We start from the raw sequence: 54,577 nt of genomic DNA, 5'->3' as shown, positions 1-54,577 counted from the left end.
AGCTCATTTGAATTATTCGATCCCGCACGCTTGTTTATCGGCGAAGTGCCGGGCACCTTTTACCTTGAAGTCATTGGCCGGAGTATCTTCATCTTTGTGATCCTGATCCTGGCCATGCGCCTGATGGGCAAGCGAATGTCATCGCAAATGAGTCGCAATGAAATGGCAGCCGTTTCCTCCCTTGCTGCCGCTATCGGGGTACCGCTGATGGACCCCACCCGCGGCGTCTTGCCGAGTCTTGTGGTAGCTGCCGTGATCGTTGCCTGGCAGCTGATCATTGCCAAATGGTCCATGAAAAGCCCGCGCTTCGAAAAGATCAGCCAGGATGAGTTCAATATCCTGGTAAAGGACGGCGTGATGGTGTGCGACCAGATGAAAAATGCCCGCATTTCGCGCGAGCGGCTCTGCGCACAACTGCGTTCCCAGGAAATCTATCACCTGGGCGAGGTTAGCCGCCTGTATCTTGAAGCGGGCGGCATGTTCAGCCTGGTCAAAAATGAGAAACCTGAGCCTGGTTTGTCCGTCCTGCCCAATTGGGACGAGCCATTTGCCGAGCAGACAATCGTACCGGAAAAAGGATGGCGCTGCTGCTGGAGGTGCGGCAAGGTCGTTAAAGAGGAAACGGCTATGTGCCCGGTATGTAACGGAGATAAATGGACGCCAGCCGTCCTGGTTAAAACTACTCAATCTTAGCGCCAACCTGGGCCAGTTCTGCCGGTTCCTGACGCGCCGGCGCCTGCAATACGCGCGTAGCCGGTGCCTCGCACCAATCCGGGTCATTCAGTACAGAACGCGCGGCAAAGACCTGCAGCAAGGCTACGGCAGGCAGCGCAAACCGCAGCGCCACATCTGCGCTGATGAGCCGGGCTGTCAGAATAAAGATCATTCACACCAAGCTGAATGGGGAAATATGCCAGGCCGGTCACTAAATAAAATATGCCCTGCCTCCAAAAAAGGCCGGGGCATATCGGGGTATCGTTTTCTGTTCCATTCCAGTCGAAAACTTAGTGATGGTACACGCGTGCCCGGCAGCTGTGTCAACGCTGCATGTTGTTGTTAAGTACTGTTTGCAAACATAAATAAGCCCCACCGGTTTGCCAGGGCAAACGAACGGTGGGGCTGTAAGGCTAGATAAACCGCTTTTTCTTTTTTGTTTTTGACATGGCATACCAGACCAGCAGCACGCAGGCGGCACCCACAACTTTTTGAATCACGGCACCGCGATTATATTTCCAGTCGGCCGTAAAACCGCGTTCCTTAAAATAATTAGGAAAATGGCCCGAAGATATATCTTCAATCACGCCCTCGACCATATTGACCCGGTCTGCCAGCAGCAGCGGCAGCCAGTGTGCATACTTGTCTTCGCTGTGCCGGAAAGCATATCGCCTGATCTGTCCGCTAAGCCCGGTTGGCGGCACGGTGGTACCATAAACAGCACTTTTAGAGGGACGCTCATTCGAGTGCAGCACTTCGACCGAACTTTGCTGCAGTGCAGGTCGCTGCCAGTTGATCCTTTTATGGTCATCGCCGGTCCACTTTTTCATGGGATAGTTAGGCCGGTCGTCCGGGTTTGCGTCTACGCCCCAGCCGGGAATCAGTTTGTAACTGTTATTTTCTTCTTGCATGATGATTCGGTTTTAATCTGCCGAGGGCAGCAGTACGGGTTTGATACAATTATCAAGTTTGGCAGAAAAGATGCGGTAGGCATCGGCAACTTCGCTTAGCGGGAACCGGTGCGTAATGATCTCGCGCGGATTCAAGCGGCCGGCCATCACATGGTCGATAAGCCTGGGAAGGAGCCGTTTTACAGAAGCCTGGTTGGCACGGATGGTCAGTCCCTTGTTCACCACGTTACCGATCGGCACCAGGTTGTCTGTAGGTCCGTAGACGCCCACTACCGAAATGATTCCGCCTTTCTTTACAGAATTGATGGCCCAGTGCAGCGCTGTTGCAGAACCTGCCTGCAGCATAAGCTTGCGGCCTGTAATGGTTTGCATGGTATCGCCGGCAGCATCGCCGCCGACCGCATCTATACATACATCAGCACCCAGCCAGTCTGTGGTTTTTTTCAGGAACAGCACGACATCCTCCAGCGAACGGAAGTTATAAGCTTCACATCTTGCGTATTTCCGCGCAAAATCAAGCCGGTATTCCAGGTGGTCGATGATGATCACGCGGGCAGCGCCGAAAAGCCACGCACAACGGGCAGCCATGATGCCGACAGGGCCGGCACCAAAAACCACGACGGTGTCGCCTTCCTGAATACCGCCCATTTCTGCAGCCTGGTAACCTGTTGGCACCACGTCTGTGAGCAGCAGGGCATCTTCCACGTGCATGCCTTCGGGGATAACGGTCGGCCCGAAGTTGGCATAAGGGACCCTGACATACTCGGCCTGGCCGCCGTCAAAACCGCCTGCCGTATGCGAGTAACCAAAAATTCCGCCCACTGCCGTTGCAGAAGGGTTTGACTCATGGCAGTTTCCGTAGAGTTCCTGTTTACAGAAGGCACATTTTCCGCAGGCAATATTGAACGGAACCAGCACGCGGTCGCCCACGCGGAGTTCGGTCACTTCGGGGCCGATCTCTTCTACGATGCCGACAAATTCATGCCCGAATGTTGACCCAACACGGGTATCGGGTACAAGCCCGTGGTACAGGTGCAGGTCTGACCCGCAAATGCAGCTGTGTGTAACTTTAACTATCGCGTCTTCTGGATGCTGAATGCCCGGAATGGGCTTTTCAGATACCCGGACCCGGAAGGGGCCCCTGTAGTTCATTGCTTTCATAGGTTTTGTTTTTAGGCATTTGGTCACACCACTACTGACTTGATTTTTTACTGGTTGAATCGGTCGTTGTGCTGTCGGATTTTTTTTCGTCCGCGCCCTTCACGACACCGCTGCCGGGGTCTGAATTGACCGGCGAAGATGTAGATGATGGTCCGCAGGCGAACAGCAGCGAAACGCCGACAAGGACAAAAGTTGATTTTATTCGAGTAGCCACCATGATCATTTCGTTTAAGTGTATGGTTCCGGCGCCGGTTGTAACCGGCGAATAGTTCCGGACAGTTTATAAACCGGACGCTGCCGCTGAAAGTTTACTGGTTAACTACCTTATCTCCATGCGTATTTTCCGCAAGCCCTGGCCCGGGTGTCATTTCCCGTTCGCTGAGGCTTGTATGCCGGGGGACCCGATGCGCCTAACCCGTAATGTCGCAGCTAAAAAGCGTATAAATCGCTTAAACCCTTGTGCGGAGGCTGCGTTTACCTGTAAACGATAGACTTATGAAACTCATGAACCACAAAAGGAAAGCACGCATGCGGCAACTTGGCAGTCTAGTACTCCTGTCTGCCCTGGCACTTGCAGGCTGCAACCGGTCTGAAACAGATTCGAACGTTGGCGAGGCCGGCGCCGAAAAGTCAGGCAAAGACAAATTGCTGAATGCAGGAGCAGAAATGCTGCAGCACAAAGCCCCGTTAAACGCTTTCAGCACGTACCTTGACGGATTTCATTTTTACAACGGGAACATGAAAGCACAGATGGAAGCACACCACTACGTTACCCAACTTAGCGCCGACCTGTATCAGGCCATTATCTTCGATGGCAACGAACGGGATGCAAAAATCATGGGCGTTGAGTACATCATCACTGAAAAGCTGTTTAAAGGCCTGCCTGAAGAAGAGAAAAAGCTCTGGCACGGCCATGTACACGAAGTGAAGTCGGGCACACTGATCGCCCCCGGAATTCCAAAAAAGGCCGAGCATGAATTGATGGAAAAACTGGTGTCTACCTATGGGAAAACCATTCACACCTGGCATACCGATCAGGAACGCAGCCTCCCTGTGGGCGCCCCAATGATTATGATGGCCTTTACGAAAGATGGCCAGCTGCAGGAACACCTGGTTAAGGAGCGCGATGCCCGGCTCAAAGTGAATACAGCCGAAGCCCGCGAACACCGCCTTGACATCCCGGTTCCCAAACCCATACCCGGAGCAAATGCCTGGGAAAAGGGCGAATACCGCCAGTTCGTGATTACTTCAAAAATCGATTCTGCGGTGCATAAGCACCAAATGCAATAGCCTGAAAACGATGACAGCCGCAGGCGCGGCTGTCATCGTTTCGTTACTTATTCCGGTCGTCTCCGTTCCGGTCCTCATTCAGTTTTTGGGGGTCAAAATCTTCGCTCCGGTCGCCCTGCGGTCCATTCGTAGAACCAGGGTTGGCATTGGGCACGCGGGTTCGCTCTGCTCCATCGTCTTGGCCTTCCTCGCCCGGAATGTCCTCCTGGTTGCCCGAAGCAACGCCTGCAAGGTCAGAACTGTTCTCAGGCGATTCTTCGCCCCTATTTCCTGCAGGTTCCTGCTCGAAATTTTGCTCGTTAGTTTCCATTTTGCTTTTATTTAGGTGGTGACTGCTCTGCCCCGGTGGCAGGGCTATTGTTTAATTGTACTGTCGGTGAGTACCGATCCGGTGTCTTTTACATTTGTTCCCGAGGGTGTGTCAAGACGCTGGTTCATATCGCCTGTCCCGGCGGGCGTACTGTCGCGGGCCAACGATTCGGCTGTGCCGCTGCCGTTTGCACCTTTATTAACCTGGTCTGAATTGCATGCCGATGCAAAAAACATCAGTCCGCCAAGGGCGGCAACTATTATCTTTTTCATATTTCTGTGGTTTATGGTCGGGTGGGTGGTCCCACCGGCCGTGGTGTCACAATTTCGCCCGTACCGGGCTCGCCCGTTACGGTTTCGTCTGTGGGTTCGTGCTCGTCGCTGCTGTAACCTGAGCCTCTGAAACTGACCGGTTTTTCCTGGTCGCTGCTCGTCTCATGTTCCTGATGCTCCGGCCCCGGAAAGCGGCCGGCAACCTGGCAGTTCTGCTCAGCTGCCTGCTGCGACTGGTCTTGTTTATCCGGGGCTGATTGTGGCTGTTGCGCTGTCATATTTGTTTCCTTCTTTGCTGCTGCCAGAATGTTAAGGTTCTTCCTGGCTGGCATATTTATCGCGATTGCCCTGGTCGTCCATGCCCTTTTCCGTATTCCGGTTCGGATGGCGCACCATTGCCTCGTCGGGCGTCAGCTGTTCGTCCAGGCCTTCGGGTTCATGGTATCCCTGCGCCGATCCGTTATCCAGATCCTTTAAACCGGATCCGCCTGCCATACGCGATGGTTTGCCGATGGGCGTCTTTGTTCGTGCATGCTTCATCTTTCAAATCATTTAAACAACCCGCCGCTTTTTAGGAAACGGCGGGTTGCAATAATGTATGTATAACAGTAAAAGATTTGGGCGTCCACTGGCTATGCCGGTTCCTGACCGTAGGGATTAATATCCAGGTCATCCCGACCGCCCTCGATGGTTGCATCGGACGGAATTTCATCTGGGCGGGATCCTTCCGCTCCTGCTCCCGTTCCCGGCTTTGCGGATCTGTCTGGAGCCCCTTCATTCGGCGCCCCCTGACCCGCATCGGGCTGCCCGCCCTGTTGTGCCGAACCAGTTTGTCCGGAGCCATCCTGCTCTGGTACAAATGAGCCGTCTTCTTGCTGATTATTCATAGCCGTTTTAGTTAGCCAGATTATTTACCGGTTTTCACAGGCGGTCTGGTGGTGGTGTCGGTACGGCCCTTTCCGGTCGTATCGCCTTTCTTTTTGCCCTGATTGCGCTTTTGCTGCGTTCCCTTTTGTTTATGTTGTCTGGAAGTGGTATCCTGTTTTTGCCGGCCGGTGGTATCTTGCTGCGGCATGGCGGCGAAAGTGCTACCGAGAAACGCGGTCAGCATGGCGGTTACAATTAATTTTTTCATGGTATGATGTTTTTAACTTATGTATATGGTATAACGTCTGCGGGGACTGGCGGTTTTTCCATTTGTGCATTCGGGTATATACCACAAAGCACGTAATTGATGTAACGGTTGTTCACGGCGTTGCTTCGCCCTTCCGCTCCCAATAATCTTTTATTACCCGGCCATGGGCGTCTGCTTGCCTGACCCTGCGAAAACGTTCGCCGCGGATCTTGCCGGTTGGCCCCCTCTTGCCGATAAAAAGCAGGATGGCCCGGCCATCTTCGTCGGTTTTAAAACTGAGGTCATATCGGGCGAACTGCAGATCGACTATCGTTTCCGGCTCGTAGGTTTTCTCGAGCAGCTTCAATAAGGGGGTCTTCAACGTCATAACAACTCGGGTTTGATGCTGTTGGTGGTACCGCCAGCGGTTTATCATCCGTTACTTGGCTGCTTCGGCCAGGAGCATTTTGCAATGGTCCAGGTGCTCACGAATGGCGGGCAGTGTAGCCATGGCCAGGTGTTTGGCATGTTTGTCTTCGCCTGGCGATTTCAAGAAAGAGACGGTGAGGTCCTCGAGTGCAGCGTGAGCTTCTGCCTGGGCAGATAAAAACCGCAGGTCGAAGGCCTTCCCCGACTCGGTCTGAAGGTCTTTAAGCACCTGTTCGCCACGTGCATTCATAGGCGGCGTACCTGCGCCCATTTCACGTAGGATGTCTGAGAGCGCCTTGGTTTCGGCCATTTCAAAAGTTGTAAATTTTTTAACCAGGGGGTGCGTGGCCTTTTTAAGCGCAATGGTACAGGCTGCCATCGACAAAAATATATGCGGCGCTATTTTACCAAGGAACGCTTTCGGGTTGGTTTGCGCGGTATAAGGCGCTGCAGCAAAACTGCGGCCAGACGATGTACTTACGCCCAACGCGGTTGCCACCGCGGCAACTGACGATTGAATCAGGAAGTTTCTGCGGTTGGATCTGATCTTTTCCATATCGGTTTTATTTTTTTGGTGTTGTCTGGAACGCAGGCCGGAATACAAAAGTTCGCCGGAACCACAAAACAGGTAATTGTCGCAAGCTATTCGCCTGAACGCGGGACATCGGGATGTTTACCGGTACAAAGGGGTTTCCAACCTGCGGCGAAGCGTATTCGGCGGCACCGGAACGTGCAAACTACCGGTTATCGGCTTGTTTTAAACATTCAAGTTTTGGGGCTGTTCAACCAAACGAGTTAAATGAATTAAAACAGATCGTTATGCAACCAATTTATGATTACCTCAGTTCGGTAAAAGACAAACGGATATTGATTTCGGGCGGAACCACAGGTATCGGCCGGGCTACGGCACTTATGCTTCATGACCTGGGTGCCCGTGTTATGGTTATTGGCCGCAACCAGCCGCAAATTGATGAGACACTTGAAGAAATGGACCGCAGCAGTTCAGGTGCGCAATGTTTTGGCGTTCAGGCCGACCTGGCCGAAGAGGCAGGTGTGCAGCAGGCCCTGCAGGCAATAGACGATCAGCTTGGCGGCCTGGATATCCTGATCAACAATGCGGCGCTTGGTTATGGCAGCGTTATGGAGGGATCATACCAGGATTGGCAATATATCGTAAACACCAACCTGCTGGCCTACCTGGCCATGAGCAACGGAGCCATCTCAAAAATGACATCAGGCGGGCATATTGTTAACATCGGGTCGCTGAGTGCAGATGTTCGTGAAAAAGACAGCTCGGTTTACGTGGCTACGAAGGCTGGCATCCAGGGCTTTTCAGAAGCTTTAAGAAAAGAAGTAAACGAAAAAGGCATAAAGGTCTCGCTGATCGAGCCAGGCGCGGTAGACACCGATATGCAGGAGCAGCCCGGTGATGAGAAGAAAGAGCAGATTAAAAATGAAGAAATGCTGGAGGCGAAAGATATTGCCATGGCGGTGGTATTTTGCCTCTGCCAGCCACACCGCTCAGAGGTGATCGGCTTGCAGATACGCCCGCACCTGCAGATCATTTAGTCACTTTCGACTTCCGCCGGAGGAGACCCCATGCCGGACCACAGACGCAAAGCCCTGTAGTCCGGCTTTTTTTTAAATCAACGCATGGATTGCATGCTGAAAGACAGTGCGGGTGGGCGGTCGAAGGTCTTGCGCCGGCTCCCGGTTCTGAATTGCGAATTCCTTGCAAAAAGCGATAGCCGCCTCCCGGCGGCCATCAACCCAAACTAACTAATTAACCAAAAAAAAATATAAAAATTAAAGCTGAAATCCACTTGTAAACACGATGCACAGCGGTTCGGTTTGGGAAAAAACCAATTTCCCGCAGCGTGCTCAGTCTGCCTTAAACGAGAGCAGGGCAAGCGGCTCGTTGGCGGCCGAACTTTCAATCGAAAGGAACTCTTCATGCCTGAGGTCACCATGCCGCCCGACGACCGAATAGGCGCTTCCGTGCCAGCCAATCTGTAATGTGAACAAACGAAGCCGGGGTTTCAGCCAGCCCGAAAAACCTTTCGTCCAGGGAATAATTCCCGCGCCCAGCCTTTTATGCCGGTAATACTCATCAAACCCGCTGCAGTCGATCATGATCGTTGTGCCCCTAACCGATACCAGTTTCGGAAAGTTGATAATGTGCTTCTGCAGGGCCAGATCCATGGCGATCCAGGCCTTTACCTGGAATAAAAGTGCCGACTGGTACGGCTCAAAATTTTGTACGATCCTCATAAAACCCCTCCTTTTTTATGCTAAAAATATTAGCAATTATACACGCTGTCGAGGTCACTTCCGAAAAAAGTTTTTAACATTCGCCTGGGAAACCGCTGCCCGTTACCTGAAAAGCGATGAGCCGCAGTGTTTGCAAAACAGCGCATCATCGTCGTGGCCTTCGCGCGCACAGGAAGGGCAAACTTCAGGCAGCTCCTTCCGCTTCTTCAGGGCGAGCGCGATATCGTGCGTAATGATTCCAGTGGGCACGGCAATGATGGCATAACCGATCAGCATGACGATCGAAGCGACAAATTTACCTATCGGGGTAACCGGCGATATATCGCCGTAACCCACGGTAGTGATGGTCACAATGGCCCAGTAAATGCTTTCAGGAATGTTGCTGAAGCCATTCTCTTTCTCTTCGACCAGGTACATCACCGAACCAAGAATAATGGCAATGGTCAGCACCGTGAGCAGGAAAATGGAAATTTTTCGCACACTGCCCTTCAGCGCCTGCTGAAGGAAGTGGATTTCAGTAAGAAACTCGCCCAGTTTAAATATGCGGAAGATGCGCAGCAGCCGGAACGCCCGGAACACAAGCAGCGATTGCGCACCCACAAAAACGATACTGAGGTAAGACGGGATCAGCGCCAGCAGGTCGATCAGGCCGAGCAGACTGAACACATAACGCCAGGGTCGCCTGATGCTGATTAACCGGAGGATGTATTCTACCGTGAACAGGGCGGTAAAAAGCCACTCAGCGCGGTTGAATAACCGGCCAAAGCGCAGGTGCAGGCTGTGTACGCTGTCTAGCATGACCACCACGATACTGGCAAAAATGGCAAAAAGCAGAGCCACGTCAAAGGCCTTTCCCGCCTTGGTATTTGACTCGTAAATAACCTCATGCAGCCTGAACCGCCAGTCTTTTTTTTCGTTTTCCATTGGCCTGCTTTTCATTTTTTTAAGGTGATCCAGGCCGGTGCATGGTCACTTGCTTTTTCCCATCCCCGGACATGCCGGTCGATCCCGGCGCCTGTAAGCCGGCCGGCAAGCGGCGCACTCAGCAGGAAATGGTCGAGCCGCAGACCGGCATCGCGCTCGTAGGCCTGACGCAGGTAGTCCCAGAAGGTATACATGGGCACGTCCGGATACAAATGCCGGATGGCATCTGTCCATCCCTGCTTGAGCAGGGTTTTGTATGCCGCACGCGTTTCTGGCCTGTAAAGTGCGTTGTCTGCGTATTTATCGGGTTTGTAGACATCCAGTGCTGTCGGCATCACATTAAAATCGCCAATCAGGGCTGCGGGCAGCCCGAGGTGTTTGAGTTTCCTGGCATGTGCCTGCAGTTTTCTGAACCAGCGCAATTTGTAATCAAATTTTTCGCCCGGAAAGGGATTCCCGTTCGGCAGATACAGGCAGCCGATTACCATCTTGTTTACAATGGCTTCCAGGTAACGGCTGTTCGGATCGTTGGCAAATCCGGGCAGACCGCGCTGAACTTCCTGAATTCCGGTCTTTGATAAAATGGCCACCCCGTTCCAGCTTTTTTGACCAAGCCAGATGGCTTGATAACCGGCGTCGCTGATGGCCTGCTCCGGGAAATTGTCATCCTGGCACTTCAGTTCCTGCAGGCATACCACGTCGGGCCGTGCTTCGGCAAGCCAGCGAAGCAGGTTGTGCAGCCGGCCATTAATGCCGTTGATATTAAATGTGGCGAGTTTCATTCTCCTGTTTTCGGTTTCCTTTTTGCCCCCGCAGGCATGAGGGCCCGCGCCCGTTTCAGTCCGGTGGCAATGGCCATGCCTTCGTCCATACCTTCTTCCAGCAAGGCGTTGGCAATCTCAACCGCTTTTTTTCTAAGTGCAGCCGGTTGGTTCTTATAACTTGGCGGGTAATCACCGTTGTACCAGGGCATAATGTTCAGAATTAAGGTGCAGCACAGCTCACTTGCGTGCGCTGGTGCAACAATAACAGATTTGCGGCGGTTTGGTTGATGAAATAACACGTCTGTTCTGCCAGCTGCGCATGCAGGTCCTGCCGCCGTCGCCCACATACGGGTGCCCTCAAAGCCGAGCAGGCCGCTGCCCCGCTATTCGAGGTTAATTGATTTGAAAGTTTGTTTAAACACCAGCTTCATGTTCTCACAGGCATCGGTCAGCGAACAGCAGCGGGATGCCAGGATCGTCTCTGGCCCCTGCAGCGGACTGTAAACCAACTCAATGCGCACACCCGGGGCTTCGCCAAGCGGCCCCTTGAGCGCCCCGAACAGATCGAGCGCAGCTTCCTTGTCGTAAGCAATAAAGATCTTACCTACCGGCGTATAGCCCCCGGCAACAGGTAAGGCAAGTAAAAGATAGAAAAAATCACGTTTCAGCTGTATATCCATAACTTATTCCTCCAGCTAACAGTCTTAAATCGAAACGGATACCGGCGAACGAGCAGGGGCCCCGAGGAGCACCAGCAGGCCGGGTTTCCAGGGTTCATGCAGCAAAAAGTGTTCCTGCAGGCATGGCCAGGGCCGGTTTTTATCTGATTTAAATGTGCGCCCTGGCCTGTCTCAGCGTTACTTTTTTAAATTTTTCTTGCACAAAAAAACCGGTCGGACTATCTTTGTCCCAGGGATGATAAAAAATCTTCTCTGAAGAGAGGAGAAAATTTTTAAGCCGCTGTTTACAGCGGCTTTTTATTTTTATGCCCTGTTGTTTATTTGCCTGTTTCCAGGTCTGGAGCATCGACCGGTTTAGACTCAGGCGAGCCTTTTTGCCGGAGAAAAATGGTCAGGATAACGATCGAGGCTACAGACAAAAATTCACTCTGCCAGTTCTGAAACGTTTCAAACCAGAAGCGGGGCTCGCCCAGGTAAGCTACCGCAGTAACCACCTCTTTCCCGCTCGCCTTCTGCTCAACATTGTAATCGACCCAACTCCCGTAAAAATGCATGCCCCATGAAAAAAGAAACAGCAAAATGAACACGATAGACAGGCTGTTGCTGTAAATTTTCAACACCCAGCCACCTTTGCGGACGGGCCAGGGTGCACCGGGAGCGGCAACCGGTTCGCGATCTACATCTTCGGCACCATCCAGTTTTTTCGACTCTGCCGACCCCAGCTGTCTTAGCTTGACCGTAAGCAAAACATACAGGGCCATCTGCAAAAATTCGCTTTCGAAATTTTCAAACGTAGCCGAGATGAAATGTCCGGTTCCCAGATATTGACTAAACGTGACTGCCGGTTCGAGCTTGTCTTCAAGCAGCTGGTTGTGCTCTTTGAACCCGGTTACGGCCTGTGCGGCGAGCGTAACGAGAAACATGGCAACAAATACAATTGAGAGCCCATTCCTGTAGAGATAGCTGTATTTTCTTTTAAGTTCATTCTTCATGTTTGTCCAGTGTTAATCCGGCGTGGTGCCGGCGCACTACGCATAACAGCCGGCCGTCAAAGAAAGTTTAGGCAGCGGCTCAGGTGCGGTGGCTAAACCTTTCGGTCTGCAGGGTGTTGTGTTCTTACAGATAAAACAACATCTTAAACCAGAACGAACATCATGATGCACGATTACCAACCAGAGGTAGAAGCCTGCAGCGAGGCCCTTGCCACGCGGAAACTGACGATTGCCTTTGCCGAAAGCGCCAGCGCAGGCAAGCTGGCCTACGCTTTTTCACAGACACAGCAGTCGGGTCAGGTACTTAAAGGCGGGCTTGTTTGTTATGATGCGTGTATTAAAGAAGACCTGCTCAAAGTTCCAAAATTGCTGATCGATACGTTCACGCCAGAATCTGCCGAGGTAACGCGCGAAATGGCTACCGGCCTCCAGCAGATTATGAATGCAGAGGTGGTTGTGTCTGTAACGGGCCTGCCCACCCCGGGCGGCAGCGAAACGCCCGATAAGCCGGTAGGCACGATGTTTTACTGCATCTGGCTTGCGGGCCAGACACATGACTACCGCGAAGTGTTCGAAGGATCGCCTGGAGAAGTGATTGATCTGACCATTACCCACATTGCCAGATCCGTGACGCGGCTCCTGGAGCAAACTGGCAATACCTGAGACTGCTCGGGGTCGGGGCTTGAGATCAGTTTTTCATTTTCTGCAGGCGCTCAACCGAAAGGATTTGTAAAGCCGTGCCGTTTTTACCGATCAGGCCTTCTTCGGTGAAATCTGTCAGCGTGCGGCTTACAGTTTCTGTAGCCATGCCGGCCAGCGCGCCCAGTTCCTCACGCGAGATCCTGAAGGATGTATTTTCACCATGCTGTGCAGCCAGCCTGACCAGTACCTGCGCCAGCCGTTTACGTACCGAATGGTAAGCGAGTTCCAGTAACTGCTGCGCCTTTTCATGGATATCTTTAGACAATATCTTCAGGAACTGGTGTCCCACGTCAGGATACTTATTTAGCAGGCCGATGACATCATCTTTCGGCAGCAGGCACACCGCAGTCGGCTCCAGCGCCTCTGCCGTGTCGGTAAATGACCCGTTCAGCAGCAGCGTATCAATGCCGAGAATTTCGTCAGCGCCGTACATGCCGGTGGTCAGTTCCCTGCCGTCGTCGGCTATTTTCGAGGTCTTCAAATTACCTTCCAGCACCAGGTAAATGCCCAGCGGTTGGTCGCCGGCATAATACAACACCTGCTTTTTCTTCAGGTGCCTGACTTTGCGCTGGGCAATCATTTCACGCAGCGCTTTCATGCCTTTGCCGTTCGCCGAACTGATTTGCTGCAGGTGTGCAAGGGTGCTCCCCTGATAAGCCTGCTGCCGTTCTTTTTTGGCGAGCCTGCTTTCTATGGCGCTTAAGAGCTCCATGTCAAGAAAAGGCTTGGTCAGGTAATCGTCGGCACCCATTTCCATGCCCTTGCGAAAATCCAGCCGGTCTGCCTTGGCTGTCAGGAAGATGAACGGAATGTCGGTCGTTTCGGCGTTTTTACCGAGCAGGTACAAAACCCCGTAACCGTCCAGTTCGGGCATCATGATATCGCAGAGGATGAGGTCAGGCTTACAGGCCACCGCTTTTTCTACCCCTTCCCGGCCATTGCTGGCCACCAGGGCCTTGTAGCCCGAAAGTTCCAGTATTTCGGCGGTACCTTCGCGGATGTCTTCGTTGTCTTCGATGATGAGAATGGTCTTCATGAATCAAGGGGTAAAATAATGGTAAAAGAGGTGCCCTGGTTGAGTTTGCTTTCAAAGCTGATGCTGCCCTTCAGCAAAGCAACGTAACGGGTTACAATGTTCAGGCCAAGCCCCGTACCGGGAATACTGCCGGTATTGTGGGCGCGGAAAAATGCTTCGAACAGGTGCTTCTGATCGCTTTCAGGTATACCGATGCCATTGTCCCTGACATGGAGTTCGAGCCGGTTATCTCTGATCTCCGTACTGTATTCAATGTACGTATTCTCGCCCGAATACTTGATCGCATTGCCGACCAGGTTAACCACGCAGTATTTTAGGATCTTGGGGTCGAGGTGAACGCTGCTGCCCGTTCCGGTATGCTGATAAATGATATGCTGGTTCTGTTTGGCAAGCAGCTGCATTTCTTCAGTCAGTTCTTCAGAGAATTGAACGATATCGAACGATGCATATTCGGGTTCGACGCGGCCGGTTTCCAGCCGCTCGAGCGACAAAAAATCGTTCAGGATCGAAGTCAGGCTTTGTACAGAATTTTTGATCTTGCCTAGGTGTTTGGCAATGTTCGCGTTTTCAAACTGCGCCGCATACCGTTCAATGAGTACGGCTGAGAGCTGCACGGCACTGAGCGGCGTACGAAACTCGTGCGAGGCCATTGATACAAACCGGGTTTTAAGCTGGTTCAGTTCTTTTTCTTTTTCGAGCGACTGGTTGGCCTCCTCGCGCGCTGCTTCAAGCGCGCGAATGGTGTTTTTCAGGGACTGCGTACGTTCGTTTACCTGGTCTTCCAGGTTCAGGGCGTATTCCCGCAACCTTTCTTCCGCTTCTTTTTCCCGGCTCAGGTCATGCACGAAACCGGTATAAATAATGCGGCCGGAATACTGAACCTTACTGACGGCCAGCCGGAACGGAAAAACGGACCCGTCTTTTCTCAGTCCATAGACCTCGCGCCCCTTGCCTATAATATGGGCATTACCTGTGCGCTGGTAATTGGACAGGTAACCGTCATGCTGTTCGCGGTCTGGCGATGGCATGAGCATGGAAATGTTGTTGCCGATCACCTCCGTTTCGTCGTACATAAACAGCCGGCAGGCAGCCGGATTGATTGACTCCACGATACCACGGTCGGAAATGGTAATGATACCATCTATCGCGGTTTCAATGATCGCCGTCAGTAAACTTTCCTTGTTCATGGCTGAAAAATAACATTTACTGTGCAAACATCGCAAACGCCTGACCGGAAAAACTGACGGTCGTCAGTTTTCAGGCTGATGCCTGGCAAAATTCGTTGCGCCGCGCAATATGAAGCCGCCACGCGCCTCGGTTTCCTGACAACGATCAGGTTTTGCTCTGACCGGCCGCATCACTGCTCTCGTCTTATCGGCCTAGTTTTGAAAAAAAACAGCGATGAAAATAATCTCTTACCAGGTAACGGCGCAGGATAAGGCGCTGCTCGTGCAGGCCAACCAGAAAAAACACGACTTTACCTTTATAACCAACAGCATCAGCGAACAGACGCTGGCCTTTGCCGGCGGCAAAGATGTACTTGTTATTCTGAACGACGAACATCTTGATGAGCGGCTGCTGCAGGGACTGAGCCGACAGGGTCTGAAATACCTGGCCACGGCCACCCAGCAAACAGCCAACATTGACCTGGCTGCCGCCGGAAAACTGGGCTTCAAGATTGCAAACGTCCCCATGGCTGCCACACTTGGTGGCGAAGCCCGAATGCTCGCACTTGTTAAAAATCTGGATCAATGGGCAGCAGGGAAATGCGTGGGCAAGGCCTGCTGCTGCCAGAACAATTGTGCCGTTGAACGAAAAACCCAGGAGAACCAGCATGGAGACCTCAGCTTTGCTTGATAAATACAACCAGGCGGTACCGCGGTACACAAGTTACCCGGCCATGCCGTTCTGGAAAACCGGAACGTTTACAGCGGGCAGCTGGCAGCAGAACCTGGCCGCCGCGTTTCGCAAAGATCCGGAGCAGCCGGTTAGCCTGTACGTACACCTGCCGTTTTGCGAAAAACTATGTACCTATTGTGCCTGCAACACACACATTACACGGAATCACCAGGTTGAACAACCTTACCTGGAAGCTTTACAGGCCGAATGGAAACTGTACTGCGGCCTGCTTGGCCGCCGGCCGCACATTACAGAACTCCACCTGGGCGGCGGCACGCCTACCTTTTTTTCGCCCCAAAATCTGGCTGTTTTTTTAAGCACGGTGCTGGGACCGGAAAAACGGCCGGCCACAGAGGGTTTCTCTTTTGAAGGGCATCCGCTGAATACGACCGACGAACACCTGGCCACTTTACACCATTTTGGTTTTTCCAGGTTCAGCCTCGGTATTCAAGACTTCGATCCGCGGGTCGAGTACCTCATTAATCGCTTTCAGACGCCTGAACAGGTGGGTCGCTTAACCCGGCGTGCGCGCGAGCTGGGCTATACTTCGATCAATTTCGACCTGGTTTACGGGCTTCCCGGGCAAACGCTGCCAGGTCTTAAAAACACGGTGAAACAGATCATCAGCATGCGGCCAGACCGCATTGCCTTTTACAGTTACGCGCACGTGCCGTGGAAACGGCCGGGACAACGGCGGTATACCGAGGCCGATCTGCCTGCGGCCGGTGAAAAAATTGCCCTGCAACTGGCGGGTCGCGAACTCTTTATGCAGGCCGGTTACCGTGATGTGGGCATGGATCACTTTGCCCTCCCGGGCGATCCCTTGCTGGAACCCGGAAAGCTGCACCGTAATTTTATGGGCTATACGCTGCAGGACAATGAGATCCTGATCGGGCTGGGCGCCTCAGCCATCGGCGAAACGACAACGGCCTATGCCCAGAATGAAAAAACGGTTGCCGCCTACCAGCAGTTTATTGCTGAAGGCATCCTGCCTGTTGTAAAAGGGCATTTGCAGCAGCAGGCAGACCTGCAGGTGCGGCGGCAGATCATAGAGCTAATGTGCCAGGGCCGGACGCAGCTTACACCGGCCGGTTTGCAAAACGCATCGGCGCCGCTTGCCGAACTTGAACGTGACGGGCTTGTTCAGCGCGAGGGGCAGGCGCTGCGGGTTCTGCCCGCAGGCAGGCTCTTCCTGAGAAATGTGTGTGCGGCGATCGATCCCTATTTCCGCCATGCCGCGCGGGATAACCAGGTATTCAGTAAAGCCGTTTAACATGAAAACACCAGACCCTACCACAACGTCCTGCTACCATTGCGGAGAAGAAACTGATGGTCGCACACTCCGCAGCGATGGCAAAACGTTTTGCTGCCAGGGCTGCCAGAGCGTTTACGAGATCCTGCGGTCAAACGAACTTTGCAGTTACTATACCTATAATGCTGCACCGGGTAAAAACAGGCAAAGCAGCGAGATACCTGCTTACCTTGCCGATGCCAGGATTGCGGCCACGCTGCTCGACTACCAGGACGATCACCTCAGTAAGGTGACCTTTTTTGTTCCGGGAATTCACTGCAGTTCCTGCATCTGGCTGCTCGAAGGCCTTCACCGCCTCAACCCGGGTATCCTGCATTCGCGCACCGATTTCCTGAAAAGAGAGGTCAAAATCAGCTTTGATCACCGCGTGGTGAATCTGAAGGAAGTTGCCGATACCCTGGCCGCTGTCGGTTATCCGCCACTCATCAACCTGCAGGATGTTGTCAGGGAAAACCACAGCAAAACTGACGACACGCTGGTGCGAAAAATTGCCGTAGCCGGATTCTGTGTGGGTAACGTCATGTTATTCAGTTTCCCGGAATATTTCGGGCTATCACCTTTCGAGGGAAATTTAAAGGTCCTGTTCAGTTACCTCAACCTGGCGCTCAGCATCCCGGTTGTCTTTTACTGCGGACGTGACTTTTTCACTTCGGCGCTCGCAGGGATCAGACAGGCAAAAATGAACCTTGATGCACCCCTGGCGCTCATCATTTCGACCCTGTTCCTGCGAACGCTTTTCGAAGTCGTTTTTCAGACCGGTCCGGGTTTTGCCGACACGCTCACCGGCCTGGTTTTTCTGCTGCTTATGGGCAGGTATACCCGGCAGCGCAGCTACCGGCACCTTTCTTTTAACCGGGACTACCGCTCATATTTTCCGCTGGCTGTGACCACAATAAACGAAGGTGCCGAGCGGGTTACCGCCGTCAGCGACCTGCAAACCGGCGACCGCATCCGCATTCGCAGCGGCGAGCTTGTACCTGCCGATGCCCTGCTGCTGCAAGGTGCGGCCTGCCTGGACATGAGTTTTGTAACCGGCGAGTCGGCCCCAGTAACCAGGTCGTCAGGCACTGTGATTTATGCCGGCGCCAGGCAAACCGCTGGCCCCATCGAACTGGAGATCCTAAAACCGGTACAGCTAAGTTACCTGATGAGCCTCTGGAATGATGCCGGAGAGCCGGCAAATGGAAAGTCCCGGAGCTTCAATGACCGCATCGCTGCTGCCTTCAGCCTCGTCGTTGTGACCCTGGCAGTTGGCGCTGCTGCTTTCTGGTATGCCGCCGGCGACCAGGCGAAGGCCTGGAGCGCATTTACGGCTGTAATCATCGTAGCCTGTCCCTGTGTACTGGCGCTAAGCACACCCTTTACCCTGTCTGCCGTACTGTCCGTGTTTGACAAGTGGGGCTTTTACCTCAAAAACACCGATGCCGCCGAACAGCTGGCCAATTGCAATGAGGTAGTTTTCGATAAAACGGGAACGCTGACCACCAGTAAAGGCCGCAGGGTTAATTTTTCAATGAGCCTGACAATGGGCGAGCGGCAGCTGCTGACAGCACTTGCCGCCTGTTCCCTGCATCCCGTAAGCCGGCAGCTTTGCCGCGAGGCTGCCTTCCTGAAGCTCATTCCGGTCGAGGACTACAAAGAAGTACCCGGCCGGGGAATCAGCGGCACTGTTGCCGGGCATCAGGTTTGTATCGGGAATGCCGACTGGGTTTTCGGGGCCGACGACCAGTCTGCAGGCACCCACCTCTTAATTGACGGGGCGTACAAAGGCAGTTTCAGTTTCAGCGCCGATTGGCGCGAAGGCATCGCCAAACTGGCCGCAGCGCTGGCTGAAACGGCCGGGATCCATGTGCTTTCCGGAGACACCGCCAAGGACCGGCAGACACTCAAAAAAATTTTACCCCCAGGTACACGCATGCGGTTCGGCGCCTCTCCGCACGCCAAACTGGATTATATTGCGTCCCTGCAGCAGGCCGGCCGCAAGGTGATCATGCTGGGTGATGGCCTGAACGATGCCGGTGCACTGCGGCAGAGCGATTTCGGCATAGCCGTAACCGAAGATGTGAATGCTTTTTCGCCAGGCTGCCATGCCATCATGAAGGCCGATGCACTGGCCTACCTGCCACGGTTTGCGGGCCTGGCCAGCGATGCGATGCGCATCATTAAATGGAGTTTCGTAATTTCTTCCCTGTACAATTGCCTGGGCCTGTATTTTGCCGTTCAAGGCACTTTGTATCCGCTTGTCGCGGCCGTTCTCATGCCGCTGAGCACGCTCACCATTGTCATTTTTACCAGTACTGCTGTTCGCATCTGCGCAGCAAAAAGGAGGCTTTCATTATGAATATTCTGTATTTCCTGGTAGGCTGCAGCCTCTTTATGGCCCTGGTTTTCCTGCTTGCTTTTTTCTGGGCCAGCAAGACCGGGCAGCATGAAGATACCTGTACGCCCGCCATACGTATGCTGCTCGACGACGAGCTTAAAAAAACTGACGAAGATCAGGTTCAGGACTAATAACGGTCAGCCACCCGGCCGGCCGGCCTGGATAGATTTGCAGGGTAAGCCAACAAACATATTTATATGCAACTCGAGAAATTTAATTACGACAACAGGATCGTCAGGGACTTCGGCATTGCAACCCTGGTCTGGGGCATCATCGGGATGACCGTCGGACTGCTTGTAGCCATGCAATTGTTCAAACCGGAACTGAACATGGGCAGCCAATATACAACCTTTGGCCGCATCCGGCCGCTGCACACCAATGCGGTCATCTTTGCCTTTGTTGGAAATGCCATCTTTATGGGCGTCTATTATTCACTTCAGCGCCTGCTTAAAGCCAGAATGTTCAGTGATGTACTGAGCAAAATCCATTTCTGGGGCTGGCAGCTCATTATTGTCTCGGCGGTAGCCACCCTGCCCCTGGGCTTCACCACCTCGCACGAATATGCTGAACTGGAATGGCCGATCGATATCGCCATTACCGTGATCTGGGTCATATTCGGCATCAACATGTTCGGCACGATCATCAAACGACGCGAAACGCACCTGTATGTAGCCATCTGGTTTTACATTGCCACGTTCGTTACCATCGCGGTGCTGCATATTGTCAATTCTTTTGAACTTCCCGTGTCTTTCCTGAAAAGTTATTATGCTTATGCCGGGGTGCAGGATGCACTGGTTCAATGGTGGTATGGGCATAACGCGGTAGCATTCTTCCTGACCACGCCCTACCTGGGCATGATGTACTATTTTCTGCCCAAAATGGCTAACCGGCCGGTCTATTCTTATAAGCTGAGTATCCTGCACTTCTGGTCGCTCATTTTTATTTACATCTGGGCAGGCCCGCACCACCTGCTCTACACATCGCTGCCCGGCTGGGCACAATCGCTCGGCGTCGTGTTCTCGATCATGCTGATTGCGCCCAGCTGGGGCGGTATGATCAACGGACTGCTGACACTGCGCGGCGCATGGGATAAGGTAAGGGATGATGTAACGCTCAAATTCATGGTCGTGGCCCTGACCAGCTATGGCATGGCTACCTTCGAGGGTCCGCTCTTGTCGATCAAACAGATCAATGGCATTGCCCACTTTACCGACTGGATCGTCGCGCATGTACACGTGGGTGCGCTCGGCTGGAACGGGTTCCTGACATTCGGGGTCCTCTACTGGCTCATTCCAAGAATTTATAACACCCGGCTTTACTCGGCAAAAATGGCTTCTTTTCACTTCTGGATCGGAACGGCAGGCATCCTGCTCTATGCCATCCCCATGTATTGGGCCGGCTTTACACAAGGGCTGATGTGGAAGGAATTTACACCCGAGGGACTGCTTAAATACCCCAATTTCCTCGCTACCACACTTCAGATCATCCCGATGCATATGTTCCGGGCGGCGGGCGGCGCCTGTTACCTGGCCGGCGTAATTGTCATGACCTATAACCTGGCTAAAACCATGCAGCAGGGTAAACTCATCGCAAACGAGCCGGCCGAAGCCATGGGCGTAGGTGCCTCCTTGGCTGCAGCACAGGCAGGGGAAGGCTGGCACCGCGTACTGGAACGCAAACCCATGAAGTTTATGGTCCTAGCGCTGATAGCCATCCTGATCGGCGGCATGGTCGAAATGATGCCTACTTTTACCATACAGGCAAATGTGCCAACCATCTCGGCAGTTAAGCCCTACTCAGCGCTGGAACTGCAGGGCCGCGACCTGTACATCCGCGAAGGCTGTGTGAGCTGTCATACCCAAACGGTCAGGCCTTTCCGGTCTGAGACCGAGCGTTACGGGGAATACAGCAAGGCCGGCGAATACGTGTATGACCACCCGTTTTTGTGGGGAAGCAAACGCACCGGTCCCGACCTGCACCGTGTTGGCGGCAAATACTCGAACGCCTGGCACTATAACCACATGCTTGACCCCGGCTCCATGTCGCCTGGCAGCATCATGCCCCCATACCCCTGGCTGATCAGCCAGCCGCTGGATACCAGCTCGACCGCAGCCAAGATCAATGCCATGACAAAGCTCGGTGTTCCATACCCGGCAGGTTACGCGCAGCAGGCAAACGCAGATTTGCGGCGCCAGGCAACGACCATTGCCGCAGACTTGCAGCAGAATAACATCAAGGCTGCGCCCGATCGCGAGATCATCGCCATCATTGCTTACCTGCAACGGCTCGGAACTGATATCAAACTTAACCAAGACTCCATTCCATCCAACCAATAGCCATGTTCAAACAGATCAAAAATTTAGACGGAGGTGAAAACTACATGATCTTCTCGCTCCTTGTGTTCGTCGTTTTTTTCGTACTCGTCGGCATCTACCTGATGAAAGTATCAAAAGACCGGACCGAGCAAATGAAACAGTTACCCTTGAATGATAACCAGGAAGGCCATGTTTAACTTGCTGACCATTGCAACTGCATCTTTGGACGGTGCACAGGCTGCCATCCAGCCGGCTACAGGCGAACCGAGCCTGCTCGGACTGAACCATACAGAAACCACCATTCTTCTGCTGGTCGTTTTCTCGCTCGTGCTGCTGGGCGCGGCGATTGTCCTGGCGCGTGCCTTCGAGGCGCTCGCCCGCGAGCAGGCTGAACCTACCCCTTACCTGGCGCCCGAACATGAGCCAGCACTTGCCTACCTCGACTGGAAGGCAGGGCAAGAGCGCAAGCCCGGTATCTGGACAAAACTGCTTGAACTTAAGCCTATTTCGGCAGAAAAAGACGTCATGCTCCACCACGCCTACGACGAGATCTACGAGCTGGACAACCCCGTACCACGCTGGTTTAACGTTCTTTTCTACGGAACCATTGTGATCGGCGCCATCTATATGGCTTACAACCACCTGGGTCCCGGGCTGAGGCAGGACGATGAGTATCAAGCAGAAATGGCCGAGGCCCAGGCGGCAAAATTGCGTTACCTGGCCACAGCTGCCAATGCAATCGATGAAAATTCGGTCAAGGCTGATGCAGCCCCCGCCACCCTGGCTTCAGGCCGGACTATTTTTGCCGAAAACTGCGCAGTCTGCCATGGTGATAAAGGACAGGGGATGATCGGGCCAAACCTGACCGATGCGTACTGGCTGCACGGCGGAGATATTGGCCATATTTTTAAAACGATCAAATATGGCGTGCCTGAAAAGGGCATGGTGAGCTGGGAAAAAACCCTGAGTGCGAAGCAAATCGCAGAAGTTTCCAACTTTATCCTGAGCCTGAAGGGAACCGACCCTGCCGGGGCGAAAGATCCGCAGGGAGAGCAGCATGAGGAGTCAGGTGCCCGGGCGCCGGCAAAATAACAATAAACCACTCGACCATGCAGGTATTTGGCAGGAACTTCATTTATCCGAAACAACCCTCAGGAAAACACTATCGCTGGCGCAGCGTTGTTGCGGCGCTGCTGCTTTGCTGCCTGGCGCTGCTGCCCTTTGTCAGGTTGAACGGCGAACAGCTTGTGCTCCTGAATGTGCTGGACCGTAAGTTTGTATTCTTCGGGCTCATCTTTACGCCGCAAGACTTTTACCTGGCCGCCTTCGGTATGCTGCTTTTTATTTTATTTGTCATCCTCTTTACGCTCAGGTTCGGGCGCATGTGGTGCGGCTGGGCATGTCCGCAGACCATTTTTATGGAAATGCTGTTCAGGCGCATCGAATATTGGATTGAAGGCGATGCCGCAAGCCAGAAAAAACTGGACAGCCAGCCATGGACCAACAAGAAGATTGTCAAAAAGTTAAGTAAACACAGCCTTTTCCTGCTCGTTTCTTTCGGTATAGCCAATATTTTTCTTGCCTACCTGATTGGCGGCGATGTGCTGCTTCGCATCCTGGTCGAGCCTCCTGCAGCACACCTGACTGGTCTCATCGCTATCCTGGTCTTTACCCTGGTATTCTATTTCGTGTTTGCTTACGTGCGCGAAGTGGTGTGCACGGCAGTCTGCCCTTATGGCCGGCTGCAGAACGTACTGCTTGATAAACACAGCCTTGTCGTTGCGTATAACCGGAACAGGGGCGAGCCCAGGGCCAGGCACCAGAAAACCTCGGGCCAGGCAGCGGGCGATTGCGTGGATTGTTCTTTATGCGTGCAGGTCTGCCCCACCGGTATCGACATTCGCCAGGGCACGCAGCTGGAATGCGTTAACTGCACGGCCTGTATCGACGCTTGTAACCAGGTCATGCTGAAGACCGGCAGGAAACCTTCCCTGATTGGCTTTTACAGCGCTGATTTCCTGGAAACCGGCAAGAAAGTAAAACAACCATTCAAACAGTATGGGTATGCAGCCGTGCTGCTCGGGGGACTCCTGATTTTCTCTGCCATGATTAATCAGCGCAAACCGGTCGAGGTCACAGTATTGCGCGCCAGCGGAACGCTCTATCAGCTGCGCGCAGACAGTTCGGTTTCCAATCTTTACTCGGCCACCCTGATTAACAAAACGAATGCGGTTATCCCCTTCGACATGCAGGTAACCACACCCGGTTTTCGCATCGTGTACATTCAGAAAAAAGCACCGAGGCTGGGAAAACAGCAATCTGATAATTTCTCGTTTTTCCTGGTACGTGATAAAAACGCTCCGTCATCCGGTTATAAAACAGCGATCGGGTTTCGGCTGCAATCGGGCAGCAAAACCGTGGGTAAAGCTGCAAGCACATTCTTTTCACCTTAAAAAATACAACATGAACTGGGGATATAAACTGATTGCGGCCGGAGGCCTCTTTATTACTTTTATTCTGACCATGTCCTTGTATATGCTGTACAAGAAAGACCGCGACACACTGGTAGATGAGGATTACTACCAGGCCGGCATGCAATTCGGGCAGAAACTGGAAGCCCAGCAGAACATGGTGCGTGACCATATGCAGCCGGAGGTCAAAGTGTCAAAAAACCTCCTCCTCGTACGCCTCAGGAGTGCTGCCCATTATGAGCTTACACTGCTCTGCCCGGCAGACAAACGGCAGGACAAACGGTTCAGCGGCAAAACCACCGGCAATCACCTGATCGTGATTGACCGGGCCGCCACAGGCGCCGGGCACCGGCAGCTGGAACTTACCTGGCAATCGGCTGGCAAAATGTATAACTATTCAAAAAAACTCTTCCTGTAAATGGACATTCTTGTCACCGCATTTATCATGGGCTTGTTTTCAAGCCTGCATTGCGTGGTGATGTGCGGGCCGCTCATGACCGGTTTTGCGCAGGGCGCAAAATGGTGGTTTGTACTGAAATACCAACTGGGCCGCATTTTCGTTTATGGCATGCTTGGTCTGGCCGCCGGCCTGCTGGGAAGCGGTTTCGCCGCTTTCAGCGCTCAGAAAAATGTGGCACTTTTTACCGGGCTCATGCTGCTTGTAGGTGGGCTCTGCGGCCTGGCAGGCTTTCGATTCGGGCAGATACAGCGGGCGCAGGCCGGTATAGGCATGGCCCTGTTCAGACGGATTTCTCCCCTGCAATCGGCAAGCGTATGGCCTCTGCTGCTCGGCATGCTGAACGGACTTATTCCCTGCGGTATGGTCTATGCGGCATTGGCGGCAGCCATTAACACGGGACAGCCGGGACTCGGCTGGCAATTTATGATCTTTTTCGGCGCCGGCACGCTTCCCCTTACGCTGGCGCTGATGGGTGGTGCGCAATACCTGAAGGGACGGCTAAAAATTCAGACGGCCCGTCTGCTGCCGGTATTGACCGTGTTGTTTGGCCTGCTGCTGTTGCTGCGTGCGGCTGATCTGCGAATCCCATACTTTTCGCCTCACCATGCGAAAGCTGTCCAGGCTGCACCCATTTGCAGGTAAAGCCAGAGCGGTGCCGGCCTCGGCACGCATGTCCCCTGTGTGAGCATTTCCAGATTTTGCCACATAAAATTAAAGTTAAATTACTTTATCTATTATTTATTAGGATATGAAGTAAAATTACCGTATCTTTAATTTATTATTAATCACAGCACATTCCTGTTCACCATTTTGGGTTCTCCCAAACTTCTGGTCCGGTTGCTTCACCCGCTGTTCAGCCTACTTAACCAATCCGTATGACACCAGATTTTTGTATCTACTACCAGGTTTTCCTGAATGACACCACGGTTACCCGTGTTTCTGCCAATGATTTTAAACCACAGGCTGCCTTGCCACTGATGGCCCGGCATACCCCAACCCGTAGCGCCTACTCCCTGCCCGCCGCCGAAGCCATGTTTTATGGCTATGCCAGTCGAGTTAATGCCATGGAAAAAGCCAAATCGGGCGCGATCAAACACATCGGCTCGCTGATCGATCGCGCAGAAAAAAGTATTCAGGCAATTAAAGCTTATCGTATGGCACATCATACCGACCTCAATGTCACCCTGCTCGATGCGAATATCAGAAAACTCGAAAAAGAACTCAACATTAAATAACCTGCCATGAACAGAGACAAGAAAAAAACAGCCAAGGCTACCGGAAGTAAGACACCCTCTGACTACCAGTCAAGCAAGACGCCCGAAGTAAAGGCCACCGCATTTAATAAAAAAACAAAAGACAATGCTTAAAGATACCCTGGAACAACAAGCACGCATTTATGCGTTTGAATTAACGAATACGGCCAGTGAATTTGGTTTTAAACGGGAAAGCTGGAATTTCAGCATTGTCCAGCCTGAAGAAAAACAGCAATTGGAACAGGCCTACCACCCTTTTGTGTCCTTCCAGGTGCTGCCCGAAGCGGTAGAAACGCTGCTCCACAAAATCAAAGGGTTGCTCGGCCTGAATGATAACCAGGTGCCTGCACTCGCCCGCCGTGCCACCGCCGATTCGAAGACACTGATTCACCTCGTTGCCTTTAACAGGGACAAACAGAAACATTAGCGGCTATCGCCATACAGTCACAATCGGCGCTTGCCACCGACTGACTTTTTATCGGAATTTGTAAATGTTATTTTTATTCAACATTTTTGTTGAATAAAAATAACCTGTTGCATGGGCTTTGCCTGGTCTGAAACAGGTTAGCCCGGCCAATCATGAGTTTAGTTGTAAAATCCCTTTCTTACCTGCACCCTGATAAGGAACCTGTTTTTGAAAACCTGAGCTTCGCGATCGGCAATGGCGAACACGTGGCTATTGTTGGCAGCAACGGTGCTGGAAAATCGACGTTGCTGGCGCTTGCGGCCGGGATATTCAGGCCGGCAGCGGGCGAGGTGATTACCCCCGACAGGCTTTGGCTGGTGCCTCAGCAGCTGGGCAGTTACTACCACCAAACCGTTGCGGCTGTGCTGGCCATTGAACCCAAATTACAGGCGCTGGGTGCCATCCTGTCTGGCGACGCTGGCCAGGAGCACTTTGATGTGCTGCAAAATGACTGGGAAATTGAGGAAAAACTACACCTGGCGCTTCAAACCTGGGGCTTGGGGCACCTGAGTGCAGGCACCCTCATGGCCGCATTGAGCGGCGGCGAAAAGACCAAAGTTTTCCTGGCTGGCATGGCGCTTTTTGATCCCGCGCTTATTTTACTTGATGAACCGACAAACCACCTTGATCTGCACAGCCGTGAGCAGCTCTGCCACTTTCTTCAGACAACCCGGGCTACCGTTGTCATGGTGAGCCATGACCGCAGGCTGCTGAATTACGCAGACAAAACATTCGAGCTGGACCGTTCAGCGATTGAAATGTATGGCGGCAACTATGACTTCTATGCGCAACAGAAAATGATTCAGACCGCTGCCCTGCAGGCGCAGGAAGCTGCACATGAAAAAACACTCAGGCAAACGCAGGAGCGGTCCAGGCACTTGGCCGCACAGCGTCAGAAAAAAGAAGCAAGAGGCCGTGCCGAAGGCAAAAGCGGCTCCCTGCCGCGTATTATTGCCGGCGGACTCAAAAGCAAGGCTGAACAAACAACGGCACGGTCAGCAGAACTGGCCAGGGAAAAATCGACAGCTGTTGCTGCCGGGCTGCAGCGCGTGCGTGCACAGCTGAGCCAATTGCAGGTGTTGAGGATCGACCTGGGTGCATCAACCCTGCACCCCGGCAAAGTGCTCGTCGACGCGAAAGACCTTGTTTTAGCCATGGCAAACGCGCGCTCTGGCCACCACTCAGCCTCCAGCTGCGTTCGGGCATGCGCATGCGCATATCGGGCGGTAACGGTTCGGGCAAAACCACCCTGCTCAACCTGCTGACCGGCCTGCTCCAGCCCCAGGGCGGTCAACTCGTGCGGGCTGATTTCAGTTACATGTACCTGGACCAGAATTACAGCCTCATCAGGCCTGAGCGTACCGTGTTTGACCAACTTTCGGCCCACAATGGCAGGAACCTTCAGGAGCACGAACTGAGGTCCCTGTTGATCTATGCGCAGTTTCCTCAGGAAAGCTGGGACCGGAAGTGTGAGGCACTGAGCGGCGGCGAAAAGATGAAACTTTCCCTGCTGTGCCTGAGTATACATACCCAAACGCCCGACATGTTGCTCCTGGACGAGCCCACCAATAACCTGGATCTTCGCAGCCTTGCCGTACTCACGGCATCGGTCAGCACTTTTTCGGGTGCCCTGCTGCTCATTTCGCATGATGAACACTTCGCAAGCCAGGTGGGGATTGAACACACCATTCATTTATAAATAGATGCCCGCAAAAAACACCGGAACAAAGGAACTGATCAAAGACACAGCGCGCCGCCTGCTTTTTGCAGAAGGCAGGCTGTATGTAACCACACAGGATATTGCAGATGCGGCCGGCATGAACCGGGCGGCCGTTCATTATTATTTCAAGACGCGAGACTTGCTGATTGCAGAAGTATTTAATGAATCGATGGCGGCGCTAAGCCAGAGACTTGGCAGCATCATGGAAGCTGAAAAACCGTTCAGGAACAAATTGGAAACCCTGATCGAGGTGTATGCAACAGAAATGGCCGCATTTCCTTACGAGGAAACTTTCCTTGTGGCAGAAATGAACCAGGCCGGCCAGCAGCTGGTGGCAGGTATCGATCAGGGCCCGGTCGCAGTGTTTCTGGCAGATGTTGCCCGGCAGATGGACAGCGGTGCAATCGAAAAAATGGAGCCGGTTCAGTTCCTGATTAATCTTTTCTCCCTGCTTTCCTACCCCGTCATGATGGCTCCGCTGTACCGGCAGTTCTTCGGGCTTTCGGTTCCAGATTTCGACCGCTTGCTGGCAGATCGCAAGGCGCTTATTTTAAGCATGCTGCTGAAAGGCTAAATTTTTTCACGCACTTTCTTCGGCGAGCTTGCGGCATTTCCGTGCAATGGCCAGCTCTTCGTTGGTAGGTATGACCAGGACCGGCGTCCTGGCACCTGCCGCACTCAGGTTGCGGATGCCCGCGTCGCGGCGTGTATTTTCGTTGCCATCTATTGCGATACCGAACACATCCATGTCCCTGCAGACCAGTTCGCGGGTCAGGGCATCGTTCTCCCCCACACCTGCTGTGAACACAATGGCATCCAGTCCGTTCAGCGCTGCCGCGTAGGCGCCAATAAACTTTTTTATCCGGTAGGCATACATTTCATAGGCCAGCACTGCTGCCGGGTCGCCGGCAGCATACAAGCGGCTTACGTCCCGCATGTCGCTGTGCCCGGTAAGTCCCAGCATGCCGCTTTCTTTGTTGAGCAGAACAGAGAGCTCAGCGGGCGTTAGACCCAGGCGTTCTGAAAGGTGGATCAGTACAGAAGCGTCGATAGTGCCGCTCCTGGTGCCCATAATGAGGCCGTCAAGCGGCGTCATCCCCATGCTGGTATCGATGCAGGTACCACCCTGAACGGCAGCCATGCTGCAGCCGTTACCCAGATGGATGGTGACCAGCCGGGCACCTGGCCTGCCGAGGTAAGCCAGGGCCTCGCCGGCTACATATTCGTGGCTGATGCCATGAAAACCGTACACCCGCACCCCCTCCTGCTTGTAGAACCGTTCAGGAATGGCATACCTGAACGCCCTTTCGGGCAGGGTCTGGTGAAAGGCCGTGTCAAAAACCGCTACTTGCAGGGCGCCAGGAAAAATGGCTTCAGTCACCTCGATGCCCTTGATGTGGCCAGGGTTATGCAGGGGCGCCAGGGGATAAAGGTCTTTGATCTTTTGTTTTACGCCGGGCGTGATCACGGTGGTCCGGCTAAGCGTTTCACCACCATGCACCACGCGGTGCCCGATGCAGCTGATCTGTGCCGGGTCCTGCAATACGGCAATGTCTGCCCTGACCAGCAGTGCAGCCACCTGCCTCATGCCTGCGGCATGGTCAGCAACCGGTTCATCCAGCCGGAGCGTTTGTTCAACGCCCTGCCTGGTAAAGGTATGGGTCAGGAAACTCCCCGGCAGGCCGATCCTTTCAATCAGGCCCTTTGAAAGCGGCTCTTCAGAATGGAATGGAAAGAGCTGGTATTTGATCGAGCTGCTGCCCGAGTTGATAACAAGAATATACATGTCAGACGTTTAAAGATCAGTCCTGGCTCTGAATGGCCGTAATCATCACCGTGTTAAAAATATCATCGACAGTACAGCCGCGGCTCAGGTCATTGACCGGTTTATTGAGGCCCTGCAGCATCGGCCCGATGGCCAGGGCACCCGTTTCACGCTGCACGGCTTTATAGGTATTGTTGCCGGTATTGAGGTCGGGGAAGATCAGCACGCTGGCCTGACCCGCCACTTCAGATCCGGGTAGCTTCTGCCTGCCCACAACGGGGTCGACGGCGGCATCATACTGGATCGGACCCTCTACCTGGATATCGGGCCGTCTTTCGCGCACCAGTTGCGTGGCCCGCCGAACCTTTTCCACATCCTCACCGGCACCCGAGCTGCCCGACGAATAAGAGAGCATGGCTACGCGGGGTTCAATACCGAAGCGGCGCCCGTTATCTGCAGATGAAATGGCGATTTCCGCAAGTTCTTCGGCTGTCGGGTTCGGGTTAACGGCACAGTCGCCGAACACGGCTACCCGGTCTGCCAGGCACATAAAAAAGATGGAGGAGACGGTTGATATACCCGGCCGCGTCTTGATAAACTGCAGCGCCGGCCTGATCGTGTGCTGCGTGGTATGCACCGCTCCCGAGACCATGCCGTCGGCATGTTGTTTGTAAACCATCATCGTACCGAAATACGAAACGTCTGTCATCAGGTCGCGTGCCATTTCGAGCGTCACGTTTTTGTTTTTGCGCAGTTCATACAGGGTTTGCACATAATCCTCGTATTCAGGTGCATGCACCGGATCAACAACGGCAATGCGGCCAAGGTCAAGGTCTACGCCCAGCCGCTTCACCGAGGCGGCAATGGCCGCAGGATCGCCGAGCAGGATGAGTTTGACCAGGTCCTGTGCCACCAGCCTGGCCGCCGCCTGCAAAATCCGGTCATCGTTGCCTTCCGGGAGCACGATCGTTTTTTTCTCCCGCCTGGCCCATTGCGTGAGCTGGTATTGGAACATGTGCGGGGTCATGGCGTTCGAATGGTACATCACGATCTTTTTATCGAGCGCATCATGGTCAATATACCGGTTAAAGGTGTCAATAGCCAGCTGGATCTTTTTGGTGTGACCGGGTTTGATACGGGTGCGGATACCGGCAATCTGGTTGGTTGTTTCGAACGTGCCGGTGGGTACAGCCATGATCGGTACAATATTCTGCAATCCTTCGATCAGGCGCATCACCGGGGCTTCAGGTACCGTACCGGCGGTCAGCACGATGCCTGCAACACGCGGGTAACTGGACGACAGGTTGGCCTGCAGTGAACTAATGATGATGTCGCCCCGGTCGCCGGGCGTGACAATGAGCACGTTGTCTTTCAGGTAGTTTAAAAAATGCGGCACTTGCATGGCGCCCGTAACGAAATGATCTACTGAGTTAGACAGCTGCTCTCCGCCAAACAGCAGCGAGCCGCCAAGCCTTTCGAAAATGTCGCCGATCGTCGGATTCTCGAGCGCCCGGTCAGCAGGAATGACTGCAGCCAGTACCGATGCTGGCAGTTGTGCGGCCAGGAGCTGCCTGACATCTTCGGCCTGACCCGCCTGTACCCGGTTGGCAATAACAGCTAATACCTGGATATCCTGCAGGTCGTAAGCCTGCCAGAAGTTGATGGCGTCCTGTATAATGTCTGCGGTTGTCTTGTCTTCGCCCGAAACGAGCAGCACGACCGGCACATTAAGGTTACGGGCAATGAGGCGGTTCATGTCGAACTCGAAAGCAGTCGCCTGTCCGCCAAAGTCGCTGCCCTCTACCACGGTGAAATCTGACGCCGATTCCAGCATTTTAAACCGGCTGATAATCGTATCGAGCATCTTCCCCTGTTTCTGCTCTTTTACAAACTGCATGGCTTCCTGCCGGCTGAATACCCAGGCATCAGCATAACTTTGCGGCAGCTGAAAATGGCTCAGCATGGTCTCAATGTGGCTATCGGCCTGTTCGCCGGGTGCCAGCGATACGAGCGGTTTGAAATAGGTGATCTTCTGCGCCCGGCCTAGCAGCATGTTGACCAGTCCGAGGGCGATGACCGATTTCCCTGTGTAAGGCTCGGCAGATGCAATAAATATACTTTTTGTCAAAACACGTTTGTTTATGTTCACAGTTGGACCGGGCAACTTTGCAGCGGCTGTCTGCATCCGGCAGCCAGCCTGCGGACTTGGCCGGCGTTCTCAACGTGCCGCCCTTTACATAGAGTCCGTGCCTGTCTTCCGAACGATTGACTTGCCCGCTTTGTTCGCGCGGGCTGAAAATTTCCCAGCCATCAGGTCATGCAAGATGCAAAGAAAACGGCCTGATTTTCCGCGCCTGGTCAGAAAAAGAACTGATTGCGATCAATAATCTGCCTGCAGCCGCCGGCTGCCACGAACCGGGCAACAGGCTTAATAAAAAGTAGTTGGTGTATCTATAAAAATATTACCTTTGCGCACTCACTCCCGCCGCGAAAAAGAAAGTCCCCGAACGTTTAACGATATACAAAGATGGGGCAACTAACACGCTCAGTTAAAATTAATACAATCTGAATTAACGCATGCACACCCAATTGGAACTTTATCAACTGGTTGCCCCGTTGGCTAAACTCGGCATCTGGGAAAGGAACCTGGTAACCGGAGAGGTACACTGGAACAGCATCATCGGCGAAATACTTGAACTAAAAGATGGCAGTGCAATCAGCCTTGAAGAAGTGCTGTTGCTGTACCGCAATCCGGGGGAGATCAGAAGAGTGCTTGACGAGGCCATGAGAACCGGTCAGCCGCAGAGCATCGAGGCTGAGCTTGTTACCGCCAGCGGCAATTCCAAGCATGTCCAGCTGCATGCCGGCGCGCGTCTTGAAAACGGCCGTTGCACGAGAATATATGGCACCTTGCGCGACATCAGCGAAATCGTGAGCATGCGCCACCGTTATGAAGACCGGGAAGCCCGCTTTTTCCAGGCGTTTAACCATGCGCCGATCGGCATGGCGCTGGTATCCCTGCAGGGCGAATGGCTCCAGGCCAACCACAGCCTCTGCCAGCTGATGGGTTTTACCGAGGCCGAATTGCTACAGCGAACGTTCCAGGAACTTACACACCCTGAAGATCTGCAGGCTGATCTCATCCAGATGCAGCAACTGATCGCAAACAACCTGGACTGGTATGAAATGGAGAAGCGTTATTTTCACAAAGACGGCCATGTGATCTGGGCGCTGCTGAAAGTTTCGGCCGTCCGCGACCAGGCTGGCAAACCGCTCTATTTTATTTCCCAGATCAAAGACATTACTGAGCGAAAAAAAAACACCGAAACAATCAAAAAACAGAACGAACGCCTGCTCAATTTTGCACACATCGTTTCGCATAATCTGCGTTCACATACCGGCAATATAAAGATGCTGTCAGACATGGTCATCGAGGAACGTGACCCACTCGAAAAAGAGGCCTTACTGGGCATGCTGAGCCAGAATGCAGGAAACCTGCTGGACACCCTGTTTCACCTGAACGAGGTTGTTAAGATAAATGACACGGGCTTTTCTAACCGGCAGGCGCTTAATCTGAAACGTGAAATAGATCGCGTGCTGACCATTCTTTCGGCATCCATTATACAAGCAGAGGCAAGCATCACACTGGCTGTAAACCCTGACCTCGAACTGTTGCTGAACCCCGCGTACCTGGAAAGCATCCTGGTTAACCTGATCAGCAACAGCATCCGTTACCGCGATGCTGAACGCAGCCTGCAAGTAAACATAGCTGCAGACACTGCAAGCGACAAAACTACGCTGCGTATAACCGACAACGGCAGCGGGATTGATTTGAACCTGCATGGCAAAAAACTGTTCGGCATGTACAAAACATTCCACGGAAATGACGATGCGCGGGGTATGGGTCTTTTCCTGGTCAAAAACCAGGTTGAAGCCATGGACGGAAAAGTATTCGTAGAAAGCGTTCCCGGCCAGGGCACCACGTTCACCCTTGAATTTACACACCGATAAAACCATATGCGATTAGATATTGCCTGTATCATTGACGACGATCAGATTTTTACCTACCTGTTGTCAAAAAAAATGAAACTCCTGTCGTTCAGCGACACCTTACTTGTTTTCAAGAACGGCCTTGAAGCCCTGAAATACCTCCACCCGATTCTTGAATCGCCCGAAATCCTGCCATCGGTGATCCTGCTCGACCTGAATATGCCTGTTCTAGACGGATGGCAGTTCCTGGACGAGTTTACCAAGTTTAAGATCAACAAAAAGATTACTGTATATATTGTCAGTTCCTCAATAGACGAGGCAGACCACGAACGTGCCCGCGGATACAAAGAGGTTTCGCAGTTTTTTGTGAAGCCCATTACTGAAAAAGACCTCCTGGACATGCTTGCAGAAGTTGGGGAGCAGAGCAGGTCCTGACGCTGGTACTGAGCTTGTCCCGGGATGATCGTCAGCAGCAGCCGCAAACTTTAAGCGTAAAAACGGGTTAATGATTTAAGAAATTAAATGACCATGTCAAAAGCACCAAAGTCAGCACCGGAAACCTTGGCAAAAGCACCAAAGGCGCAACCCGTCAACAGCGGAACAACGCCGGCAGCGGCAAAAATTCTCAGGGAACAGGCAGCGACAAAAAGACGAAAGACAGCTGATGCAGACCCTGCTGAAGGTACGAGCGCAACCGGCGGCGGGCAATAGGCCGGAAGCGATCTCCTGCCTGAGGTAGGGACGCAAAACAGCAGCAAAACGACAGCAAGTACGCCTTTCATGGTTCGATTTGCCCGTACGACGCTGCTGCGCAGGGAATGTTAGGCGACTGCGGTGAGCGGCAGACCGAATAAAAAAAGCCGGATCGTGTCCGGCTCTTGTTATGTGAGTTTAAAATGCGCGCCCTTCGTCAGCGCCGGGCCTCGGCGTCAGGCCATTCCCGTCAGGAAGCTCTTCGTCTCCCCCGCCGGAAAGGTCATCCCCGATGGCTTCATCGTCATCTTCTGTAAGGTCTCCGGCCGATTCTTCGTCGGTATCAAGCTCTTCGCCGGCACCCAACTCTTCATCGGTACCAAGCTCTTCATCTTCAGAAGGGTCGGTATCGAAAGATTCGTCGCCCGCCTCTTCGTCTTCATGCGCGGCATCGGTATCAAGGTCGTTTCCATAACCGCCGGCCGAAGCACTTGCCCCAGGGTCGGTTTCGTCGAGGTTGTCGGCCCCCTGCTGTTGCTCGCCCGAGCGCAGCGGTCCGTCCATTGCCATCGAAGCGTCATCTAAATTCCTTTCGTCTCCTGACGAAGGAACTGCCTGCTCATTTTCCTGGTTTTCCATGGTTGATCTGTTTTGGCGGTTACCTGAAGTGATAACCACAGGAAGAACCGCGCCCGCGGCAAAAGGTTTCGGCCTGCCAAAAAACGCGTATCTTACCCCTAAGACCCGTAAAATTGCCGGTTTACTTTCCTGGATTCTCGGCTTAACGGCCCAGCCTCAGCATGTCGGCAAACGGCCGGGGAAGAACGCTCTGCTCGATCGCGCCGGCTGCCCGCTCCACATCATATGTAAAGCGGACTATTTCGGCCTCGACGCCCCCATGCCCCGCCAGCCGATGCGGATCAATGGTCAGCATCACGTATGATCCGCGCGGATCGCCGTCCTTTGGTTTGCCGACAGAACCGGTATTGATAGCATGCAACACCCGAGAGTCCGCGTCAGAGCGCATCTTGCGGTGAAAGGGCCGGTGGGTATGGCCAAAACACAAGACATCTGCCCCGGCTTGCTCTATGATCCGGACCATACTTTTTTCCTCGCGGTCTTCAAACAGGTACTCATTGGTCCTTCGCGGGCTTCCGTGTACAAGCAGCAGGTTAAGTACACCCTGGTCATGCGGAAATTCCAGGCGGATGTGCGCGGGCAATCCGCGCAGGTAGTCGCGCCGTGCCGCATCGACAAGACCATTCGTAAAAGCTACAGACCGCTCACCCATACCCTTTTCTTCAGCGGTCTTATACGCGCAGCCGCAATCGGAAAGTGCCCGCCCAACCCCATAGTCGTAATTGCCTGCTAAGGTAGGGATGCGGCGGCGGCGCAGCTCATCAATTACTTCGTTGGGCCAGATGTTGTAACCCACCAGGTCGCCCAGGCAGTACATCATATCAGGTTGCCGGCGTTCAACATCGGCAAAAAAGGCTTCAAGTGCCGGTAAGTTGGCGTGAATATCTGAAAACAGCGCAATTCTGATCATGATTTCTGTTGTTTCGTCCAGCCCTTGTTAACAGCAGCCCTGGCCCGCGCAAGCAGGTACAGTTTCCGGCTTTTCACCATAAACAGTTATGCTTAGAATCCCGGTTGCTCCCGACCTGAAGGCAGCGATCTCCTGCTGGTCCAGGTAATTTGACAGGATGTCATCAGGGATGTGTATGGCTTTTTGTTTTTGAATCGTAATGGCTTGAAACCCATTCTGGCTAATCTGTTCCAGATAGTTTTCTTTTTGAATAGCGCCCGACACGCAGCCTGCGTACATTTCGGCAGCCTGCTGTATGGCTTCAGGAAGTTCGCCTGTCAATACGATATCTGAAATACTGAAATGCCCCCCAGGTTTGAGCACCCGGTAAATTTCCCGAATCACCGCCGCTTTGTTCGGCACCAGGTTTAATACACAGTTACTGATCACTACATTGGCCGTGCTGGCACCGACAGGCAGGTTCTCAATATCGCCCTCCCGGAATTCAACGTTGTGGTAACCCAGTTTTTCTGCGTTGGCACGCGCCTTTTCGATCATGGCTGGTGTAAAATCAACACCAATGACTTTGCCCGCTGCCCCGGTTTCGGCACGTGCTACGAAGGCATCATTCCCCGCCCCGCTGCCAAGATCGATCACAACGTCGCCTGGTTTAATGCGGGCAAAAGCCGTTGGCAAACCGCAGCCCAGTCCCAGGTCAGCCTCAGCGTTGTAACCAGATAGCCCGGTGTAGTCGTCGGTCATGATGTTGTACACCTCGGTAGAGCAGCCGCCAGCCCCGCAGCACGAGGCGGCGTTGTCAGATTTTTCCTGCAAAGCGATCTCGGCGTATTTAAGCCTGACCATTTCTTTCATTTGTTCTTCGGTTTTCATATCCATTCTGATCGTATTATTGCAATATTGCGATTACTTAATTAAAAAAAAAGGCTAGCAGCATGCATCTCCGCTCAGGTCTACCCGGCGAAAGAAGTTGTTGAACAAGGTCTGGTATTCGTTCCAGACATTTGGATCAATGCAGTAACATACGCGTGCTCCCTCTACCGTACCCTGAATGATGCCTGCATTTTTTAACTCCTTCAGGTGCTGGGAAATCGTTGCCTGCGCCAGGCCCAGTTCATCGACCAGATCACCACACACACATGCATTTTTTGCAACCAGGTGCTGCAGGATGGCGATGCGGGCGGGGTGCGCGATGGCTTTTGCCATCAGGGCCATTTCGTTTTGTGCCTTCGTAAAGAGTTCCGTTCGCGTAGCGCCCATTTTTCTATTTTATATCGCAATATTACGATTAAATATTAATAAAAAGCATTTTGTCAAAAATTTCTTGCAAGCGGATAATTTGCGGTTGTTTCCTGACAGAGCGGTGGCACGAGCTGTCTGGTCGCCGCCGGCAATTTCCTACCTTTGGATTAAGCTGTAATTCCATGAACAAAGACATCGAAAGCATCGAAGACATCCGGAACCTGGTCAATACGTTTTATGGCAAGGTACAGGAAGATGACCTCATCGGTCCGATTTTTAACGGGCGCGTTGGCGACTGGCAGGTGCACCTGGAAAAAATGTACCGTTTCTGGCAAACAGTACTGCTTGACGAATACACCTATAACGGCAGGCCATTTCCTCCGCATGCCAACATGCCGGTAAACCAGTTACACTTTGATCGCTGGCTAAGCTTATGGTCGGCGACGGTCGACAGCTACTTTGCGGGCGCTAAGGCACAGGAAGCAAAATGGCGGGGCGAAAAGATGGCCGTCATGTTTCTTTCCAAAATTGAATATTACCGCAATTCAGGCAGCATTCCGCTGCTGTAAGCTGGCGCTCAGTGTGCTTCTGCCAGCTCCGCACGGCTGCTTTTTTTTACAGGTACCGGTTAACAAGGTTTTCCAGAAATTCCTGCCTGCCGCTGCGTGTTTCAGGTTCGCCCATGCGCACTGCATAGTTTCTCAGGTCTTCCAGGTTTAGTTTTCCGGCTTCAAAGGCTGCACCCTCGCCCGCATCGAAAGAGGCGTAGCGCGCGGCGCGAATTTTCTGGAATTCGGAGGTTTCCAGGATGCGGTGTGCGGCCAGCAGGGCACGTGCAAACAGGTCCATGCTGCCGATGTGCGCATAAAACAGGTCGGCCGGGTCTGTCGAGTTGCGCCTGATCTTTGCATCGAAATTGACACCGCCGCTGCCAAGCCCACCAGCTTCCAGGATCACAAGCATGGTTTCAACAAGTTCGTTGAGGTTATTGGGGAACTGATCGGTATCCCAACCGTTCTGCGCATCGCCGCGGTTGGCATCGATCGAGCCAAGCAGGCCGTGGTCTGCTGCTACCTGCAGTTCATGCTGGAAGGTGTGCCCGGCCAGTGTAGCATGGTTTACTTCAAGGTTGAGTTTGAAATCAGTCGTCAGTCCATATTGCTGCAGAAAAGCTATGACAGTGGCTGCATCGTAATCGTACTGGTGTTTGGTCGGTTCACAGGGTTTTGGCTCGATAAAGAACGTTCCTGTAAAACCCTGCTTCCGGGCATAGTCTTTAGCCAGATGCAGGAAACGGGCCAGGTGCTCCTGTTCACGTTTCATGTTCGTGTTGAGCAGGCTCATGTATCCTTCGCGTCCTCCCCAGAAAACATAATTTTCACCGCCCAGGGCAATGGTGGCGTCGATGGCGGCTTTTACCTGCGCGCCGGCGTGTGCCAGTACCTGAAAATCGGGATTGGTTGCCGCCCCGTTCATGTAGCGGCGGTGGCTGAACAGGTTGGCTGTTCCCCAGAGCAGCCTGATGCCGCTTGCCGACTGCTTTTCCCGGGCATAGGCGACCAGGGTTTCAAGCCTTTTTTCATTCTCAGAGATCACATCTGTGTAATCGACCAGGTCTACGTCATGAAAACAATAAAACGGCAGCTGCATTTTGCTCATAAATTCAAATGCGGCATCCATTTTATCTTTGGCCCGGGCAATTGGATCGCTTTTCTCATCCCAGGGAAAGAGGTGTGTTGCTGAACCGAAAGGATCTGAGCCGTTGCCGTTAAAGGAATGCCAGTATGCACAGGCAAACCTGAAATGTGCCTCCATGGTCTTTCCTCCTACCATCTGTGCGGCGTTGTACCAGCGAAAGGCAAGTGGGTTATCGCTCTCAGGCCCTTCGAACTGAATCTGGCCAATGCCCTTAAAAAATTCAAGATCTCCTGTTATTACATTTTTCATGGTTTTTCGTTTTATGGGGTTGATCGGATTTCATTTTCCAGCCAGTTTTTCCAGCCGGCATAAAGCGGTTCATAGACAGCGCTGTTGCGGGGCTCAAGCGCACGAACACAATGGTGCCCGGAAAATGCCTCCGGCGCCGAGCGGTACAGGCTTGCCCCAATGGCTGCGCCCAGGGCAGCGCCCGTGCTCCCATCGGTATCGTACAGTTCTACCGGTACGCCGGTAACATCTACAAAGGCCTGTGCAAATACATCGCTGAGAAAGAGATTGGCCTGCCCGGCCCTGATTATCCGCGGCTGCAGACCATTCTCCCGCATGATGTCAAGGCCATAGCGAAAGGCATAAACGATGCCTTCCTGCACAGCCCTGAAAATTTCTTTTCTGCCATGCCTGTTCAGGTCTATGCCACTAAGCCCTGCCCCGGTATACCTGTTGCCAAGCATCCGCTCTGCACCGTTGCCAAAGGGAAGCACGCTCAGCCCCGCGGCACCCGGCGATGCCAATGCAGCCAGGCTGTTAAGTTCGGCATAAGACAGTCCGGGTGCAAAGTGTTCCCTTGCCCAGCGGTACATACTCCCCGTTCCGTTAATGCAAAGCAGCACGCCGGTGCGCAGTTGCCCCGCATGGTGGTTTACATGTGCGAAAGTATTGATGCGCGAAAGCGGATCGGCAGCGAGGCGGTCGCTCACGCCGTATATAACACCTGAGGTGCCTGCGGTCGCCGCAACGGCGCCCGGTTCAAGCACATTCAATGAGAAGGCATTGTTCGGCTGGTCGCCGGCCTTGTACGAGACCGGGAGCCCGGCCTTCAGCCCCAGTTCACTGGCCACGCTGTTTTTAAGATGTCCGTGTATGGCGAAGGCAGGAAGCGGTACAGGTAATATGGCCGGGTCGAAACCGTAGTGCTGCATAAGCCGTTCAGACAGGCTTTCAGCACCAAAGTCCCAGAAGACTCCTTCCGACAAACCGGACAGGGTCGTTGTCGTTTCGCCGGTCAGCTGCATCGCAATAAAATCGCCCGGCAGCATGACCGTATGGATCCTGTTGTACACAACAGGTTCATGCTGTTTAACCCATGCCAGTTTAGAGGCAGTGAAATTGCCTGGGGAGTTCAGGAGATTTTGCTGTACGTAATTCTGACCAAGGTCAACGGCCGCCTGTTCCCCGATCTCTACCGCGCGGCTGTCGCACCAGATGATGCTGTCGCGCAACACCCGCTGTTGCGCATCGACCACGACCAGGCCATGCATCTGGTAGGCGATACCAATTGCGGCGATGTCAGCAGCGTTGATCCCGGGCCTTGAAGTTAGCTGCCTGATGGCCTGGCAGGTGTATAACCACCAGTCGGCCGGCGACTGCTCTGCCCAGCCTGGCTGTATCGATTTCACTGGTGCCTCAGTTTCGGGGTACTGTGCACTGGCTACGCACTTACCGGTTTCGAGCGCAACGACGGCAACTTTCACCGACGAGGTTCCGAGATCAATTCCCAATGAATACATGGCCTTTTGGATTTTTTCATGCCTTGCAACCGCAATGCTTGCCTTAAGATAAGGTAAAAGCGGCAATCTGCATAAAACTCAGCATGAAAGCCGGCCAGGACATTGGTAACCAGCACCGTTGATCTAGAAGCAGGCCGACGGGAACCATGCGGCTGCATGCCGCAGGTGGCCTGGCTACAGTTGCTGCACCTTCCCTGCCAGGATCAGGATTTCCTGCTGTGCAAACCGTTTTTCCAATTTTGTTTTCAGCCGGCTCCAATAGGCAGGTTCCGCGCCGGCGGTCATTACCTCGTATATGACCAGTTCATCTTCTACCGTGTTTCCCTGGTCTTTCCACAAACCTTTTGCTGGAGTCCGTGCATAAATGGTTAATCCGCCAAAACGGTCTTTCAGCTCGGTGCGCAACCGGCTGAAATGGCTTTCAGGGAAAGGCTTGCCGCTGGCGTCGCGTGTGGGAATGAACAACTGGATCAGCGTGTCTTTTGGTTGTTTTACTGTTGCTGTATTGATTAGTGAAATGGCCTCACGGGCCGGAACATTTTTCAGCGGACTGAATTTTTTGCCTGCCTGCTCGTTGTAATTGATGAAAAACCGGGTAAGCTGCTCCAGGATGCCGGGGGGCAGATCATTGAAAGTATTGACGGCCGCATATTGCACCGAAACCACCGGAATAGCGATGATTCGGTCGTTGCGCATGGTCGCGCCATCACGCTCACGCTGCCTGGCCTTCAGGGCGCCAATAACGCGGCAGTCGAGCGCACAGCCCGGAAAAGTGGCCAATTCAGATATGACCAGGGCATCGACCGGGTCGCCGTCGCCGCCTATGGTACCCGGAATGTACCCGAAATCGAAAGGAAAGATGAGGCCGGCCGGCAAAACTTTGTTCAGTTTCATTCTGTCCAGTTCGGGATCATAATCAAATTTCTGACCACTGCCTTTTGGCGTTTCAATGATGACGGTAATGTTGTTGTCCAAGTTGTTGAGCTTTTTTGTCCGCTGCCCGGGATATTTACACGACAACACGGGGGCGGCCGGTTTGGTTTAAGGATAGCCGGCTTCTGTTGTAGCATGGGTTCAGTGCATAAAAAAAGCACGGCAGCAACATTTCGTTACCTGCCGTGCCGTTCAGGGCGGCGGTTGCCGTCCATCAGCCTGCGTTCTCTGTGTATTAAGGGGTTCTTGTATTCAGACTTGTTGCGTGTTCCAGGTGCATGCGCAAGGCAGGGAGTTTCGCGCCGGCAAAGTTTCTGAGATCGGGATCGCGTACACCCGATTCGTTATCACTGGCCCGGCTGAACAGGTCGATCGCTTCCTTGTGAGACATGACCATCATCGTCATGAACTTTTTATCGAAAGCCGCCCCTGAAAGTGCAGACAGGGAATCGATTTTGCTTTTGTGCTTAGGCAGCAGATCGGCCGGCATGCTCCAGCCTTTTTGCTGAACCAGGGTAGCCATTTCCTGTCCCACCGCCCCATGGTCGGTAACCATGTGTACGCCAAAACTTTTGACCTCGGCGTTCGTGGCGCGTGTCGACGCCAGGGCTCCGGCCTGGATTTCAAACTGGTTGCTGCTCGAAGCTTCGTTTACAAATGTCTGATTGTCTTTGAACCGGTCGTCATTGTCTTTCTTGCAGGATACAGCCGCCGCACAGGTGGCCGCGACCAAAAAGTAAAAAGCTATTTTTTTCATGTTTTTCTAGGTGGTTACACTGTTATAATCGTTCTGGCCTTAATTTACCCCGTGTTGGGGGGCCCATCGACGATCGTACCTTTTGAACCTGTATGGGCAGGTTTAAGTTTAGGCGATAACTACGCCATCTGACCGCGGCTGTTACCCTTTTGATCTGCGTAGTCGGCAAGCATTGTCCATTGTCTGGCCTGGACCCGCAGCAACCAGGCGGCTCAGTCCGCAGCTAAAAAACCGTAACCGCCCATAACCTGCGTTATGCATGAACCTGGCTAAAGGTTTAAGACCGGCCCGACGCCGTGCGGGTTGTTACACTGCCTGCAAAAATGGAAAACAGTCCGAGAACCAGGTGCGGCAGGTAGACCTTGTCACTGAAGCCGAGCGCCCAGGGCGAAACCGCGAGGACGACCCCGAGTAAAATATCCATATTCAGATGTGCCGACATGGAAAGCCGGCGGATCAGGCCGCCCGGATAAGCTGTAAACAGGGAAACAAAGAAAACGACGACTCCCGAGGCAACAGAAACGACCGTTGCGGCTTTCACAGTTTCAAAACCGAAGATCCAGGGTGCTGCGACCAGCACGACCACCGATGCATAATCAAGCACCGCATGTACTTTTTTAGGTATTAGTCCCATAAGTTATCTTTTTTAATAGAACCTCCGGCAGACCGGAAAGTTGTACGGAGAAGTACCCGATTTAGAATTTTATAAGAAGGATGCTCATGGTGGTTGGCTGGCGCGGAACTCAGGGGCATGTTCGGGCCGGCGGTCACCTGTCACTGACTAATCGGCGCGGCCAGCCCGGGCAGAACTACGCATGCCGGTGGCTTTTCTACGCATTTTCAGGCCAGACAAAACCCTCTGAACAGCCTTCCTGTTAGCACGAAACACTTCACGAAAACAAAACAGGCCATGAAACAAAGCGACGACAACCGGTTCATACCCATGACATCCATCAACTCTGGCCGGGGCGTAGCGGTCGGCGAAGACCTCTATTGCCTGACAAACCAGATTGTAAATCTTGTCATGCTGGGCAAACCTGACGAAAAATGGGTTCTGATCGATGCAGGTATGCCCAAAAGCGGGCCTGATATTATCGAAGCGGCGGCCGAACGTTTCGGGAAAGGAAATGCCCCGGAATGTATTATCCTGACACACGGCCACTTTGATCATGTAGGCGGTCTGGTACACCTGCTTGAGCATTGGCCCGTTCCCGTATACGCACACCCCGATGAGTTTCCGTTTCTGAACGGCTCGCAGGATTACCCCGAACCGGATCCCGGTGTGGAGGGTGGCATGCTTGCCAAGATCTCGTCAATCTACCCGCATGAGGCCACGAATGTCGCAGAAGTGCTGAAGCCCCTGCCTGAAGACGGCAGCGTGCCCCATTGCGCGGGCTGGAAGTGGGTCAGCACGCCAGGGCACGCACCGGGCCATGTTTCTTTTTTCAGGGAAGCAGACGGCGTATTGATCAGCGGCGACGCGGTGATCACCGTGCAGCAGGACGAAATGTATAAAGTGCTGGTTCAGAAAAAAGAGATCAACGGCCCGCCCCGCTACCTCACCACCGACTGGGAAGCGGCAGAAATTTCTCTGCAGCGCCTGAACGCGCTGAAGCCGCAGGTGTTGGTTCCCGGGCATGGCCAAGTAATGAGTGGCCAGGAACTGCAGCAGGCGCTTAACCACCTTGCCGAAAATTTCCGCGAGCTGGCTGTGCCTGCGCACGGCCGGTATGTCGAAAAAAAAAAGCGTAACCTGCCACCACTCCTGCTGTGGCTGCTCGCCTTGCTTTTCTGCAGTTGTGCCACCTGGAAACCCGGACGTCCCGGCCAGGCCCGCCTGGGCAGCAAAACCTTTGTTATTATCGGTGCCTCGAGCGGATTTGGCCGCGGCGTAGCCGAAGAACTGGGCCGGTTGAAAGCGAATGTGGTGCTGGCCAGCCGCCGCGAGGCTCCCTTGCAGGAGGTCGCAGATACGATCAGAAAATACGGCGGTACCGCCTTGGTGGTACCCACAGATATCAGCAAACCTGAAGACCTGCTTGCCCTGCAGGAAAAGACGCTCGCTGCTTTCAAGACCGTCGATGTCTGGATCAACATGGCTGGGGTCGGCGCCATCGGGCGGTTCTGGGAAATCCCCCTGGCCGAGCAGGAACGGGTTGTAGACATCAACCTGAAGGGGGTTATTTACGGTAGCCACACGGCGATCAACCTGTTCAGAAAACAAGGATACGGCGTACTGATCAACATGGGCTCTGTAGAAAGCTTCAACCCGCTTGCCTATCACGCCAGTTATGCGGCCACAAAAGGCGGCATCAGGCACCTTTCGCAGGCAATTAACCATGAACTCCGGCTTTCGGGCAACAAGGACATCGAGATTGTGACCATCGAACCCTGGGCAGCAGACACTCCTTTCTGGCAACATGCTGCAAATTACAGCGGCCGAACAGCGAGAATGGCCGCCATGGACCATCCGCAGAAAGTGGTCAACGCCGTACTCCGTGCTTCGCTCCGGCCCCGGCGCGAGATCCCTGTAGGCTGGAAGGCTAAGGCAACCCGCATTTTCCACCGGATTACGCCACATGGGTCAGAACGTTTCTCGGCAAATGTAGCACACCGGTCGCAGATCAAAACGGCACCACCGGCACCGGTTACTTCCGGTTCAGCATTTAAACCCATGTCTACAGGAACCGGCGTAACCGGCGGCGTGAAAGCCCGGATGAAAAGGGAAAATGAAGCAGGCAAAACAAAACGAGAGTAATTCTGCAAGCTGAGGCAAGCCTGACCTAAGCAGCCTGCAGCCAATATTCAGATCTTTTTTTCAAACTAAATCAAAGTTAATTACGTAGTTTGTAGGAGATCATTCCGGGCAGTCCTCCCGGCTGCAGCAAACGTATGAAAACACAAGAATACAAAGAGCAGTTTCAGCAGATCTTTGAGAACTCAATGATTGGCATGGCTATCGTGGATCTTAAAGGCAACTGGGTCAGGGCTAATAAAAGCCTTTGCGATATGCTTGGATACGCTGAGGAAGAGCTGGTGCAGCTGAACGTTCGTGACCTGAGCCGCCCCAGCGATCTGGAACGCACCGACGAACTGCTGAACCGGCTCATTACCGGCGATACACCCCACGCCAAGCTGGAAAAAGAATACAAACACAAAGAAGGTCATTTTATCTGGGTCGCCATTGCCGTAACCCTGCTGTATGACACCTCGGGGACGCCCATGCACTACGTTTCCCAGCTTGAAGACATTACCCGCCGCAAAGAGATCGAAGACGACCTCTTGTTGAGCGAGAAAAAATACCGCACCATTTTTGAAAACGTGCAGGACGTCTTTTACCAGACCGACCACAAGGGCATCATCAAAGAGATCAGCCCTTCTATTGAAATGCATTCCGGCTATATGCGCCAGGAGATTATAGGCAAACCGGTAGAGAATTTTTATTACTACGTAGAAGACCGGGACCGGATCGTTCAAGAACTGCAAACCTCGGGCTCAGTGATCGACTTTGAGGTCAGGCTAAAAACCAAAACAGATGAGCTCAAATACGCCTCTGTAAATGCAAGGCTGGTGTTTGAGAATGGTCAGCTCGTGGGCGGCGAGGGCAGCATGCGCGACGTAACGGCCAGGAAATTCAACGAAAATGTACTGCAGGCACTTAACCAGGAACTGGCAGCCTCGAATGAGCAGAAAAACCGCCTGTTTTCCATTATCGGGCATGACCTTCGTAATCCCATTTCTGGCAGTCTGCAATTAGTAGACCTCATGCTGCATGACATCCGTACGAATGCGACTGATGAAATAGAGCGTTCCCTGCGCATGATGCAGAATGAACTGCAAAGTGCCAGTGAACTGCTCGAAGACCTGCTAACCTGGGCCCGCGCCCAACTGAATGCCGTCGATTTTAACCGGGTGGAGATACATGATATAGAAGACATTCTGCGCAGCAGCATTCAGCCGGCACAGACCATGGCCGAGAAAAAGGAGGTCACGATCACGATCAGGGAGGTGGCAGCGGGCGCTGCGCTCTCTGCTGACCGGTCCATGCTGAAGACCATTATCCGCAACCTGGTCACCAACGCCGTAAAGTTCACCGACCCGGGCGGCCAGGTCAATATTTCAGTCGAGAAAAAGACCAGCGGCCTTTTGTTTATTGTACGCGATAACGGCCGTGGCATTCCTGAGGAAAAAGTCGCCCACTTGTTTAACCGCAGTTTCACCTATACCACCTTTGGTACCAACGGCGAAAAAGGTACAGGCCTGGGCCTTGACCTGTGCCAGGGTTTCGTGCGCAAACATGGGGGTGAGATCTGGGTGGAAAGCAAACTCGGCGAAGGCAGCGCCTTTTACTTCATTATCCCGAGGCTGTAAAAACGCTGGTACCACTCCTGCGCTGGTTATACAGAAGCCCGGAAACGGCCAGCTGACAAACCCATGAAGCGGTGTTAGTATTGGTTTATTCCGGGCTTTCGCTTAAATAGTTCTACAACGGCTCTTGTCTGCAGAAAACAATAGTCCCGGCGCTTTAAACGGCTCTTCAACAAAATTTGCCCTGTTGAATCGCGATGCTAAGCGTGGCGTGAGGCTGATAAGCGTGTTTGTTAATCCTGCATATCGCGGTCCAGGCAAGCGCTGCCGCACGTTACCGCCGGCCGTGCAGAATGCTTAGGCCAATTATTGCCCTGGCTAACGCATTATCGATCAAGTAGCCAGGGGACCGCTCACCCAGCCTTTCGCTGCTGGTAACTGATCAATTTTAAAAGTCCGGATCTCCCCATGCACCACATGGCCCAGCAGGTCGTAAGCTGTGCGAAGCCAGCGTTCTTCGGTTACAATGGCCATACGCTCCCACTTGCTGAAATGCCTGAAACTGACAGCTACATACCGCATGAACGCACCGATGCTGTAATTATCCATGTCTGTTTCGAGCAATACCAGGAAATTGATCTTTCCGAACCGGCGCGCGACTTCATCTACCCGGGTGATGACCACCTGGTCATATTCCTCTTTACTGACTGCGCCGGCAGCGCGGTAAGCCGCTACGTGAGGAGGCAGGTCCTGGAGTAACTGTACCATAAGATTTATTTACCTGATAACAAACCGAGCAGACTTTTGTTGCATGAATACACCGCGGCCCCGCCCGGCGCAACGGTTAGTTGCACTTTCGGTCTGGCGCAGCTTTCGGCTAACATAACAGATATGATTCAGTTAAAACGATCGCTTTGCAGCGCGAACACCAAACTGCTCCTGATTACGGCGGCCCTGCTGTTTGGCCGGTACCCGCTTTCCTGGCTCCTATCCGGCGGAGGCAGGCGCATGCGGCCCGACCGCTTCAAAAACCAGCAAACACAACTGTTATCACGACCCGGTGGCAACACGTTTTTCGTGGAGTTTGACGGGGCAGCAGACAGTCCGCCGGTCGTTCTCATACACGGCCTCAATTCCGATTCCCGGCAGTGGTATCACCAGCGGCGCTGGCTGCGCAGACATTTTCGGCTGGTGCTGGTCGACCTGCCTGGTCATGGCCGCTCGCCCCGCCCCTCAGACCTCTCGGTAGCGGCACTCGCAGCCGATCTGCACCATTTGGTAAAGACGCTCAGGCTGGAAAGTCCGGTATTTTACGGTCACAGCCTCGGCTCCATGCTGATCCTGCAATATTTCAAAGACGGGCATCGTCCGCTCCCTGGGGCTGCAATTCTTCAGCAGTCGGCCTATGAAAATCCGTTGCGGCACACGGCGCTGGGCCCCGTCCTGGCCATGATTCAGAAGCCGGTCCTTCGGCCCTTCCTGGACTTTGTCAAAAAACATCCGGCCCTGTTCCAGGTGCTGGGCTGGGTGAGTTACCTTTCAGGTCTCAGTGCTGCTTTTTACAGGTTTATATTTTTTACGGGCAGGCAGCCTGCCGCCGATCTTCGCCTGATGGCCCGGCTGGCAGTCAATTGCCCACCCGATGTGGTGGCCGAAGCCATCCTGCAAATGATGTCATTCGATGCTTCTGCGGCAATGGCAGAAATTGAAGCGCCATGCCTGGTACTTTCAGGTAATCAAGATCGCATTTCCAGGCCCTACACTGCAGCATATGAAGCCGCAAAAATTCCCGGAGCCAGGCATGAGCAGCTGCCAGGCGGTCATCTTGCCCTGGTTGAGTGGCCCGAGGCAACGAATCACGCCATTGCAGCCTTTCTCCATACACGGTAACCCAGGTGGCCGGTTAAACAGTGTGCTCACCCACTCTGCTCATTTATAACACACTTTCCATGCTGTGCCTGGGTTCTGATTCAGGTTTCCACTGACACACTTTGAAGAACAAGCCATGAAAAAGAAGATCACGCCATCATTTAAATTTATCATTGTTATCGGCGCCTCGGCCGGTGGGCTTCACGCGTTGTCGGCCCTGTTGAAAGGTCTTCCGCCAACATTTCCGGCGCCGGTTATCGTCGTCAGGCACATATCGCCCGACGCTGATGCGCGCCTGCTGCTCAACCTGCTGGCCGAAGAAACTACTTTGCGAGTAGAGACGGCCGTAACGGGCAATGCACTTCAACCCGGTCATGTCTATCTTCCTGTGCCGGATTCCCACCTGATGGTTGGCGAAGAAGGCCGGCTGTCTGTAACAAAAGGCGCAGCCGAAAACCGGTCGCGACCGGCCATCGATCCGCTTTTCAGGTCTGCAGCCCGGCATTTCGGTGTACGGGTAATCGGCATACTGCTGACGGGCATGTTAGATGACGGCACGTCCGGCCTGCGCGCTATCAAAGAATGCGGCGGCACCTGCATTATCCAGGATCCCGATGATGCCGAATTTCCTGAAATGCCCCGCAGCGCACTTGGGCAACTGGCGCCTGACTATTGCCTTCCCGTTTCGGAGATGGGCGTCCTGCTGACACGGTTGGTTGGCCGTAAACCTAAAAAAGCCCAAGCCGTTCCACGCCACCTGCTCATCGAATCGCGCATTGCCGAGCGGGTTACCAGCGACATCCGCGCTGTGAACGAATTGGGCGAACAGGTTCCCCTCAGCTGCCCCGGCTGCGGGGGCGTACTCTGGCAGGTCGGTACAGCGCCGGCCGAACTTCGGTACCGGTGCCATGTAGGCCATGCGTACACCGCAGCCAGCCTGCTCGCAGAACAAAACCAGCAGATCGAAGAAACCATGTGGACCGCCCTGCGGATGTTTGAACAGCAGCGTAACCTGCTGGCAGCACTGGGGGCAAGCCAGAAAGGCAACCATGCCGAAGCGACGAACGAGCGCCGCGCAGTGCTGGACACTCATATTCAGCGGATCAGAGTAATCTTGCAGGCAGAACTGCCTGGTCCAAAGAAAAACGATCCATAAGCCGGCATTCCTGTATTTGCCAGGCTGGCCAGACCTGCACAGAAGCCGGACAGCAATTTCAGACCCAATCTCCGGGGCGGCTTTTCAAGCCAGCACGTAGTTCGCCTCACAAGCGCGGCAAAGCACCTGTTCGCCCTGCGGTTACACACAAAACTGGTTTTTCAGGCCCGTTTTTTAAACAATCAAACCGGTGTACGCTTATTGATAGTAAAGCACAAAACATAACATCATGAGCGATACAATGAAGGCGGCCCTGAAGACCCTTCAGGGCGATTTTGAGATCAAAGAAGTAGACCGGCCCGAACTGGCCGGGCCAGACTGGGTGCTGGCTCGCGTAAGGGTAGCCGGCATTTGCGGCACAGACCTGCGGCACTGGAAAGAAGAAAACGCAGACCTGGAATGTAAGATCATGGGCCACGAACTTGCCGGCGAGGTGCTTGAGGTCGGTCCCGAGGTAACACATGTTAGACCCGGCGATCGTGTGGTCATCGAAACGGTACTTGGCGACGATACCTGCGACTGGTGCCGCATACAACAATACAACCTTTGTCCCCACCTGTACGAGGTGCGCATGAAGACCGTTTCGCAAGCCTTTGCCATGTACCTGGCCGGCCCTGCCAAAAAATTTTACAAGTTGCCTGATCATGTCAGCTACGAAGAAGCTACGCTGCTTGACACTTTTTCTGTCGGTTTGCATGCCATACAACTGAGCGGCATCAAACTCAACGACAAGGTGGCGGTGATCGGAGCAGGTCCCATTGGCCTTGGCCAACTGCAGCTGGCCAAACTTTGCGGGGCAGACGTCATTGTTACCGATGTGGTTGATTCGGCCCTGGATCTGGCCAAAGAACTTGGTGCCGACGAAGTCGTGAACACGAAAAACGAATCGGCCCACGACCGGGTCATGGCCTTTACCCAAAACAGGGGTGTTGACATTACGTTCGAGTGTGCGGGCGGGCCTTCTATGCCTGTTACCCTTCCTCAGGCGACCGAAATTACGCGCAGGGGCGGAAAAATCGTCATCGTTGGCGGTTTTGATGCCGGCAAAACAGCGATCGAACTGGAATGGCAGCGTGTTCAGATGTCTGAGATCAAGATCATTCCCAGCGCCAGTTACTCATTTTGGGGCATTTATCCTGAAATGCAAATGTCGATCGACCTCCTGGCTAAAGGAAAATTAAATGCGAAGAAACTGATCACGCACAGTTTCTCGCTCGATGACATCAACAAGGCTTTCGAAACGGCAGACGACAAAGAGCATACCGGTGCGGTATTCGTTGCGCTGACCGTTTAAATGCAGATCCGCCCGTCTTTCATCACAACAGGCATCCGGACCCCAGCGGCGTATCCGGGTGCCTGTTGTTTTATAAACAAATGGCCGAAAAAGGCTGTTACCGCTTACAACTTAACCCGATTTACGTATGAACGAAGTTCTGAAGAACGAATACTTCCACAACACGGTTGGCGAATACCTGATTGCTTTCGGCATCATCCTGCTGGGCATCATCCTGGTCAGAATTTTCAAACGGCGGTTTTTAGTCCGGATTAAACGATGGGCAAACCGAACAGTGAACACCCTTGATGATTTTGCCGTACAGACCCTCGACCGCCTCGGCATCCCCGCACTTTACCTGATCATTGTTTACAGCGGGATCAGTTACCTGACCTTTCCCGCCAAAGTTCATAAGGTGATCGACAATTCAGCCACTGTTGTGATCACCATCCTGATCATACGCCTGGTCTCTTCAATTATTTTGATGCTGTTAAAATCTTATCTGGAAAGACAGGAGCGCGGCCAGGATAAGGTGAGGCAGCTGGCCGGGCTGATGATCATTATCAACACGCTGATCTGGATTATGGGTATCCTGTTCCTGTTCGACAACATGGGATATAATGTTACGGCTCTTATTACCGGTCTGGGTATTGGCGGCATCGCCGTTGCACTTGCCGCACAAAATATATTGGGAGACCTGTTCAACTATTTCGTCATTTTCCTGGACCGGCCGTTTGAAGTGAACGACTTCGTCACCGTCGATGACAAAAGCGGCACGATCGAATACATCGGCATCAAAACCACCCGGGTGCTGAGCCTGACGGGCGAGCAGCTGGTCTTTGCCAACAGCGACCTGACCGGTTCGCGCATTCATAATTACAAACGTATGGAAACCCGGCGTGCGGTGTTCACGCTTTCTGTGGTTTATGACATTTCTACCGAAAAGCTTAAAAAAATTCCGGGCATGCTGAAAAGTATTGTCGAAGAGCACCGGATGGTGAAGTTTGACCGGGCCCACTGGACTACCTTCGGTAATTTCAGCCTGAATTTCGAGGTGGTGTATTTGGTACTCAGCTCCGACTACAACACCTATATGGATATTCAGCAATCGATCAACATCAGAATCTTTGAAACTTTCGAAGCTGAAGGCATTGCCTTTGCCCGGCCTACCACCACCGTTTACCTAAACCAGCCCGGACAGGAAACGCAGGCCGCCGGCAGATGACAGCACCAGCCGGCGACAAGCCTACCAACTCATCTTAAACTTGGAATCCCCCTGAATCTGGTATTCCAGGCGGCTGCCCTCGGCTAATGTGGGTTCCAGAGGCTGTGCTTTGCCACGTCCGTTGCTGGCCATGGCAAGGGCCTTCCTGGCTCCCTTGTCTTTGAAAAATACAATGAGCCGGCAGGTTCCCCGTTCCTCGCCCAGGGCGCGCAGGCTAAATGCATTGTTCTTGCCAAACCTGACATCTGCAACGGGATAATCAATGAAAACCGTATAGTCTCCCTTCGGCGATTTGAAATACTGCCGGGGCACAATGCCGAAAGAAATGCAGGCGCCGTAAACTTCCTGCCCTACCTCGCCAGATTTGTTCCAGCCATCCTGGATATCTTCGAGCGGGATCCAGAGGTTCGGATCGATCTCGCCGGTCTTAACCGTGTCTGAAAACATCTCCTGGGGCAGCATCGGTGGAAAATAAAAAGGCATGCGGGTGATGGCGTAACGCACCAGCTCGGCTACGAGCAGCCTGACCGACGGCAGGATCTCGACATCTGCAGACTCCTGCAGGTAACCGTGCAGGGTAGAATAGACTTCCTGCTCCTCGTAGGCAGCTGCATAAGGTGCATCACGAAGCGGGAAAATGGAGAAATACGAGGGAAAATATTTGCCATAGCCATAGTCGCAGTCCCAAAGCTGAACGTTCTTTAAAATGCTGGCGATGCAGACATAACTCATATCCAGGTACCATTCATCTTTCGTCTGCTTATACAGGCGCAACAGGGCTACCGCTGAAAATGCAGTATTGTTGGCCTGGTAAAAAAGATCGAAGCCCAGGCCCTTGAGTCTCTTGACGGATTTTTTGGCTTCTGCCAGGAAACGGTCTTCACCGGTAAACTGCCAGACCTCAAGCATCAGTTTAGCAAACGATCCGGGTACATCCTTTTCACCACCCATTCCGGGTTCGGTTTCTGCCTTGATCACTTCGAACGTGTCCATCCGGTAGAAAACAGGCCATTCATAGTTGAAATGGCGGGCTACCTTAATGGCATAATCTACCGATTTGGCGAGCAGTTTCCGGGCCTCTTTATCACCACGGTCAGCCAACCGCGTCAGGTTCATCAGGGGATGATACAAGTACCAGGAATCCATAACCCGCTCCTGTTTTTGCTCCTCGCTTTTGTCGAGGTTGTCTTCCAGTGCCGGGAGCCACCTCACGACCGTTCCCAGTTCTTCGTCATAGAACCTGGGCAGGCCGTCGCGCAGTTCGGCGGCTATAGAATGCTGCTCGCCCCGCCAGGCACAAAACTCAAGCAGCGGCAGCAGCACCGCCAATTGAACCATGATCTCGGGCGGATTTTTGTAGTCTGACAGGTAGGCGTTCAGGTAAGGATGACCGTCTGCAAACATCCAGCAGCCCTTGTGGTTGGCCAGGCCTTCCAGGCCTTTTTCTGCAATGTCGCGCCATTCGTGGTATTTAACTTCGGGTTTGGGCAGCAGCGGGTAAAGGGCCGCCAGGTTGTTCAGGTAACCGGTGGTAATTTCGATATCGGATGCCGGAATATCAGGCGAGAGCCGGACAAACGCATCTGAAATGACGAACTTTTCGTTTGCCGGTAACGGCTCTTCGGTTGTCAGGGGCAGGGAAAAACCAAGTTCAGGCCATTTGCCCCCCACAAGCCCCGCTGCCGCGGTCTTAGTTGCTTCACAATAAGCGCCAAGAGCGGTCAGGTTCTGAAAATAAAAGACTGAGCCCGCTTTTGGCCGGGTCATGCTCAGGTAGATCACGCCCGACCGCGTTCCGACCTGATCGGCATGAACTTTACCCGCTTGCTGCGGCTTACCACTGCCACCAAGCGGCAACATGTCTTTGGGCCAGAACGGCACCAGCATGGGCAGTGCGGGCTTAAATGTTGTCGTATAATGAAAAATAGCGTCCTGCGGCACAGGGAACAGCACGGTAACTTCAAACTCGCCCGAAGAAGAAATGAGCCTGAACCTGAGTTCCCCGCCCTCTTCCTTCTGTTCTTCCAGAGCGAAGGTGCTGCCGCCTGAGAAGGCCAGCCTGAAGGCCATATTTCCTGTTTTACCCTGGCCTGATGTGAGCCAGAGCGAATCGTCAGCCAGGTAAATTCTGAACTGAAATGCGGCATGTGATTTTTCGAGGATGGGTTTCGCGCTTTCAAGCGCATCAATTGCTGTAGCTGTAAAAGATGATACCGGATCCATATGTAGATGCTGATGGTGTGTATTGCTTGCTTAAATGATGTGGCTATCTGGTAGCTGCGTTTCTTGTCGTTTCTGCAACACAGGTCGTTGTGGCGCTGCAGGTGCAGGTGGCCGATGGCCTTGCCCGGGCAAGTCTCAGGGCAACACATACCGGCATGATACCGGCAACGGCAACAAGCAGGCATGTCCGGCCTGGAATAAAGTTAGGTGTATTTAATACATTGGAAAAATTCATAAGCCTGATTTTTGGTTCACCTGCTTTAACAGAACAAACAAGCAACTTGTTCTCGTCGACGGTACCCGTT

General features: G+C 53.3%; 63 protein-coding genes (2 of these 63 running past the window's edge). 31 read left to right on the top strand and 32 right to left on the bottom strand.

Annotation, left to right across the window (positions count from 1 at the left end):
- A protein-coding gene (locus C7T94_RS09115; RefSeq protein WP_162618628.1) for a DUF421 domain-containing protein crosses the window boundary here: on the top strand, nt 1 shows a 1-nt sliver of it. Its footprint begins 692 nt before the window's first position; a 1-nt sliver of its 693-nt coding sequence is all that appears in the window; its start codon lies off the left edge, out of view; its stop codon straddles the left edge of the window (only 1 of its three bases is visible, at nt 1).
- Nucleotides 1-693, top strand: the 3' portion of a protein-coding gene (locus C7T94_RS09110; protein ID WP_107215051.1) for a DUF421 domain-containing protein. The gene continues 3 nt to the left of window position 1, outside the view; 693 of the gene's 696 nt are visible here — the last part of the coding sequence; the start codon falls outside the window, past its left edge; it ends in the stop codon at nt 691-693. The genes C7T94_RS09115 and C7T94_RS09110 overlap by 4 nt, the downstream gene beginning before the upstream one ends.
- Here the strand turns inward: C7T94_RS09110 and C7T94_RS09105 are convergent.
- From C7T94_RS09105 to C7T94_RS09095, 3 genes are all read right to left on the bottom strand, one after another.
- Nucleotides 680-886 (bottom strand): hypothetical protein, encoded by a 207-nt coding sequence (locus C7T94_RS09105; RefSeq protein WP_107215050.1) that lies wholly within the window; start codon nt 884-886, stop codon nt 680-682. The two genes, C7T94_RS09110 and C7T94_RS09105, sit on opposite strands and share 14 nt — an antisense overlap.
- Before the next feature lie 241 nt (nt 887-1,127).
- Complete coding sequence (locus C7T94_RS09100; RefSeq protein WP_107215049.1) at nt 1,128-1,625, bottom strand: hypothetical protein; 498 nt, start codon at nt 1,623-1,625, stop codon at nt 1,128-1,130.
- 12 nt (nt 1,626-1,637) lie between these two features.
- Complete coding sequence (locus C7T94_RS09095) at nt 1,638-2,786, bottom strand: zinc-dependent alcohol dehydrogenase (RefSeq protein ID WP_107215048.1); 1,149 nt, start codon at nt 2,784-2,786, stop codon at nt 1,638-1,640.
- A gap of 495 nt (nt 2,787-3,281) precedes the next feature.
- Here C7T94_RS09095 and C7T94_RS09085 point away from each other — a divergent pair, with 495 nt between their 5' ends.
- Entirely contained in the window at nt 3,282-4,076 is a 795-nt protein-coding gene (locus tag C7T94_RS09085; RefSeq protein WP_239494967.1) for an OBAP family protein, read from the top strand.
- Nucleotides 4,077-4,119: 43 nt separating this feature from the next.
- Here C7T94_RS09085 and C7T94_RS09080 read toward each other — a convergent pair whose 3' ends face one another.
- The 8 genes from C7T94_RS09080 to C7T94_RS09045 form a co-directional block, all read right to left on the bottom strand.
- Nucleotides 4,120-4,386, bottom strand: coding sequence for a hypothetical protein (locus C7T94_RS09080; RefSeq protein WP_107215046.1), 267 nt, complete (start codon nt 4,384-4,386; stop codon nt 4,120-4,122).
- A gap of 44 nt (nt 4,387-4,430) precedes the next feature.
- Nucleotides 4,431-4,658: a hypothetical protein gene (locus C7T94_RS09075; RefSeq protein ID WP_162618627.1), complete on the bottom strand. Its 228-nt coding sequence runs from the start codon at nt 4,656-4,658 to the stop codon at nt 4,431-4,433.
- 11 nt (nt 4,659-4,669) lie between these two features.
- Nucleotides 4,670-4,936 carry a hypothetical protein gene (locus C7T94_RS09070; protein ID WP_162618626.1) on the bottom strand — a complete coding sequence of 89 codons (267 nt, stop codon included), beginning with the start codon at nt 4,934-4,936 and terminating at the stop codon, nt 4,670-4,672.
- A gap of 31 nt (nt 4,937-4,967) precedes the next feature.
- A complete protein-coding gene (locus C7T94_RS09065; RefSeq protein ID WP_107215043.1) occupies nt 4,968-5,198 on the bottom strand; it encodes a hypothetical protein in 231 nt (76 codons plus the stop codon).
- Nucleotides 5,199-5,290: 92 nt separating this feature from the next.
- Complete coding sequence (locus C7T94_RS09060; RefSeq protein ID WP_107215042.1) at nt 5,291-5,545, bottom strand: hypothetical protein; 255 nt, start codon at nt 5,543-5,545, stop codon at nt 5,291-5,293.
- Nucleotides 5,546-5,565: 20 nt separating this feature from the next.
- A complete protein-coding gene (locus C7T94_RS09055) occupies nt 5,566-5,793 on the bottom strand; it encodes a hypothetical protein (RefSeq protein WP_107215041.1) in 228 nt (75 codons plus the stop codon).
- Nucleotides 5,794-5,905: 112 nt separating this feature from the next.
- Nucleotides 5,906-6,160, bottom strand: a complete 255-nt coding sequence (locus C7T94_RS09050) for a hypothetical protein (protein WP_107216032.1) — start codon at nt 6,158-6,160, stop codon at nt 5,906-5,908.
- 51 nt (nt 6,161-6,211) lie between these two features.
- A complete protein-coding gene (locus C7T94_RS09045; protein ID WP_162618625.1) occupies nt 6,212-6,757 on the bottom strand; it encodes a DUF4142 domain-containing protein in 546 nt (181 codons plus the stop codon).
- Nucleotides 6,758-7,020: 263 nt separating this feature from the next.
- Between C7T94_RS09045 and C7T94_RS09040 the strand changes: the two genes are divergently transcribed.
- Nucleotides 7,021-7,770, top strand: coding sequence for an SDR family oxidoreductase (locus tag C7T94_RS09040; RefSeq protein WP_107216031.1), 750 nt, complete (start codon nt 7,021-7,023; stop codon nt 7,768-7,770).
- A 312-nt stretch (nt 7,771-8,082) separates the two neighbouring features.
- Here C7T94_RS09040 and C7T94_RS09035 read toward each other — a convergent pair whose 3' ends face one another.
- The 6 genes from C7T94_RS09035 to C7T94_RS09005 all read right to left on the bottom strand — a co-directional run bounded on the left by C7T94_RS09035 (nt 8,083) and on the right by C7T94_RS09005 (nt 11,832).
- Nucleotides 8,083-8,472 (bottom strand): hypothetical protein, encoded by a 390-nt coding sequence (locus tag C7T94_RS09035; protein ID WP_107215039.1) that lies wholly within the window; start codon nt 8,470-8,472, stop codon nt 8,083-8,085.
- Between the two features lie 102 nt (nt 8,473-8,574).
- Nucleotides 8,575-9,396 carry an ion transporter gene (locus C7T94_RS09030; protein ID WP_239494966.1) on the bottom strand — a complete coding sequence of 274 codons (822 nt, stop codon included), beginning with the start codon at nt 9,394-9,396 and terminating at the stop codon, nt 8,575-8,577.
- A gap of 11 nt (nt 9,397-9,407) precedes the next feature.
- Nucleotides 9,408-10,178 carry an exodeoxyribonuclease III gene (gene xth, locus C7T94_RS09025; protein ID WP_107215037.1) on the bottom strand — a complete coding sequence of 257 codons (771 nt, stop codon included), beginning with the start codon at nt 10,176-10,178 and terminating at the stop codon, nt 9,408-9,410.
- A complete protein-coding gene (locus C7T94_RS09020) occupies nt 10,175-10,369 on the bottom strand; it encodes a DUF2188 domain-containing protein (RefSeq protein WP_107216030.1) in 195 nt (64 codons plus the stop codon). The genes xth and C7T94_RS09020 overlap by 4 nt, the downstream gene beginning before the upstream one ends.
- Before the next feature lie 174 nt (nt 10,370-10,543).
- On the bottom strand, nt 10,544-10,840 hold the full coding sequence (locus tag C7T94_RS09015; protein ID WP_107215036.1) for a hypothetical protein: 297 nt from the start codon (nt 10,838-10,840) through the stop codon (nt 10,544-10,546).
- A gap of 317 nt (nt 10,841-11,157) precedes the next feature.
- Nucleotides 11,158-11,832: a DUF6766 family protein gene (locus C7T94_RS09005; protein ID WP_107215034.1), complete on the bottom strand. Its 675-nt coding sequence runs from the start codon at nt 11,830-11,832 to the stop codon at nt 11,158-11,160.
- Between the two features lie 162 nt (nt 11,833-11,994).
- On the opposite strand from C7T94_RS09005, the gene C7T94_RS09000 reads away from it, so the two are divergent.
- A complete protein-coding gene (locus C7T94_RS09000; RefSeq protein ID WP_204353254.1) occupies nt 11,995-12,495 on the top strand; it encodes a CinA family protein in 501 nt (166 codons plus the stop codon).
- A gap of 25 nt (nt 12,496-12,520) precedes the next feature.
- On the opposite strand, the gene C7T94_RS08995 is transcribed toward C7T94_RS09000, so the two are convergent.
- Together C7T94_RS08995 and C7T94_RS08990 are read right to left on the bottom strand one after the other, a co-directional pair.
- Nucleotides 12,521-13,570 (bottom strand): response regulator, encoded by a 1,050-nt coding sequence (locus tag C7T94_RS08995; RefSeq protein ID WP_107215033.1) that lies wholly within the window; start codon nt 13,568-13,570, stop codon nt 12,521-12,523.
- On the bottom strand, nt 13,567-14,757 hold the full coding sequence (locus C7T94_RS08990) for a PAS domain-containing sensor histidine kinase (RefSeq protein ID WP_107215032.1): 1,191 nt from the start codon (nt 14,755-14,757) through the stop codon (nt 13,567-13,569). Before C7T94_RS08990 ends, C7T94_RS08995 begins: the two co-directional genes overlap by 4 nt.
- 214 nt (nt 14,758-14,971) lie before the next feature.
- Between C7T94_RS08990 and C7T94_RS08985 the strand changes: the two genes are divergently transcribed.
- The 16 genes from C7T94_RS08985 to C7T94_RS08915 all read left to right on the top strand — a co-directional run bounded on the left by C7T94_RS08985 (nt 14,972) and on the right by C7T94_RS08915 (nt 28,420).
- Nucleotides 14,972-15,427 (top strand): Rossmann-fold NAD(P)-binding domain-containing protein, encoded by a 456-nt coding sequence (locus tag C7T94_RS08985; RefSeq protein ID WP_107215031.1) that lies wholly within the window; start codon nt 14,972-14,974, stop codon nt 15,425-15,427.
- On the top strand, nt 15,405-16,742 hold the full coding sequence (gene hemN, locus C7T94_RS08980; RefSeq protein ID WP_107215030.1) for an oxygen-independent coproporphyrinogen III oxidase: 1,338 nt from the start codon (nt 15,405-15,407) through the stop codon (nt 16,740-16,742). The genes C7T94_RS08985 and hemN overlap by 23 nt, the downstream gene beginning before the upstream one ends.
- Before the next feature lies 1 nt (nt 16,743).
- Complete coding sequence (locus C7T94_RS08975; RefSeq protein ID WP_107215029.1) at nt 16,744-19,122, top strand: heavy metal translocating P-type ATPase; 2,379 nt, start codon at nt 16,744-16,746, stop codon at nt 19,120-19,122.
- Nucleotides 19,119-19,292 (top strand): cbb3-type cytochrome oxidase assembly protein CcoS, encoded by a 174-nt coding sequence (gene ccoS / locus C7T94_RS08970; protein ID WP_107215028.1) that lies wholly within the window; start codon nt 19,119-19,121, stop codon nt 19,290-19,292. Before C7T94_RS08975 ends, ccoS begins: the two co-directional genes overlap by 4 nt.
- 66 nt (nt 19,293-19,358) lie before the next feature.
- Entirely contained in the window at nt 19,359-21,497 is a 2,139-nt protein-coding gene (gene ccoN / locus C7T94_RS08965; RefSeq protein WP_107215027.1) for a cytochrome-c oxidase, cbb3-type subunit I, read from the top strand.
- Nucleotides 21,498-21,499: 2 nt separating this feature from the next.
- Nucleotides 21,500-21,673 carry a CcoQ/FixQ family Cbb3-type cytochrome c oxidase assembly chaperone gene (locus C7T94_RS08960; protein WP_107215026.1) on the top strand — a complete coding sequence of 58 codons (174 nt, stop codon included), beginning with the start codon at nt 21,500-21,502 and terminating at the stop codon, nt 21,671-21,673.
- On the top strand, nt 21,666-22,568 hold the full coding sequence (locus tag C7T94_RS19610) for a cbb3-type cytochrome c oxidase N-terminal domain-containing protein (RefSeq protein WP_239494965.1): 903 nt from the start codon (nt 21,666-21,668) through the stop codon (nt 22,566-22,568). Before C7T94_RS08960 ends, C7T94_RS19610 begins: the two co-directional genes overlap by 8 nt.
- A gap of 17 nt (nt 22,569-22,585) precedes the next feature.
- Nucleotides 22,586-23,929, top strand: coding sequence for a cytochrome c oxidase accessory protein CcoG (gene ccoG, locus C7T94_RS08950; RefSeq protein ID WP_107215025.1), 1,344 nt, complete (start codon nt 22,586-22,588; stop codon nt 23,927-23,929).
- 10 nt (nt 23,930-23,939) lie between these two features.
- Nucleotides 23,940-24,365, top strand: coding sequence for a FixH family protein (locus C7T94_RS08945; protein WP_107215024.1), 426 nt, complete (start codon nt 23,940-23,942; stop codon nt 24,363-24,365).
- Nucleotides 24,366-25,049: a sulfite exporter TauE/SafE family protein gene (locus C7T94_RS08940; RefSeq protein WP_107215023.1), complete on the top strand. Its 684-nt coding sequence runs from the start codon at nt 24,366-24,368 to the stop codon at nt 25,047-25,049.
- A gap of 233 nt (nt 25,050-25,282) precedes the next feature.
- On the top strand, nt 25,283-25,642 hold the full coding sequence (locus C7T94_RS08935; RefSeq protein ID WP_107215022.1) for a hypothetical protein: 360 nt from the start codon (nt 25,283-25,285) through the stop codon (nt 25,640-25,642).
- A 6-nt stretch (nt 25,643-25,648) separates the two neighbouring features.
- Nucleotides 25,649-25,774: a hypothetical protein gene (locus tag C7T94_RS19670; RefSeq protein ID WP_262503098.1), complete on the top strand. Its 126-nt coding sequence runs from the start codon at nt 25,649-25,651 to the stop codon at nt 25,772-25,774.
- Nucleotides 25,767-26,087 carry a hypothetical protein gene (locus C7T94_RS08930; RefSeq protein ID WP_107215021.1) on the top strand — a complete coding sequence of 107 codons (321 nt, stop codon included), beginning with the start codon at nt 25,767-25,769 and terminating at the stop codon, nt 26,085-26,087. The genes C7T94_RS19670 and C7T94_RS08930 overlap by 8 nt, the downstream gene beginning before the upstream one ends.
- 152 nt (nt 26,088-26,239) lie before the next feature.
- Complete coding sequence (locus tag C7T94_RS08925; protein ID WP_107215020.1) at nt 26,240-27,391, top strand: ATP-binding cassette domain-containing protein; 1,152 nt, start codon at nt 26,240-26,242, stop codon at nt 27,389-27,391.
- Entirely contained in the window at nt 27,331-27,825 is a 495-nt protein-coding gene (locus C7T94_RS08920) for an ATP-binding cassette domain-containing protein (RefSeq protein WP_107215019.1), read from the top strand. Before C7T94_RS08925 ends, C7T94_RS08920 begins: the two co-directional genes overlap by 61 nt.
- A 4-nt stretch (nt 27,826-27,829) precedes the next feature.
- Entirely contained in the window at nt 27,830-28,420 is a 591-nt protein-coding gene (locus C7T94_RS08915) for a TetR/AcrR family transcriptional regulator (RefSeq protein ID WP_107215018.1), read from the top strand.
- A gap of 6 nt (nt 28,421-28,426) precedes the next feature.
- On the opposite strand, the gene C7T94_RS08910 is transcribed toward C7T94_RS08915, so the two are convergent.
- Complete coding sequence (locus C7T94_RS08910) at nt 28,427-29,632, bottom strand: acetate/propionate family kinase (RefSeq protein ID WP_107215017.1); 1,206 nt, start codon at nt 29,630-29,632, stop codon at nt 28,427-28,429.
- Nucleotides 29,633-29,648: 16 nt separating this feature from the next.
- Nucleotides 29,649-31,739 carry a phosphate acetyltransferase gene (gene pta / locus C7T94_RS08905; RefSeq protein ID WP_107216027.1) on the bottom strand — a complete coding sequence of 697 codons (2,091 nt, stop codon included), beginning with the start codon at nt 31,737-31,739 and terminating at the stop codon, nt 29,649-29,651.
- Nucleotides 31,740-32,188: 449 nt separating this feature from the next.
- On the opposite strand from pta, the gene C7T94_RS08900 reads away from it, so the two are divergent.
- From C7T94_RS08900 to C7T94_RS19340, 3 genes are all read left to right on the top strand, one after another.
- Complete coding sequence (locus C7T94_RS08900; protein WP_107215016.1) at nt 32,189-33,622, top strand: sensor histidine kinase; 1,434 nt, start codon at nt 32,189-32,191, stop codon at nt 33,620-33,622.
- Nucleotides 33,623-33,628: 6 nt separating this feature from the next.
- Nucleotides 33,629-34,036, top strand: a complete 408-nt coding sequence (locus C7T94_RS08895; RefSeq protein WP_107215015.1) for a response regulator — start codon at nt 33,629-33,631, stop codon at nt 34,034-34,036.
- A 93-nt stretch (nt 34,037-34,129) separates the two neighbouring features.
- Nucleotides 34,130-34,312, top strand: a complete 183-nt coding sequence (locus C7T94_RS19340) for a hypothetical protein (RefSeq protein WP_162618624.1) — start codon at nt 34,130-34,132, stop codon at nt 34,310-34,312.
- 180 nt (nt 34,313-34,492) lie between these two features.
- Here the strand turns inward: C7T94_RS19340 and C7T94_RS08885 are convergent, their stop codons facing one another.
- The 4 genes from C7T94_RS08885 to C7T94_RS08870 all read right to left on the bottom strand — a co-directional run bounded on the left by C7T94_RS08885 (nt 34,493) and on the right by C7T94_RS08870 (nt 37,100).
- A complete protein-coding gene (locus tag C7T94_RS08885; protein WP_107215013.1) occupies nt 34,493-34,933 on the bottom strand; it encodes a hypothetical protein in 441 nt (146 codons plus the stop codon).
- A gap of 142 nt (nt 34,934-35,075) precedes the next feature.
- Entirely contained in the window at nt 35,076-35,843 is a 768-nt protein-coding gene (locus C7T94_RS08880; protein ID WP_317046914.1) for a metallophosphoesterase family protein, read from the bottom strand.
- A gap of 27 nt (nt 35,844-35,870) precedes the next feature.
- Complete coding sequence (locus C7T94_RS08875) at nt 35,871-36,719, bottom strand: arsenite methyltransferase (RefSeq protein WP_239494964.1); 849 nt, start codon at nt 36,717-36,719, stop codon at nt 35,871-35,873.
- 48 nt (nt 36,720-36,767) lie between these two features.
- Complete coding sequence (locus tag C7T94_RS08870) at nt 36,768-37,100, bottom strand: ArsR/SmtB family transcription factor (RefSeq protein WP_107215012.1); 333 nt, start codon at nt 37,098-37,100, stop codon at nt 36,768-36,770.
- Nucleotides 37,101-37,264: 164 nt separating this feature from the next.
- Between C7T94_RS08870 and C7T94_RS08865 the strand changes: the two genes are divergently transcribed.
- Nucleotides 37,265-37,651: a group III truncated hemoglobin gene (locus tag C7T94_RS08865; RefSeq protein ID WP_107215011.1), complete on the top strand. Its 387-nt coding sequence runs from the start codon at nt 37,265-37,267 to the stop codon at nt 37,649-37,651.
- 46 nt (nt 37,652-37,697) lie between these two features.
- On the opposite strand, the gene xylA is transcribed toward C7T94_RS08865, so the two are convergent.
- The 5 genes from xylA to C7T94_RS08840 all read right to left on the bottom strand — a co-directional run bounded on the left by xylA (nt 37,698) and on the right by C7T94_RS08840 (nt 42,852).
- The gene (gene xylA, locus C7T94_RS08860) at nt 37,698-39,029 is read right to left on the bottom strand and encodes a xylose isomerase (RefSeq protein WP_107215010.1); all 1,332 of its coding nucleotides are present in this window, start codon (nt 39,027-39,029) and stop codon (nt 37,698-37,700) included.
- A gap of 11 nt (nt 39,030-39,040) precedes the next feature.
- Nucleotides 39,041-40,528 carry a xylulokinase gene (locus C7T94_RS08855; RefSeq protein WP_107216024.1) on the bottom strand — a complete coding sequence of 496 codons (1,488 nt, stop codon included), beginning with the start codon at nt 40,526-40,528 and terminating at the stop codon, nt 39,041-39,043.
- 174 nt (nt 40,529-40,702) lie between these two features.
- Nucleotides 40,703-41,503, bottom strand: coding sequence for an inorganic diphosphatase (locus C7T94_RS08850; RefSeq protein ID WP_162618623.1), 801 nt, complete (start codon nt 41,501-41,503; stop codon nt 40,703-40,705).
- 193 nt (nt 41,504-41,696) lie between these two features.
- Nucleotides 41,697-42,218, bottom strand: a complete 522-nt coding sequence (locus tag C7T94_RS08845; protein WP_107215008.1) for a DUF4142 domain-containing protein — start codon at nt 42,216-42,218, stop codon at nt 41,697-41,699.
- 277 nt (nt 42,219-42,495) lie between these two features.
- Nucleotides 42,496-42,852 (bottom strand): SPW repeat domain-containing protein, encoded by a 357-nt coding sequence (locus C7T94_RS08840; RefSeq protein ID WP_107215007.1) that lies wholly within the window; start codon nt 42,850-42,852, stop codon nt 42,496-42,498.
- A gap of 276 nt (nt 42,853-43,128) precedes the next feature.
- Between C7T94_RS08840 and C7T94_RS08835 the strand changes: the two genes are divergently transcribed.
- Both C7T94_RS08835 and C7T94_RS08830 read left to right on the top strand, forming a co-directional pair.
- Nucleotides 43,129-44,976, top strand: coding sequence for an SDR family NAD(P)-dependent oxidoreductase (locus tag C7T94_RS08835; protein WP_107215006.1), 1,848 nt, complete (start codon nt 43,129-43,131; stop codon nt 44,974-44,976).
- A 134-nt stretch (nt 44,977-45,110) separates the two neighbouring features.
- A complete protein-coding gene (locus C7T94_RS08830) occupies nt 45,111-46,589 on the top strand; it encodes a sensor histidine kinase (RefSeq protein WP_107215005.1) in 1,479 nt (492 codons plus the stop codon).
- A gap of 330 nt (nt 46,590-46,919) precedes the next feature.
- Here C7T94_RS08830 and C7T94_RS08825 read toward each other — a convergent pair whose 3' ends face one another.
- Entirely contained in the window at nt 46,920-47,294 is a 375-nt protein-coding gene (locus tag C7T94_RS08825) for a SpoIIAA family protein (RefSeq protein WP_107215004.1), read from the bottom strand.
- A 123-nt stretch (nt 47,295-47,417) separates the two neighbouring features.
- Between C7T94_RS08825 and C7T94_RS08820 the strand changes: the two genes are divergently transcribed.
- The 4 genes from C7T94_RS08820 (at nt 47,418) to C7T94_RS08805 (ending at nt 52,049) form a co-directional block, all read left to right on the top strand.
- Nucleotides 47,418-48,416 (top strand): alpha/beta fold hydrolase, encoded by a 999-nt coding sequence (locus tag C7T94_RS08820; RefSeq protein ID WP_162618622.1) that lies wholly within the window; start codon nt 47,418-47,420, stop codon nt 48,414-48,416.
- 115 nt (nt 48,417-48,531) lie between these two features.
- Nucleotides 48,532-49,551: a chemotaxis protein CheB gene (locus C7T94_RS08815; RefSeq protein ID WP_107215002.1), complete on the top strand. Its 1,020-nt coding sequence runs from the start codon at nt 48,532-48,534 to the stop codon at nt 49,549-49,551.
- Between the two features lie 229 nt (nt 49,552-49,780).
- The gene (locus tag C7T94_RS08810; RefSeq protein ID WP_107215001.1) at nt 49,781-50,845 is read left to right on the top strand and encodes a zinc-dependent alcohol dehydrogenase; all 1,065 of its coding nucleotides are present in this window, start codon (nt 49,781-49,783) and stop codon (nt 50,843-50,845) included.
- A 127-nt stretch (nt 50,846-50,972) separates the two neighbouring features.
- Nucleotides 50,973-52,049: a mechanosensitive ion channel family protein gene (locus tag C7T94_RS08805; RefSeq protein ID WP_107215000.1), complete on the top strand. Its 1,077-nt coding sequence runs from the start codon at nt 50,973-50,975 to the stop codon at nt 52,047-52,049.
- Nucleotides 52,050-52,070: 21 nt separating this feature from the next.
- Here the strand turns inward: C7T94_RS08805 and C7T94_RS08800 are convergent, their stop codons facing one another.
- On the bottom strand, nt 52,071-54,272 hold the full coding sequence (locus C7T94_RS08800) for a hypothetical protein (protein ID WP_107214999.1): 2,202 nt from the start codon (nt 54,270-54,272) through the stop codon (nt 52,071-52,073).
- Between the last annotated feature and the right edge of the window lie 305 nt (nt 54,273-54,577).

Source organism: Pedobacter yulinensis (assembly GCF_003029735.1).
Taxonomy (GTDB): Bacteria; Bacteroidota; Bacteroidia; order Sphingobacteriales; family Sphingobacteriaceae; genus Pedobacter; species Pedobacter yulinensis.
The sequence above is the reverse complement of the archived record's forward strand: the minus strand, read 5'-3'. Positions and strand labels throughout refer to the sequence as shown.

Excerpts from the sequence above, each read along its gene's own strand:
- C7T94_RS08925 (WP_107215020.1), top strand. The coding sequence starts at position 26,240 with ATGAGTTTAGTTGTAAAATCCCTTTCTTACCTGCACCCTGATAAGGAA.
- ccoN (WP_107215027.1), top strand. The coding sequence starts at position 19,359 with ATGCAACTCGAGAAATTTAATTACGACAACAGGATCGTCAGGGACTTC.
- C7T94_RS08985 (WP_107215031.1), top strand. The coding sequence starts at position 14,972 with ATGAAAATAATCTCTTACCAGGTAACGGCGCAGGATAAGGCGCTGCTC.
- C7T94_RS08840 (WP_107215007.1), bottom strand. The coding sequence starts at position 42,852 with ATGGGACTAATACCTAAAAAAGTACATGCGGTGCTTGATTATGCATCG.
- C7T94_RS09060 (WP_107215042.1), bottom strand. The coding sequence starts at position 5,545 with ATGAATAATCAGCAAGAAGACGGCTCATTTGTACCAGAGCAGGATGGC.
- C7T94_RS09105 (WP_107215050.1), bottom strand. The coding sequence starts at position 886 with ATGATCTTTATTCTGACAGCCCGGCTCATCAGCGCAGATGTGGCGCTG.
- xylA (WP_107215010.1), bottom strand. The coding sequence starts at position 39,029 with ATGAAAAATGTAATAACAGGAGATCTTGAATTTTTTAAGGGCATTGGC.
- C7T94_RS09080 (WP_107215046.1), bottom strand. The coding sequence starts at position 4,386 with ATGGAAACTAACGAGCAAAATTTCGAGCAGGAACCTGCAGGAAATAGG.
- C7T94_RS08870 (WP_107215012.1), bottom strand. The coding sequence starts at position 37,100 with ATGGGCGCTACGCGAACGGAACTCTTTACGAAGGCACAAAACGAAATG.
- C7T94_RS09000 (WP_204353254.1), top strand. The coding sequence starts at position 11,995 with ATGATGCACGATTACCAACCAGAGGTAGAAGCCTGCAGCGAGGCCCTT.
- C7T94_RS08845 (WP_107215008.1), bottom strand. The coding sequence starts at position 42,218 with ATGAAAAAAATAGCTTTTTACTTTTTGGTCGCGGCCACCTGTGCGGCG.
- C7T94_RS09015 (WP_107215036.1), bottom strand. The coding sequence starts at position 10,840 with ATGGATATACAGCTGAAACGTGATTTTTTCTATCTTTTACTTGCCTTA.
- C7T94_RS08800 (WP_107214999.1), bottom strand. The coding sequence starts at position 54,272 with ATGGATCCGGTATCATCTTTTACAGCTACAGCAATTGATGCGCTTGAA.
- C7T94_RS08885 (WP_107215013.1), bottom strand. The coding sequence starts at position 34,933 with ATGGAAAACCAGGAAAATGAGCAGGCAGTTCCTTCGTCAGGAGACGAA.
- C7T94_RS08945 (WP_107215024.1), top strand. The coding sequence starts at position 23,940 with ATGAACTGGGGATATAAACTGATTGCGGCCGGAGGCCTCTTTATTACT.
- C7T94_RS08880 (WP_317046914.1), bottom strand. The coding sequence starts at position 35,843 with ATGATCAGAATTGCGCTGTTTTCAGATATTCACGCCAACTTACCGGCA.
- C7T94_RS08960 (WP_107215026.1), top strand. The coding sequence starts at position 21,500 with ATGTTCAAACAGATCAAAAATTTAGACGGAGGTGAAAACTACATGATC.
- C7T94_RS08895 (WP_107215015.1), top strand. The coding sequence starts at position 33,629 with ATGCGATTAGATATTGCCTGTATCATTGACGACGATCAGATTTTTACC.
- C7T94_RS09020 (WP_107216030.1), bottom strand. The coding sequence starts at position 10,369 with ATGCCCTGGTACAACGGTGATTACCCGCCAAGTTATAAGAACCAACCG.
- C7T94_RS08835 (WP_107215006.1), top strand. The coding sequence starts at position 43,129 with ATGAAACAAAGCGACGACAACCGGTTCATACCCATGACATCCATCAAC.
- C7T94_RS08975 (WP_107215029.1), top strand. The coding sequence starts at position 16,744 with ATGAAAACACCAGACCCTACCACAACGTCCTGCTACCATTGCGGAGAA.
- C7T94_RS09095 (WP_107215048.1), bottom strand. The coding sequence starts at position 2,786 with ATGAAAGCAATGAACTACAGGGGCCCCTTCCGGGTCCGGGTATCTGAA.
- C7T94_RS09050 (WP_107216032.1), bottom strand. The coding sequence starts at position 6,160 with ATGACGTTGAAGACCCCCTTATTGAAGCTGCTCGAGAAAACCTACGAG.
- hemN (WP_107215030.1), top strand. The coding sequence starts at position 15,405 with ATGGAGACCTCAGCTTTGCTTGATAAATACAACCAGGCGGTACCGCGG.
- C7T94_RS09040 (WP_107216031.1), top strand. The coding sequence starts at position 7,021 with ATGCAACCAATTTATGATTACCTCAGTTCGGTAAAAGACAAACGGATA.
- C7T94_RS09035 (WP_107215039.1), bottom strand. The coding sequence starts at position 8,472 with ATGAGGATCGTACAAAATTTTGAGCCGTACCAGTCGGCACTTTTATTC.
- C7T94_RS08990 (WP_107215032.1), bottom strand. The coding sequence starts at position 14,757 with ATGAACAAGGAAAGTTTACTGACGGCGATCATTGAAACCGCGATAGAT.
- C7T94_RS08930 (WP_107215021.1), top strand. The coding sequence starts at position 25,767 with ATGCTTAAAGATACCCTGGAACAACAAGCACGCATTTATGCGTTTGAA.
- C7T94_RS08910 (WP_107215017.1), bottom strand. The coding sequence starts at position 29,632 with ATGTATATTCTTGTTATCAACTCGGGCAGCAGCTCGATCAAATACCAG.
- C7T94_RS08915 (WP_107215018.1), top strand. The coding sequence starts at position 27,830 with ATGCCCGCAAAAAACACCGGAACAAAGGAACTGATCAAAGACACAGCG.
- ccoS (WP_107215028.1), top strand. The coding sequence starts at position 19,119 with ATGAATATTCTGTATTTCCTGGTAGGCTGCAGCCTCTTTATGGCCCTG.
- C7T94_RS08855 (WP_107216024.1), bottom strand. The coding sequence starts at position 40,528 with ATGTATTCATTGGGAATTGATCTCGGAACCTCGTCGGTGAAAGTTGCC.
- C7T94_RS09100 (WP_107215049.1), bottom strand. The coding sequence starts at position 1,625 with ATGCAAGAAGAAAATAACAGTTACAAACTGATTCCCGGCTGGGGCGTA.
- C7T94_RS08900 (WP_107215016.1), top strand. The coding sequence starts at position 32,189 with ATGCACACCCAATTGGAACTTTATCAACTGGTTGCCCCGTTGGCTAAA.
- C7T94_RS09085 (WP_239494967.1), top strand. The coding sequence starts at position 3,282 with ATGAAACTCATGAACCACAAAAGGAAAGCACGCATGCGGCAACTTGGC.
- C7T94_RS08815 (WP_107215002.1), top strand. The coding sequence starts at position 48,532 with ATGAAAAAGAAGATCACGCCATCATTTAAATTTATCATTGTTATCGGC.
- C7T94_RS08865 (WP_107215011.1), top strand. The coding sequence starts at position 37,265 with ATGAACAAAGACATCGAAAGCATCGAAGACATCCGGAACCTGGTCAAT.
- C7T94_RS09075 (WP_162618627.1), bottom strand. The coding sequence starts at position 4,658 with ATGAAAAAGATAATAGTTGCCGCCCTTGGCGGACTGATGTTTTTTGCA.
- ccoG (WP_107215025.1), top strand. The coding sequence starts at position 22,586 with ATGCAGGTATTTGGCAGGAACTTCATTTATCCGAAACAACCCTCAGGA.
- C7T94_RS08830 (WP_107215005.1), top strand. The coding sequence starts at position 45,111 with ATGAAAACACAAGAATACAAAGAGCAGTTTCAGCAGATCTTTGAGAAC.
- C7T94_RS19610 (WP_239494965.1), top strand. The coding sequence starts at position 21,666 with ATGTTTAACTTGCTGACCATTGCAACTGCATCTTTGGACGGTGCACAG.
- C7T94_RS08920 (WP_107215019.1), top strand. The coding sequence starts at position 27,331 with ATGCGCATGCGCATATCGGGCGGTAACGGTTCGGGCAAAACCACCCTG.
- xth (WP_107215037.1), bottom strand. The coding sequence starts at position 10,178 with ATGAAACTCGCCACATTTAATATCAACGGCATTAATGGCCGGCTGCAC.
- C7T94_RS08940 (WP_107215023.1), top strand. The coding sequence starts at position 24,366 with ATGGACATTCTTGTCACCGCATTTATCATGGGCTTGTTTTCAAGCCTG.
- C7T94_RS09070 (WP_162618626.1), bottom strand. The coding sequence starts at position 4,936 with ATGACAGCGCAACAGCCACAATCAGCCCCGGATAAACAAGACCAGTCG.
- C7T94_RS08825 (WP_107215004.1), bottom strand. The coding sequence starts at position 47,294 with ATGGTACAGTTACTCCAGGACCTGCCTCCTCACGTAGCGGCTTACCGC.
- C7T94_RS19340 (WP_162618624.1), top strand. The coding sequence starts at position 34,130 with ATGTCAAAAGCACCAAAGTCAGCACCGGAAACCTTGGCAAAAGCACCA.
- C7T94_RS08820 (WP_162618622.1), top strand. The coding sequence starts at position 47,418 with ATGATTCAGTTAAAACGATCGCTTTGCAGCGCGAACACCAAACTGCTC.
- C7T94_RS19670 (WP_262503098.1), top strand. The coding sequence starts at position 25,649 with ATGAACAGAGACAAGAAAAAAACAGCCAAGGCTACCGGAAGTAAGACA.
- C7T94_RS09045 (WP_162618625.1), bottom strand. The coding sequence starts at position 6,757 with ATGGAAAAGATCAGATCCAACCGCAGAAACTTCCTGATTCAATCGTCA.
- C7T94_RS08810 (WP_107215001.1), top strand. The coding sequence starts at position 49,781 with ATGAGCGATACAATGAAGGCGGCCCTGAAGACCCTTCAGGGCGATTTT.
- C7T94_RS08805 (WP_107215000.1), top strand. The coding sequence starts at position 50,973 with ATGAACGAAGTTCTGAAGAACGAATACTTCCACAACACGGTTGGCGAA.
- C7T94_RS08995 (WP_107215033.1), bottom strand. The coding sequence starts at position 13,570 with ATGAAGACCATTCTCATCATCGAAGACAACGAAGACATCCGCGAAGGT.
- C7T94_RS08875 (WP_239494964.1), bottom strand. The coding sequence starts at position 36,719 with ATGGATATGAAAACCGAAGAACAAATGAAAGAAATGGTCAGGCTTAAA.
- C7T94_RS09005 (WP_107215034.1), bottom strand. The coding sequence starts at position 11,832 with ATGAAGAATGAACTTAAAAGAAAATACAGCTATCTCTACAGGAATGGG.
- C7T94_RS08935 (WP_107215022.1), top strand. The coding sequence starts at position 25,283 with ATGACACCAGATTTTTGTATCTACTACCAGGTTTTCCTGAATGACACC.
- C7T94_RS09030 (WP_239494966.1), bottom strand. The coding sequence starts at position 9,396 with ATGGAAAACGAAAAAAAAGACTGGCGGTTCAGGCTGCATGAGGTTATT.
- C7T94_RS09065 (WP_107215043.1), bottom strand. The coding sequence starts at position 5,198 with ATGAAGCATGCACGAACAAAGACGCCCATCGGCAAACCATCGCGTATG.
- C7T94_RS09055 (WP_107215041.1), bottom strand. The coding sequence starts at position 5,793 with ATGAAAAAATTAATTGTAACCGCCATGCTGACCGCGTTTCTCGGTAGC.